The sequence below is a fragment of the Xanthomonas sp. NCPPB 2866 genome (genome assembly GCF_041475745.2).
GTDB lineage: Bacteria > Pseudomonadota > Gammaproteobacteria > Xanthomonadales > Xanthomonadaceae > Xanthomonas > Xanthomonas arboricola.
The window spans coordinates 2,745,978-2,802,921 of record NZ_CM192975.1; the positions used below are offsets into that span (position 1 = coordinate 2,745,978).

At 67.1% G+C, this 56,944-nt stretch carries 49 protein-coding genes, 1 tRNA gene and 1 pseudogene (2 of these 51 only partly in view); 26 read left to right on the top strand and 25 right to left on the bottom strand.

The features are described from left to right. A protein-coding gene (locus tag ACCQ04_RS11805) for an ATP-binding cassette domain-containing protein (protein ID WP_154832147.1) crosses the window boundary here: on the bottom strand, positions 1-821 show its start. 1,072 nt of this gene lie to the left of the window's left edge; 821 of the gene's 1,893 nt are visible here — the first part of the coding sequence; it begins with the start codon at positions 819-821; its stop codon lies beyond the left edge, outside the window. Between the two features lie 109 nt (positions 822-930). On the opposite strand from ACCQ04_RS11805, the gene dbpA reads away from it, so the two are divergent. Continuing rightward, positions 931-2,307: an ATP-dependent RNA helicase DbpA gene (dbpA, locus tag ACCQ04_RS11810; RefSeq protein WP_053045141.1), complete on the top strand. Its 1,377-nt coding sequence runs from the start codon at positions 931-933 to the stop codon at positions 2,305-2,307. A 146-nt stretch (positions 2,308-2,453) separates the two neighbouring features. On the opposite strand, the gene ACCQ04_RS11815 is transcribed toward dbpA, so the two are convergent. Together ACCQ04_RS11815 and ACCQ04_RS11820 are read right to left on the bottom strand one after the other, a co-directional pair. Further along, the gene (locus ACCQ04_RS11815; protein ID WP_024939306.1) at positions 2,454-3,014 is read right to left on the bottom strand and encodes an adenine phosphoribosyltransferase; all 561 of its coding nucleotides are present in this window, start codon (positions 3,012-3,014) and stop codon (positions 2,454-2,456) included. A 94-nt stretch (positions 3,015-3,108) separates the two neighbouring features. Next, positions 3,109-4,665: a protein adenylyltransferase SelO gene (locus ACCQ04_RS11820; RefSeq protein ID WP_226427687.1), complete on the bottom strand. Its 1,557-nt coding sequence runs from the start codon at positions 4,663-4,665 to the stop codon at positions 3,109-3,111. 169 nt (positions 4,666-4,834) lie between these two features. On the opposite strand from ACCQ04_RS11820, the gene ACCQ04_RS11825 reads away from it, so the two are divergent. After that, a complete protein-coding gene (locus tag ACCQ04_RS11825; RefSeq protein WP_226427740.1) occupies positions 4,835-5,710 on the top strand; it encodes an alpha/beta hydrolase in 876 nt (291 codons plus the stop codon). Positions 5,711-5,821: 111 nt separating this feature from the next. Here ACCQ04_RS11825 and ACCQ04_RS11830 read toward each other — a convergent pair whose 3' ends face one another. After that, the gene (locus tag ACCQ04_RS11830) at positions 5,822-6,520 is read right to left on the bottom strand and encodes a glutathione S-transferase (protein ID WP_047125232.1); all 699 of its coding nucleotides are present in this window, start codon (positions 6,518-6,520) and stop codon (positions 5,822-5,824) included. A 175-nt stretch (positions 6,521-6,695) separates the two neighbouring features. Continuing rightward, positions 6,696-6,905 (bottom strand): cold-shock protein, encoded by a 210-nt coding sequence (locus ACCQ04_RS11835; protein WP_006451993.1) that lies wholly within the window; start codon positions 6,903-6,905, stop codon positions 6,696-6,698. Positions 6,906-7,172: 267 nt separating this feature from the next. Here ACCQ04_RS11835 and ACCQ04_RS11840 point away from each other — a divergent pair, with 267 nt between their 5' ends. From ACCQ04_RS11840 to ACCQ04_RS11855, 4 genes are all read left to right on the top strand, one after another. Continuing rightward, a complete protein-coding gene (locus tag ACCQ04_RS11840; RefSeq protein WP_226427686.1) occupies positions 7,173-7,652 on the top strand; it encodes a YaiI/YqxD family protein in 480 nt (159 codons plus the stop codon). A gap of 62 nt (positions 7,653-7,714) precedes the next feature. After that, positions 7,715-8,263: a YaeQ family protein gene (locus tag ACCQ04_RS11845; protein WP_024939301.1), complete on the top strand. Its 549-nt coding sequence runs from the start codon at positions 7,715-7,717 to the stop codon at positions 8,261-8,263. Further along, the gene (locus ACCQ04_RS11850; RefSeq protein WP_226427685.1) at positions 8,260-9,441 is read left to right on the top strand and encodes a BaiN/RdsA family NAD(P)/FAD-dependent oxidoreductase; all 1,182 of its coding nucleotides are present in this window, start codon (positions 8,260-8,262) and stop codon (positions 9,439-9,441) included. Before ACCQ04_RS11845 ends, ACCQ04_RS11850 begins: the two co-directional genes overlap by 4 nt. Positions 9,442-9,559: 118 nt before the next feature. After that, positions 9,560-11,629: a GGDEF/EAL domain-containing response regulator gene (locus ACCQ04_RS11855; protein ID WP_226427684.1), complete on the top strand. Its 2,070-nt coding sequence runs from the start codon at positions 9,560-9,562 to the stop codon at positions 11,627-11,629. 104 nt (positions 11,630-11,733) lie between these two features. On the opposite strand, the gene htpX is transcribed toward ACCQ04_RS11855, so the two are convergent. Then, positions 11,734-12,612, bottom strand: coding sequence for a protease HtpX (gene htpX, locus ACCQ04_RS11860; RefSeq protein WP_226427683.1), 879 nt, complete (start codon positions 12,610-12,612; stop codon positions 11,734-11,736). Between the two features lie 97 nt (positions 12,613-12,709). Between htpX and gluQRS the strand changes: the two genes are divergently transcribed. From gluQRS to phaR, 3 genes are all read left to right on the top strand, one after another. Next, positions 12,710-13,609: a tRNA glutamyl-Q(34) synthetase GluQRS gene (gene gluQRS / locus ACCQ04_RS11865; protein ID WP_226427682.1), complete on the top strand. Its 900-nt coding sequence runs from the start codon at positions 12,710-12,712 to the stop codon at positions 13,607-13,609. Positions 13,610-13,693: 84 nt separating this feature from the next. After that, entirely contained in the window at positions 13,694-14,434 is a 741-nt protein-coding gene (locus ACCQ04_RS11870) for a beta-ketoacyl-ACP reductase (RefSeq protein ID WP_024939297.1), read from the top strand. 158 nt (positions 14,435-14,592) lie between these two features. Next, positions 14,593-15,156, top strand: a complete 564-nt coding sequence (gene phaR / locus ACCQ04_RS11875) for a polyhydroxyalkanoate synthesis repressor PhaR (RefSeq protein ID WP_024939296.1) — start codon at positions 14,593-14,595, stop codon at positions 15,154-15,156. Positions 15,157-15,203: 47 nt separating this feature from the next. Here phaR and ACCQ04_RS11880 read toward each other — a convergent pair whose 3' ends face one another. The 6 genes from ACCQ04_RS11880 to ACCQ04_RS11905 all read right to left on the bottom strand — a co-directional run bounded on the left by ACCQ04_RS11880 (position 15,204) and on the right by ACCQ04_RS11905 (position 22,876). Then, positions 15,204-16,154 (bottom strand): TraB/GumN family protein, encoded by a 951-nt coding sequence (locus ACCQ04_RS11880; protein WP_104575232.1) that lies wholly within the window; start codon positions 16,152-16,154, stop codon positions 15,204-15,206. A gap of 28 nt (positions 16,155-16,182) precedes the next feature. After that, entirely contained in the window at positions 16,183-17,121 is a 939-nt protein-coding gene (locus ACCQ04_RS11885) for a DUF1684 domain-containing protein (RefSeq protein WP_065031597.1), read from the bottom strand. Further along, the gene (gene mutL, locus ACCQ04_RS11890; RefSeq protein WP_226427681.1) at positions 17,121-18,983 is read right to left on the bottom strand and encodes a DNA mismatch repair endonuclease MutL; all 1,863 of its coding nucleotides are present in this window, start codon (positions 18,981-18,983) and stop codon (positions 17,121-17,123) included. Before mutL ends, ACCQ04_RS11885 begins: the two co-directional genes overlap by 1 nt. Before the next feature lie 137 nt (positions 18,984-19,120). Further along, positions 19,121-20,821, bottom strand: a complete 1,701-nt coding sequence (locus ACCQ04_RS11895; protein WP_126966066.1) for an N-acetylmuramoyl-L-alanine amidase — start codon at positions 20,819-20,821, stop codon at positions 19,121-19,123. Positions 20,822-20,891: 70 nt separating this feature from the next. After that, positions 20,892-21,392, bottom strand: a complete 501-nt coding sequence (gene tsaE, locus ACCQ04_RS11900) for a tRNA (adenosine(37)-N6)-threonylcarbamoyltransferase complex ATPase subunit type 1 TsaE (protein ID WP_226427680.1) — start codon at positions 21,390-21,392, stop codon at positions 20,892-20,894. Further along, positions 21,389-22,876 (bottom strand): NAD(P)H-hydrate dehydratase, encoded by a 1,488-nt coding sequence (locus ACCQ04_RS11905; RefSeq protein ID WP_226427679.1) that lies wholly within the window; start codon positions 22,874-22,876, stop codon positions 21,389-21,391. The genes tsaE and ACCQ04_RS11905 overlap by 4 nt, the downstream gene beginning before the upstream one ends. Before the next feature lie 24 nt (positions 22,877-22,900). Here ACCQ04_RS11905 and queG point away from each other — a divergent pair, with 24 nt between their 5' ends. Together queG and xseA are read left to right on the top strand one after the other, a co-directional pair. After that, on the top strand, positions 22,901-23,968 hold the full coding sequence (gene queG / locus ACCQ04_RS11910; protein WP_226427678.1) for a tRNA epoxyqueuosine(34) reductase QueG: 1,068 nt from the start codon (positions 22,901-22,903) through the stop codon (positions 23,966-23,968). Positions 23,969-24,022: 54 nt separating this feature from the next. Further along, the gene (xseA, locus tag ACCQ04_RS11915; RefSeq protein ID WP_226427677.1) at positions 24,023-25,363 is read left to right on the top strand and encodes an exodeoxyribonuclease VII large subunit; all 1,341 of its coding nucleotides are present in this window, start codon (positions 24,023-24,025) and stop codon (positions 25,361-25,363) included. 234 nt (positions 25,364-25,597) lie between these two features. Here the strand turns inward: xseA and ACCQ04_RS11920 are convergent, their stop codons facing one another. Both ACCQ04_RS11920 and ACCQ04_RS11925 read right to left on the bottom strand, forming a co-directional pair. After that, positions 25,598-26,845 carry a virulence factor gene (locus ACCQ04_RS11920; RefSeq protein ID WP_226427676.1) on the bottom strand — a complete coding sequence of 416 codons (1,248 nt, stop codon included), beginning with the start codon at positions 26,843-26,845 and terminating at the stop codon, positions 25,598-25,600. Between the two features lie 247 nt (positions 26,846-27,092). Further along, positions 27,093-28,958, bottom strand: a complete 1,866-nt coding sequence (locus tag ACCQ04_RS11925) for an SUMF1/EgtB/PvdO family nonheme iron enzyme (RefSeq protein ID WP_226427675.1) — start codon at positions 28,956-28,958, stop codon at positions 27,093-27,095. Positions 28,959-29,055: 97 nt separating this feature from the next. On the opposite strand from ACCQ04_RS11925, the gene rnd reads away from it, so the two are divergent. From rnd to ACCQ04_RS11950, 5 genes are all read left to right on the top strand, one after another. Then, positions 29,056-30,150 carry a ribonuclease D gene (gene rnd / locus ACCQ04_RS11930; RefSeq protein ID WP_167764130.1) on the top strand — a complete coding sequence of 365 codons (1,095 nt, stop codon included), beginning with the start codon at positions 29,056-29,058 and terminating at the stop codon, positions 30,148-30,150. A gap of 470 nt (positions 30,151-30,620) precedes the next feature. Continuing rightward, positions 30,621-31,022, top strand: coding sequence for an H-NS histone family protein (locus ACCQ04_RS11935; protein ID WP_039516171.1), 402 nt, complete (start codon positions 30,621-30,623; stop codon positions 31,020-31,022). 88 nt (positions 31,023-31,110) lie between these two features. After that, a tRNA-Ala gene (locus ACCQ04_RS11940) sits at positions 31,111-31,186 on the top strand. Between the two features lie 172 nt (positions 31,187-31,358). Further along, complete coding sequence (locus ACCQ04_RS11945; protein ID WP_162839012.1) at positions 31,359-31,535, top strand: hypothetical protein; 177 nt, start codon at positions 31,359-31,361, stop codon at positions 31,533-31,535. 203 nt (positions 31,536-31,738) lie between these two features. Then, positions 31,739-32,818 (top strand): sensor domain-containing diguanylate cyclase, encoded by a 1,080-nt coding sequence (locus ACCQ04_RS11950; protein ID WP_372358529.1) that lies wholly within the window; start codon positions 31,739-31,741, stop codon positions 32,816-32,818. Positions 32,819-33,040: 222 nt separating this feature from the next. Here ACCQ04_RS11950 and ACCQ04_RS11955 read toward each other — a convergent pair whose 3' ends face one another. Both ACCQ04_RS11955 and ACCQ04_RS11960 read right to left on the bottom strand, forming a co-directional pair. After that, on the bottom strand, positions 33,041-33,550 hold the full coding sequence (locus ACCQ04_RS11955; RefSeq protein ID WP_226427673.1) for a chemotaxis protein CheW: 510 nt from the start codon (positions 33,548-33,550) through the stop codon (positions 33,041-33,043). Between the two features lie 11 nt (positions 33,551-33,561). Further along, on the bottom strand, positions 33,562-35,220 hold the full coding sequence (locus ACCQ04_RS11960; protein ID WP_054592737.1) for a methyl-accepting chemotaxis protein: 1,659 nt from the start codon (positions 35,218-35,220) through the stop codon (positions 33,562-33,564). A gap of 300 nt (positions 35,221-35,520) precedes the next feature. Between ACCQ04_RS11960 and ACCQ04_RS11965 the strand changes: the two genes are divergently transcribed. Beyond that, the gene (locus ACCQ04_RS11965; protein ID WP_102251871.1) at positions 35,521-36,141 is read left to right on the top strand and encodes a DNA-3-methyladenine glycosylase; all 621 of its coding nucleotides are present in this window, start codon (positions 35,521-35,523) and stop codon (positions 36,139-36,141) included. Here the strand turns inward: ACCQ04_RS11965 and ACCQ04_RS11970 are convergent. Next, complete coding sequence (locus ACCQ04_RS11970) at positions 36,081-40,475, bottom strand: DEAD/DEAH box helicase (protein WP_226427672.1); 4,395 nt, start codon at positions 40,473-40,475, stop codon at positions 36,081-36,083. The genes ACCQ04_RS11965 and ACCQ04_RS11970 overlap by 61 nt on opposite strands. Positions 40,476-40,833: 358 nt before the next feature. On the opposite strand from ACCQ04_RS11970, the gene ACCQ04_RS11975 reads away from it, so the two are divergent. Next, the gene (locus tag ACCQ04_RS11975) at positions 40,834-41,214 is read left to right on the top strand and encodes a DUF3301 domain-containing protein (protein WP_039516191.1); all 381 of its coding nucleotides are present in this window, start codon (positions 40,834-40,836) and stop codon (positions 41,212-41,214) included. A 207-nt stretch (positions 41,215-41,421) separates the two neighbouring features. Here ACCQ04_RS11975 and ACCQ04_RS11980 read toward each other — a convergent pair whose 3' ends face one another. From ACCQ04_RS11980 to ACCQ04_RS12010, 7 genes are all read right to left on the bottom strand, one after another. Next, positions 41,422-41,862, bottom strand: coding sequence for a ClpXP protease specificity-enhancing factor (locus ACCQ04_RS11980; RefSeq protein WP_016901612.1), 441 nt, complete (start codon positions 41,860-41,862; stop codon positions 41,422-41,424). Between the two features lie 78 nt (positions 41,863-41,940). Then, a complete protein-coding gene (locus tag ACCQ04_RS11985; RefSeq protein ID WP_024939278.1) occupies positions 41,941-42,576 on the bottom strand; it encodes a glutathione S-transferase N-terminal domain-containing protein in 636 nt (211 codons plus the stop codon). Positions 42,577-42,962: 386 nt separating this feature from the next. Further along, entirely contained in the window at positions 42,963-43,721 is a 759-nt protein-coding gene (locus ACCQ04_RS11990; protein ID WP_226427671.1) for a cytochrome c1, read from the bottom strand. Further along, a complete protein-coding gene (locus ACCQ04_RS11995; RefSeq protein ID WP_024939276.1) occupies positions 43,714-44,973 on the bottom strand; it encodes a cytochrome b in 1,260 nt (419 codons plus the stop codon). The genes ACCQ04_RS11990 and ACCQ04_RS11995 overlap by 8 nt, the downstream gene beginning before the upstream one ends. After that, positions 44,973-45,617 carry a ubiquinol-cytochrome c reductase iron-sulfur subunit gene (gene petA / locus ACCQ04_RS12000; protein WP_026064126.1) on the bottom strand — a complete coding sequence of 215 codons (645 nt, stop codon included), beginning with the start codon at positions 45,615-45,617 and terminating at the stop codon, positions 44,973-44,975. Before petA ends, ACCQ04_RS11995 begins: the two co-directional genes overlap by 1 nt. Before the next feature lie 375 nt (positions 45,618-45,992). Then, positions 45,993-46,979 carry a lytic transglycosylase domain-containing protein gene (locus ACCQ04_RS12005; protein WP_226427670.1) on the bottom strand — a complete coding sequence of 329 codons (987 nt, stop codon included), beginning with the start codon at positions 46,977-46,979 and terminating at the stop codon, positions 45,993-45,995. A 49-nt stretch (positions 46,980-47,028) separates the two neighbouring features. Then, positions 47,029-47,997 (bottom strand): helix-turn-helix transcriptional regulator, encoded by a 969-nt coding sequence (locus ACCQ04_RS12010; protein ID WP_226427669.1) that lies wholly within the window; start codon positions 47,995-47,997, stop codon positions 47,029-47,031. A gap of 156 nt (positions 47,998-48,153) precedes the next feature. Here ACCQ04_RS12010 and ACCQ04_RS12015 point away from each other — a divergent pair. From ACCQ04_RS12015 to ACCQ04_RS12050, 8 genes and pseudogenes are all read left to right on the top strand, one after another. Beyond that, a pseudogene (locus ACCQ04_RS12015) lies at positions 48,154-48,742 on the top strand (glutathione S-transferase family protein). Between the two features lie 38 nt (positions 48,743-48,780). Beyond that, complete coding sequence (miaB, locus tag ACCQ04_RS12020) at positions 48,781-50,235, top strand: tRNA (N6-isopentenyl adenosine(37)-C2)-methylthiotransferase MiaB (protein ID WP_046343089.1); 1,455 nt, start codon at positions 48,781-48,783, stop codon at positions 50,233-50,235. A gap of 765 nt (positions 50,236-51,000) precedes the next feature. Then, entirely contained in the window at positions 51,001-51,990 is a 990-nt protein-coding gene (locus tag ACCQ04_RS12025; protein ID WP_226427668.1) for a PhoH family protein, read from the top strand. A 241-nt stretch (positions 51,991-52,231) separates the two neighbouring features. After that, positions 52,232-52,717 (top strand): rRNA maturation RNase YbeY, encoded by a 486-nt coding sequence (ybeY, locus tag ACCQ04_RS12030; protein WP_016901623.1) that lies wholly within the window; start codon positions 52,232-52,234, stop codon positions 52,715-52,717. Next, positions 52,717-53,235 carry a hypothetical protein gene (locus ACCQ04_RS12035; protein WP_184613725.1) on the top strand — a complete coding sequence of 173 codons (519 nt, stop codon included), beginning with the start codon at positions 52,717-52,719 and terminating at the stop codon, positions 53,233-53,235. The genes ybeY and ACCQ04_RS12035 overlap by 1 nt, the downstream gene beginning before the upstream one ends. 98 nt (positions 53,236-53,333) lie before the next feature. Beyond that, a complete protein-coding gene (locus ACCQ04_RS12040) occupies positions 53,334-54,212 on the top strand; it encodes a CorC family transporter (RefSeq protein WP_024939270.1) in 879 nt (292 codons plus the stop codon). Beyond that, the gene (locus tag ACCQ04_RS12045) at positions 54,209-55,480 is read left to right on the top strand and encodes a lipoprotein N-acyltransferase Lnb domain-containing protein (RefSeq protein ID WP_184378358.1); all 1,272 of its coding nucleotides are present in this window, start codon (positions 54,209-54,211) and stop codon (positions 55,478-55,480) included. Before ACCQ04_RS12040 ends, ACCQ04_RS12045 begins: the two co-directional genes overlap by 4 nt. Before the next feature lie 14 nt (positions 55,481-55,494). Further along, the gene (locus ACCQ04_RS12050) at positions 55,495-56,496 is read left to right on the top strand and encodes a magnesium and cobalt transport protein CorA (RefSeq protein ID WP_016901627.1); all 1,002 of its coding nucleotides are present in this window, start codon (positions 55,495-55,497) and stop codon (positions 56,494-56,496) included. Positions 56,497-56,674: 178 nt separating this feature from the next. Here the strand turns inward: ACCQ04_RS12050 and ACCQ04_RS12055 are convergent, their stop codons facing one another. Then, positions 56,675-56,944, bottom strand: the 3' portion of a protein-coding gene (locus tag ACCQ04_RS12055; RefSeq protein WP_102254325.1) for an NAD-dependent succinate-semialdehyde dehydrogenase. It continues 1,095 nt past the right edge of the window; 270 of the gene's 1,365 nt are visible here — the last part of the coding sequence; its start codon lies beyond the right edge, outside the window — the gene reads right to left on this strand; the stop codon is at positions 56,675-56,677.

Consider the following 56,944-nt stretch of genomic DNA (forward strand, 5'->3'; position numbering starts at 1 on the left):
GTACGCCGCGCCTTGATGCCCTGACGGATCCAGATTTCTTCCTGCGCCAGCATCTTGTCGAAACGCGCGTTTTCCTGGGCCTGCGCATTGAGCCGCTCTTCGCGGCGCCGCTCGTAATTGGCCCAGTCGCCCGGCCAGCTGGTGACCTGCCCGCGATCGATCTCGACGATGCGGGTGGCCAACGCACGCAGGAAGCGCCGGTCATGGGTGACGAACAACACGCTGCCGTTCCAGTTCTTCAGGAACGACTCCAGCCAGTCGATGGCTTCGATGTCCAGGTGGTTGGTCGGCTCGTCCAGCAGCAGCACATCCGGCGAGGACACCAGCGAGCGCGCCAGCAGCACGCGTCGCTTCATGCCGCCGGACAACCGCGCAAACTCCGCATCGCCGTCCAGTTCCAGCTTGGTCAGCGTCTCGCTGACGCGCTGATCCAGCGCCCAGCCGTCGGCCGCGTCGATCTTGGCCTGCACCTTGCCGAACGCGTCGCCATCGAATACCTCGGCATGGCTGAGTTGATGGAACTCGGCCAGCCAATGACCCAGCTCGCCCAGGCCGTCGGCCACCACATCGAACACGCTGCCGCCGGTACCCTGCGGCACTTCCTGCTCCAGCCGCGCGATGCGCACGCCCTGTTGCACGCGCACTTCGCCGTCGTCGGGCTTGAGCTCGCCGGCAATCAGTTTCATCAAGGTCGATTTGCCGGCGCCGTTGCGGCCGATCAGGGCGATACGCTCGCCCGGCTCGATCGTGAGGTCGGTTTTTTCCAGCAACAAGGGGCCGCCGACGCTGTAGTCGACGCTTTGCAGAGTGATTAAAGGCATGGCGTGATTGTACGGGATTGGTGATTGGGGATTCGGGATTGGCACAAGCGCACGCTGTCGCGGTGACGAATCCCGAATCCCTACTCCCCAATCCCGGCTAAAATGCGCCATGAACGAATTCTCCGCGCTGCCGCTGTCGCCGGCCCTGGCCCCCGGCATCGACGCCCTTGGCTACACCGTCCTCACTCCCATCCAGGCACAGAGCCTGCCGCCGATCCTGCAGGGGCTGGACGTCATCGCCCAGGCGCCGACCGGCAGCGGCAAGACCGCCGCCTTCGGGCTGGGCCTGCTGCAGAAGCTCGACCCGGCGCTGACCCGCGCGCAGGCGCTGGTGCTGTGCCCCACCCGCGAACTGGCCGATCAGGTCGGCAAGCAGTTGCGCAAGCTGGCCACCGGCATCCCCAACATGAAGCTGGTGGTGCTGACCGGCGGCATGCCGCTCGGCCCGCAGCTGGCCTCGCTGGAAGCGCACGACCCGCAAGTGGTGGTCGGCACGCCCGGCCGCATCCAGGAACTGGCCCGCAAGCGCGCCCTGCATCTGGGCGGGGTGCGCACGCTGGTGCTGGACGAGGCCGACCGCATGCTCGACATGGGCTTCGAAGAACCCATCCGCGAGATCGCCAGCCGCTGCGACAAGCACCGCCAGAGCCTGCTGTTCTCGGCCACCTTCCCGGACATCATCCGCACGCTGGCGCGCGAGATCCTCAAGGACCCGGTCGAAATCACCGTCGAGGGCGCCGACAACGCGCCGGAAATCGACCAGCAATTCTTCGAGGTCGACCCGACCTACCGGCAGAAGGCCGTCGCCGGCCTGCTGCTGCGCTTCAATCCCGAATCCAGCGTGGTGTTCTGCAATACCCGCAAGGAAGTGGACGAGGTGGCCGGCTCGCTGCAGGAGTTCGGCTTCTCCGCGCTCGCCCTGCACGGCGACATGGAACAGCGCGACCGCGACGAAGTGCTGGTGCGCTTCGTCAACCGCAGCTGCAACGTGCTGGTGGCCAGCGATGTGGCCGCACGCGGGCTGGACGTGGAAGACCTGTCGGCAGTGGTCAATTACGAGCTGCCCACCGATACCGAAACCTACCGCCACCGCATCGGCCGCACCGCGCGCGCCGGCAAACGCGGATTGGCGCTCAGCCTGGTGGCCCCGCGCGAGACCGGCCGCGCGCAGGCGCTGGAAGCCGAACAGGGCCAGCCGCTGAAGTGGTCGCGCGCGCCCCTGGCCACCGCCCGCCCGGCGCAGCTGCCGCAGGCGGCCATGACCACGCTGCGCATCGACGGCGGCAAGACCGACAAGCTGCGTGCCGGCGACATCCTCGGCGCGCTGACCGGCGAAGCCGGACTGTCGGGCGCGGCGATCGGCAAGATCGCGATCTACCCAACCCGCTCCTATGTCGCCATCGCCCGCGCGCAGGTCGCCAAGGCGCTGGCGCATCTGCATGCAGGCAAGATCAAGGGACGCCGGTTCCGGGTCAGCAAGCTGTAATCAAGGCGCGGCAGCGACCCTGCCGACCAACCGCTCGGGCGGCGGCGATAGCGCCTGCCGCACGATCCAACGGGATGCGCATGCTTGCGCACTCCTGTTTTCAGAAGACCTGATCGGCAAGCTGCTCGATCGGCAAGATGCCTGGATCAATAGCTCAAGGTAGCCAGCAACGGCACGTCATTGGCCCACTTCTCACGGCCCTGCAGCGCCAGCAGTTCGACCAGCACCGCCGCGCCGACCACTTCCAGCTCCAGCTGTGCAGCCAGACTCAGGGCCGCGCGCAGCGTACCGCCGGTGGCAAGCACATCGTCGACGATCAACACGCGCGCGCCGCGTGGCAACGCGTCTTCGTGCATTTCGATGCGGTCGGTACCGTATTCCAGCGCATATTCCTGGACCAGCGTACGCCCGGGCAGTTTGCCGGGCTTGCGCACCGGCACAAAGCCGGTGCGCAGCTCGCGCGCCAGCGCCGACCCCAGGATGAAACCGCGCGCCTCGATGCCCAGCACCGCATCCAGCGGTGTGGTGCGCCAGGGCTGCGCCATCTCGTCCAGCGCCGAGGCGAAGTCCGGGCCATCGGACAGCAGCGGCGTGATGTCCTTGAAGACGATGCCCGGCTTGGGAAAATCGGCGATGTCGCGGATTCGCTCGGACCATTGGTTGGGTCCGGAAGAATTGGTGCCGGCGCAGCGGGTGCAGTCAGTCATGGTGGTGGTGGCGTCTAGGCCGGTGGGGACCACCCTATTCTAGGCTGCGCGCGCTCACGACGCCGCGTTTACGACATACCTGCATCTGAGCGCGTCAGGAACTGCAGGACAGCATCGAGCAACCGGCGCGGTCGCGCGCCCAGTCCGGCCGCCGCGCAGCGAACGCCTCGCGGCCCGGCTGTTCGTCGTACGGGTGCCGCATGACCTCCAGCAACTCCTGCACGCCGGATGGATCGCCCTGCTCGGCCAGGTCGATCGCCTGCTGCGCCAGATAGTTGCGCAGCACATAGCGCGGGTTGGCCTGGCGCATGCGTTCGCGCCGCACCTCCGGCGACAGCGTGTCCTGCTGCAGCCGCTCAGCGTAGCGCTGCAGCCATTCCTGCAGCTGCGCGGCATGCGCGAGGCGCTTGTCCTGGTCGTAGAACGCCTCACGCAACAGCTCAGGATCCGGATGCTCCGGCGCAAATGCGATCAGGTTGCGGAAGGTCAGCGTCATGTCCATTTCCGCGTTGTGCATCAGCGCGCGCAGCGCATCGATCAGTTGCAGATCCTCGTCGCGGCAGTCAGCCAGACCCAACTTGGCGGCGGTGTCGTGGCGGTCGCAGGCCAGGTAGGTATCGCGGAAGCGGTCCAGCCCCAGCTGCAGCTGCGCCTGGTCGGCGAACAGCGGCGCCAGCGCCTGTGCCAGGCGCCCGAGGTTCCAATAGGCGACCTGGGGCTGGGTGCCGAAGCGGTAGCGACGGCCCTGCGCATCGGTGGTGTTCGGCGTCCAGTCCGGGTCGTAGTCGTCGACCCAACCGTAGGGGCCGTAGTCGATGGTCAGGCCCAGGATCGACATGTTGTCGGTGTTCATCACCCCATGCACGAAGCCCACCCGCATCCAGTGCGCCACCATCACCGCGGTGCGCTCGCAGACCTGCGCGAACCAGGCTGCGTACAGCGCCTCGCCAGCACCTTGCAGCTGCGGGAAATCGCGCGCGATGGTGAAGTCCACCCATTGCCGCAGCAGCGCCAGATCGCCGCGCGCACTGGGCAACTCGAAGTTGCCGAAGCGGATGAACGAGGGCGCCACCCGGCATACGATCGCGCCCGGCTCGCGCTGCGGCCGGCCGTCGTAGAACATGTCGCGCACCACCGCATCGCCGGTGGTGACCAGGCTCAGCGCGCGCGTGGTCGGCACGCCCAGGTGATGCATCGCTTCACTGCACAGGAATTCGCGGATTGACGAGCGCAGTACCGCCCGGCCATCGGCACCGCGCGAATAAGGGGTCGGGCCGGCGCCCTTGAGCTGCAACTCGTAGCGACCGCCATCGACCCCGATTGCCTCGCCGAGCGAGATCGCCCGGCCATCACCCAACTGCCCGGCCCAATGTCCGAACTGGTGCCCGCCATAGTTGACCGCCCACGGCTGCATGCCCGGGTACAGCGCATTGCCGGCGAATACCTCGGCAAACTGCGCGCTGTTGATCTCGGCCTCATCCAGCCCCAGCCGTTGGGCGACATCGGCCGAATACGCCAGCAGGCGCGGCGCGGCCACCGGCGTCGGCATCACCGTCGACCATGCAGCGCGTACCTCGCGGCGGCGTGGACCTTGTTCGGAATCACCGGGCAGCTGCTGGCGCAGGCGGTTGTCAAACTGCAGAGTCGTCATGCATGCCAGCGTAGGCCAACGACAGTGAACTTCGCATGGGCAACCGCGCATCCGGCGTTGCGCACGTACCGTATCTTCGAGCAGTTGGCCGCCGGCGAACGGGCTCGTCCTGCACACGCTGGCGACAGCCTTAGCGTTATTCCTCCCCGCCCCTCACATGACATCGCCCATGCCCTCGCGCGCTTCCCGCTGGTTTCGCCCCGCCCTGCTGCTGCTCGGCTCGCTGACACTGACCGCCTGCAGCAGCGTGTTCTTCGGCGGCATCAATGCCGCCTCCAGCCGCGACGGCATTGTCGAGCACCGCGACCAGGTGTTCGATCCGGCGCATGGTCTGGCCCTGGACGTCTACCAGCCGCGCGGCGCGGTGGATGCACCGGTGGTGGTGTTCTTCTATGGCGGCACCTGGAAGCACGGAACGCGCGCCAACTATCGCTGGGTCGGACGCGCGCTCGCGCGCCAGGGCGTGGTGGCGATGGTGGCCGACTACCGCAAGTATCCGCAGGTCGGCCTGCAGGGCTTCATGTCCGACGCTGCCGGCGCCACCGCCTGGAGCTATCGGCATGCGCACGACTACGGTGGCGACCCGACGCGCCTGGCGGTGATGGGCCACTCTGCAGGTGCGCATATGGCCGCGCTGCTGGGTACCGACGCACGCTGGCTGCAGGTGCAAGGCCTGCAACCTCGGCAACTGTGCGGGGTGGTGGGTCTGGCAGGGCCCTACGACTTCCTGCCGCTGACCGACCCGGAGCTGATCGAGATCTTCGGCGAGGCACCGGCCGCGCAACAGCAATCACAGCCGGTGCACTACGTCGGCGGCGACGAACCGCCGATGCTGCTGCTGCATGGCGATGCCGATCGCGTGGTCGAGCTGCAGAACAGCACCTCGTTGCAGCACGCCCTGCAACGCAAGGGCGGCACGGCCGAGTTGAAGGTCTACCCGGGCATGGGCCATCTCGGCATCGTGCTGGCGCTGCGCAAACCGCCCGAGCGCTCGCCCGTGCTGCGCGACACGCTGCAGTTCCTGCGGCAATGTCGGGCGCCTTGATGGGTCTGTGCGGTGCGGGATTGGGGAGTCGGGATTGGGGATTCGCCAAACCCTGGCAGGACACCGTCGAAGCACGGTGACCTGTAGCTTCCCTGGGCGCATACCGCAACGTCACTCGGCGGGCTTGCGCCCCATCAGCTCGAATGGGCCGCCCTTCTTCAGCGCGGCCTGGTACGCCGGACGCGCTTCGATGCGCGCGAGAAACGCGCGCAGGCGCGGATAGCTCTCCAGCCCGCCGCCACGTGCAGCGGCGGCCTGTACCGGGAAGCTCATCTGGATGTCGGCTGCAGTGAAACGCTCACCGGCAAACCATTCGCTTGCCTGCAGCGACTGCTCCATCCAGTCCAGATGCAGTTTGAGCTGCGGACCAACGAAGCCCGACATGGCCTTGTCCACGATGGCACGTGCGATCGGCTTGGCGAAGAACGGCATCGGCGCACTGCGAATCCGCCCGAAGATCAGCGTCATCAGCAACGGCGGCATTGCCGAGCCTTCGGCGTAATGCATCCAGTAACGGAACTTCAGGCGCTCCGGCGACTCCAGCGGACGCGGTGGTGGCGACAGCGCGCATTCGGTGTCGTAGCGTTCTGTCAGGAACTCCAGGATCGCGCCGGACTCGGCCACGGTCAGATCGCCGTCGACAACCACCGGCGACTTGCCGAGCGGATGGATGGCACGCAATGCCGCCGGCGCCAGCATGGTCTTGGGATCGCGCTCATGCCGCACGATCTGGTACGGCAGCGCCAGTTCCTCCAGCAGCCACAGCACGCGCTGGGAACGGGAATTGTTGAGATGGTGGACAGTGATCATGGAAGAGGCTGCACGCGGAAAGCGCACATGCTACCGATTGGCGTGTCGTCGCTGCGCTCACCTGGGCGGGTCGAACCGCCCGCACTCTCTATTGCACTGACCAAACCGCGCCCAATAAAAAACGCCGATCGCTTGCGCGACCGGCGTTATTGGCAACCTTACGGTTGCAGACGGATTAGACCGCCTGCACCTGGTCAGCCTGCATGCCCTTCTGGCCCTGCACGGCGACGAAGGTCACCTTCTGGCCTTCCTGCAGCGACTTGAAGCCGGTGCCCTGGATGGCACGGAAGTGCACGAACAGGTCCGGGCCGCTTTCCGGGGTGATGAAGCCGAAGCCCTTGGCATCGTTGAACCACTTCACGGTACCGCTCTGACGATCTGACATTTACAAACTCCTGAACTATAGATGGATAAATCGCAGCGTCCGAAAAGCCGGAGCTGAGACTGAGTTGCAGGCGTTGGTAAAGCGGAACGATGAAGCGAGATCTGTAACGATCCGGCTGCATCAGGCCACGATTCACGGTGACCCTTGCAAACACAGTGCGTGCACAGTACTCGCGTTCCCAGCAAAAAGCGACACCTTGCGTCAAATTTTTTACTGTCAGGCCGAATCCGACCACCTGTCAGGCCCTTTCCCTGTCGATTTCAGCACATGAATACGCCTCCCCTGCCTTCCCGCCCGCATATCTGGGTCGATGCCGATGCCTGCCCCGCAGTCATCCGCGACATCCTTTTCCGCGCTGCCGCACGTACCGGCACCGCGGTGACGCTGGTCGCCAATCATTTCCTGCCCACCCCTCGCCTGGCCCACGTGCGTGCGCTGCAGGTACCTGGAGGCGCGGACGCGGCCGACGATGCCATTGCCGCACGGGTGGCCGCAGGCGACCTGGTCGTCACCCAGGACATTCCGCTGGCCGCTCGCATACTGGAGGCGGGAGCGGCCGCCGTCAGCCCGCGTGGCGAGCCGTTTACCCGCGACAGCATCAACGAGCGCCTGTCGGTCCGCGGCTTTCTGGAGCAACTGCGCGGCGCCGGCGTGGTCACCGGCGGGCCGGCGGCCCTGCACCCGCGCGACCGCCAGGCATTTGCCGCACAGTTGGACCGTTGGCTGGCCGAGATGGCGCGGCGCTGACCGCAACACGCCGGCATTGCAACGGGGGCGTATCATAAGTGCCCTTTGCAACCGGCATCCTGATGGCCCTTACCGCCACCGTCCGCAGGGCGGAACTCCAGATCAGCGACATGGACCGTGGCTACTACGCCAACCATTCGTTGACCCTGGCCCAGCACCCCTCCGAAACCGACGAGCGCCTGATGGTGCGGCTGCTGGCGTTCGCGCTGTTTGCCGACGACCGCCTGGAATTCGGCCGCGGCCTCAGCAACGAGGACGAGCCCGACCTGTGGCGGCGCGACTACACCGGCGACCCGGACCTGTGGATCGACCTTGGCCAGCCGGACGAAAGCCGGGTGCGCAAGGCCTGCAATCGGTCGCGCGAGGCGGTGGTGATCGGCTACGGTGGCCAGGCCACCGAAACCTGGTGGAAGAAGCAGGCCAACGCGCTTAGCCGGCAGCGCAACCTGCGCGTGATCGAGCTGGACTCGCAGGCCACCGAAGCACTGGGCGCGCTGATCCAGCGCGGTATGCGCTTCGACGTGATCATCCAGGACGGCGAGGTGCAGATGCTGGCCGACCACGGCAGCGTCACCCTGACCCCGATGGTGCGGCAAGCCCCGGCCGAATGAGCATGCGTTGCGATGTACTGGTCATCGGTGCCGGCGCGGCCGGACTGATGAGCGCCTTCACCGCAGGCCGGCGCGGCCGTCAGGTGCTGGTGATCGACCATGCCAACAAAGTCGGCAAGAAGATCCTGATGTCCGGTGGCGGCCGCTGCAACTTCACCAATACCGGCACCACGCCGGGCAACTTCCTCTCGGCCAACCGCCACTTCTGCAAGTCCGCCCTCGCCCGCTACAGCGCGCTGGATTTCGTGGAGATGGTCGAGCGCCACGGCATCGCCTATCACGAGAAAGAGCTGGGCCAGCTGTTCTGCGACATCTCGTCCAAGCAGATCGTGCGCATGCTGCTGGACGAGTGCGAGGCGGCGGGCGTGCAGGTGCGTACCGACTGCAAGGTGCAATCGGTGCAGCGCGGCAGCGACGGCTTCAGTGTGGAGACCAGCCAGGGACGCGTGCAGGCGCAGTCGCTGATCGTGGCAACCGGCGGGCTGTCGATTCCGAGCATGGGCGCCAGCGGCTTCGGCTACACGCTGGCCCAGCAGTTCGGCCACACGCTGTTGCCGACGCGTGCCGGGCTGGTGCCGCTGACCCTGAGCGGCAAGCACCAGGAACGGCTGCAGGACCTGTCCGGGCTGGCGCTACCGGTCCAGGCGCAGTGCAACGGGGTCAGCTTCCGCAACTTCATGCTGGTCACCCACCGCGGCGTCAGCGGCCCGGCCATCCTGCAGATCTCCTCGTACTGGCAGCCCGGCGACGACCTGCGCCTGGACCTGCTGCCCGGCCAGGATGCGGCGGCGTGGCTGCGCGACCAGAAAAATCAGCGTGGCGCCACCGAACTGCGCAACGTGCTGGCCGACGTGCTGCCGCGGCGGTTCGCCCAGCGCCTGTGCGAGGTGTGGTTGCCGGACAAGCCGGTCCGCCAGCTCGACCCACCGCAGCTGCAGGCAGCAGCCGACCTGCTGGCCGGCTTCCCGCTGATCGCCAGTGGAACCGAAGGCTATCGCACCGCTGAAGTAACGCTGGGAGGTGTCGATACCAACCAGGTCTCCAGTGCGAGCATGGAGTCGCGCCTGGTGGCCGGCCTGTACTTCGTCGGCGAGGTGCTGGACGTGACCGGCTGGCTGGGCGGCTACAACTTTCAGTGGGCATGGGCATCCGGCCATGCCGCCGGAAGCGTCGCCTGAGGTCGGCTTCGACACATGGAAACGTGGCCTGAGTCTCACCCCGGATGCGGCCTTGTCCACAGACATGGACGCAGCCGAGTTCCTTCGTGTATTAAAGCCCGTCGCTAGGGAAACGCGCATGCAAAAAGGCAAAGATCTCACCCTCCGCCTGATGATCGTCGACGACAGTGTCGAAAGCGCGGAGGCGATCGTGACCGCGCTGCGCAATGGCGGCATCGCAGTGCGTCCGTCGCGGCCACAGACACCGGAAGAGCTCGCCAGCATGCTGTCGGGGCAGATCGACCTGGCCCTGCACGGGCAGGCGCTGCAGATCCCGATGAGCGCGTTGCAGCAGCAGATCGCCGGCAGCGGCAAGGATATTCCGATCATCCTGCTGGCCGAGCGGATCGAGGAAAACGCGCTGGTCGAGGCCGCGGCACATGGCATTCGCGCCATCGTGCTGCGTCATCGCCCCGAACACCTGCTGGCGCTGGTGCGCTCGGAATGGGCCGACCTGCAGGCACGCCGTGGCCTGCGCCGCATCGAGGCACAGATGCGCGAAACCGAGCGGCGTTGCGATGCCCTGATCGCCTCCTCGCGCGACCCGATCGCCTACGTGCACGAAGGCATGCACATCCGCGCCAACGAGGCGTATCTGGACATGTTCGGCTTCGAGTCGTTCGACGATGTCGAAGGTGTGTCGCTGCTGGACATGATCGCCGCCCAGTACGTCGACGATTTCAAGCAGCTGCTCAAGGCCATGTCCAAGGGCGAGCCGCCGCCGGCGCAGTACAAGGTCGACGCGCGCCGGCTCGAAGGCGACACCTTCCCGGCGACGATGGAGTTCGCCACCGCGACCTACGAAGGCGAGCCGTGCATCCAGGTGGTGTTCCGCCGTCGCGAGGAATTCGACCCGGAGCTGGCGCGCGAGGTCGAGGATCTGCGCCAGCGCGACCAGGTCACCGGCCTGCTCAACCGCCCCACCTTCATGGTGGCGCTGGAACAGGCGGTGGCGCGCGCCGGCCGCAGCGAAGGCCAGTCCGGCTTCCTGTTGATCGAGCCCGACCACTACGCGCGCCTGCTGCCCGAGATCGGCCTGGATTCGGCCGACGCGCTGATCGCCGCGCTGGCCGCACATGTGGCCAGCGTGAGCGACGACAGCGTGGTCGCCGCACGTTTCGGCGAGCACAGCTTTGCGTTGTTGATGGACGGCAATTACGCGCGCACGCATGCACTGGCGGAGCTGGTACGCGACGCCTTCGCGCAGCACGTGTTCAGCATCGGCGCGCGTTCGGCCACGGTGACGGTGAGCATCGGCGGGGTGCAGATCGGCGAGAAGATCGCCAGCATCGGCCAGGTGCTCAACCGCGGCACCGAGGCGGTCCGCACCACCTCCGAGCTCGGCGGCAATGCGGTCAGCATCTACGACCCGGCAGCAGCCGACCGGGCTGAAGAGGAACGCATCGAGCGCTGGGTGCAGCAACTGCGCGAGGCGCTGGTCGGCGACGGCTTCCTGCTGCATTACCAGCCGGTGCTCAACCTGCAGGGCGAGCCGCTGGAGCTGTACCAGGCCTTCCTGCGGCTGGAGCGCAACGGCGAGATGATGTCGCCGAACGCCTTCATGGCGATCGCCGAAGAACACGATCTGATCACCGAGATCGACCGCTGGGTGGTGGCACGCGCGATCCGCCAGCTCGGCGAGCGGCAACGTGCGGGACACAGGACGCACCTGCTGGTACGCATCGGGCCCAACTCGTTCTCCGATCCGCAGATGATCGACATCATCCGCGAGCAGCTGGCCGTGTACGGCGTGCCGGGCGAACGGCTGTGGCTGCAGACGCCGGAATCGAAGGTGTTCACCCATCTGCGCAATGCCCAGCAGTTCCTGGCGGCGGTGTCGGCGATGGGCTGCAAGGTCGGGCTGGAACAGTTCGGCTCGGGCCTGGACTCGTTCCAGCTGCTGGCGCATTTCCAGCCGGCCTTCCTCAAGCTCGATCGCGGCATCACCGGCGAGGTGGCCTCGGCGCGCGAAAGCCAGGAGAAGATCCGCGAGATCACCTCGCGCGCGCAACCGGCCGGCATCCTCACCGTGGCCGAGTTCGTGGCCGATGCGCAGTCGATGAGCACCTTCTTCAGCGCCGGGGTGGACTATGTGCAAGGCGATTTCGTCGCCCCGACCGGGCCATTGATGAACTACGAGTTCGGCTGAGACCTGCAGCCGTAGCGCATCACTGCCGCCGCGCTCCAGCCAACAAAAAACCCGCAGGACGCGGGTTTTTTGTTGGACGGCACGCATCGGTTGGCGCTACCGTCTTACATCGCCGCACCGTTGGCGGCGCGCAGCGCGGCGATACGCTCGGACAGCGGCGGGTGGCTCAGAAACAGCCGGCGCAACCCATCGCCACCACCGCCGGAAATGCCGAACGCCTGCACCTGCGAAGGCAGGCTGTTCTGGCCATGGTTGAGCGACAGGCGCTCCAACGCGGCGATCATCTTGCCGCGGCCCGCCAGTTGCGCGCCACCGGCATCGGCGCGGAATTCGCGGCGCCGCGAGAACCACATCGCGATCATCGTCGCGAACAGGCCAAACACCATCTCCAGCACGAACACGATGATGTAGTAGGCAAAGCCGCGGCCACCGTCGCGGTTGCCCGACATGGCGCTGTCGATGACGCCGCCGACCACGCGCGCCAGCACGATCACGAAGGTATTGAGCACGCCCTGCAGCAAGGCCATGGTGACCATGTCGCCATTGGCGACATGCGCGATTTCATGGCCCAGCACCGCCTCGGCCTCGTCCTGGCTCATGTTCTGCAGCAGCCCGGTGGACACCGCCACCAGCGCGCTGTTGCGGTTGGCGCCGGTGGCGAAGGCATTGATCTCCGGGCCGTCGTAGACCGCCACTTCCGGCATGCCGATGCCGGCCGCCTCGGCCTGGCGCCGCACCGTCGCCAGCAGCCAGCGCTCGGTTGGCGTGCGCGGCTCGCTGATCACCTGCGCGCCGGTGCTGCGCTTGGCCATGAACTTGGACAGCAGCAACGAGATGAACGAGCCGCCGAACCCGAACACGGCCGCCATCACCAGCAGGCCGCTCATCTGCGCGGGATTGACGCCCAGCACCGACATCACGATGCCGGCCAGCATCAGCACCGCAAAATTGGTCAGCAGGAACAGGAAAATGCGGTTGAACATGGTGCGACGACTCCACGCGAGCAGGATGGACTGCAGCGGATCTGCGGTCGTCAGCGCTTGAAATCAAGCGATCACCTGACCGACGATTCAGCCGATCATGCCAGCTCTCCCCTACCGCGGCCGCTTCGCACCCTCCCCGACCGGCCCGCTGCACTTCGGCTCCCTGCTGGCGGCATTCGGCAGCTGGCTGCTGGCGCGGCATGCCGGCGGTCAGTGGTGTGTGCGCATCGAAGACATCGATCCACCGCGTGCCGAACCCGGCGCCTCCGCACGCCAACTGCGCACGCTGGCCGCCTTCGGCCTGCACTCGGACTTGCCGGTGCTGTATCAATCCGAGCGCCACACACAGTACGACGCCGCCGTCACCACCTTGCTGGAGGCGGGACTGGCGTTCGAATGCAGCTGCAGCCGGGCCGACCTTGCCGGCATGGGCGGCATCCACCACGCCTGCGTGGCACCACTGGCCGTCCGCCGGGCGGTGCGCCTGCGGGTGCCCCCACAGCCGCCGGTCGGCTTCGACGACGCGCTGCAGGGCCATGTGGTGCAGGACGTGCATGCCGAGGTCGGCGACGTGGTGCTGCGCCGCGCCGATGGCTACTGGGCGTACCAGCTGGCGGTGGTGGTCGACGATGCCGCGCAGGCCATCACCGATGTCGTGCGCGGCGCCGACCTGCTGGATTCCACCCCGCGCCAGTTGTTGCTGCAGCGCGCACTGGGCCTGCCGCAACCGCGCTACCTGCACCTGCCGCTGATCCTGGATCACACCGGCCGCAAGCTGTCCAAGTCGCACGCTGCGCCCGCGCTGGACGATGCCGATCCGCAACCGGCCCTGCACGCCGCCTGGGCCGTGCTGGGACAGCAGCCGGCAGCCTTGCCGCGCCGGGCGGCGCTGGACACCTTGCTGCAGCATGCGGTGCAGCATTTTTCGCCACAGCGCTTGCCCCGTCACCTGCATCTGGACGCGGACGGACGCGCATCGCAGCCCCGGCGTGACTAGAATTGCGCCCCGGCACCGGCGTCGGGCCAGGCAGCGCGCCTGTGCCCCGCCCGCCCCCAGTCTTACCTGTCCATTGGAGTCGTCATGACATCTCGCGTCGTATTGGTCACCGGCGGCACCGGCGGTATCGGCACCGCCATCTGCAAGCGCCTGGCCGACCAGGGCCACCGGGTGGCCAGCAACTTCCGCAATGCCGAAAAAGCCCAGGCGTGGCAGCAACGCATGCAGACCCAGGGCTACGACATCGCCCTGTTCCGCGGCGATGTGGCGTCCTCCGAACATGCGCGCAGCCTGGTCGAAGACGTCCAGGCAGCGCTGGGGCCGATCGAAATACTGGTCAACAACGCCGGCATCACCCGCGACACCACCTTCCATCGCATGACTGCCGAGCAATGGCATGACGTCATCAACACCAATCTCAACTCGGTGTTCAACGTCACCCGCCCGGTGATCGAAGGCATGCGCCAGCGCGGCTGGGGACGGGTGATCCAGATCAGTTCGATCAATGGCCTGAAGGGCCAGTACGGGCAGGCCAATTACGCGGCCGCCAAGGCCGGCATGCATGGCTTCACCATTTCGCTGGCACGCGAAAATGCCGCGTTCGGAGTGACCGTCAATACCGTGTCGCCGGGGTATGTGGCCACCGACATGGTGATGGCGGTCCCGGAAGAGGTGCGCGCCAAGATCGTTGCCGACATCCCCACCGGCCGCCTGGGCCGGCCGGAAGAAATCGCCTATGCGGTGGCATTCCTGGTCGCGGAAGAGGCCGCCTGGATCACCGGCTCCAACCTGGATATCAACGGCGGCCACCACATGGGCTGGTGAGCTTTGCTGCAACTTTGCGATGCAGCATAAAAACCCTTGAAAATCATGCTGCGCAACATTTTTTATGTGTCTACTTAAGAAAATAAGGCCTTGTGGCGGTTGCAAGGGCTGCTGCGGTGCGCCATCCTGCGCGCACTATCGTTGTGAGTGAACGTTCCATGGCCGGACTTCGCATCATCAAGAAGTATCCCAATCGCCGTCTCTACGACACGGAAATTTCCAGCTACATCACCATCGAGGATGTGCGTCAGCTCATCATCGACGGCGAAGAATTCGAGGTACGCGACGCCAAGAGCGGCGAAGACCTCAGCCGCGCGGTCTTGCTGCAGATCATTGCCGACCGTGAACAGGACGGCGAGCCGATGCTGTCGACCCAGTTGCTGAGTCAGATCATCCGTTTCTACGGCGACTCGCTGCAGGGCTTCATGGGCAACTACCTGGAGCGCAGCATGCAGGTGTTCCTGGATCAGCAGCAGCAGTTCCGCCAACAGATGGGCAACCTGCTCGGGCAGACCCCGTGGGCGATGATGAACCAGCTGACCGAGCGCAACCTCGAGTTGTGGCAGGAGTTCCAGCGCAATTTTGGCGCCGGCTTCGGCCGTCCTGGCGGCCCCGGCACGCCGCCGACCCCGCCGGGTGCCAGCGGCATGGGCAGCGGCCCGATGGGCACCGGCACGCACGGCACTGCCGGCAGCGCCGGCAAGGCCCGCAACCGCGGGTAACCCACGCGCGGCGCCGGGAGCCGTGACACGCTCCGCGGCGCCACCGATCAGCGGCTTGCCTGCCCCGCGCAGGCCGAGCAGATCCGCTCCACGTGATAGCCCCGTGCGCGCAGACGCTCCACCACGCCATCGCTTCCCAGCAGGTGCAGCGCACCGACCACCACCAGCGTGGTCCCGCTGCCCTTGCCCAGCCGCTGCTCCAGCCGCGGCACCCAGCGCGCATTGCGCTCGACATTGATGTCCTGGTACAGCGCCGGGTAGTGCTGCCGCATTTCTTCGGCCATCTGCGTGGACAGGGTACGCACATCGCCACTGCGCCAGGCCGCGTGCAGCTCACGTAGCTGATCGTTGGCGCCGGCATCGTCCAGCGATTCCTCCAGCAGCTGATGCTGTTCGGTGGGCGACATGCCATCGAGCAAGGCAATCTGCTCTTCGGCACGCTCCAGCCCATCGGCCGGTTTGCCACCGGCCTGTGCCTGCGCCATCAGGTAATGGTCCAGACCGGCGTTCGGGTCCATGCCTTGCCGGCTCATCTCCGCCAGGCTGATCGTCAGCGCCACGAACCAGGGTTCCAGGGTCTGCAAGCTGTCCACCGGCATCCCGTGTTTGCGGGCATAGGTGGTCAGCGCCTGCCAGGTCTTCGGATCCAGTACGTCCTGCAGGCGACGCCCGTCGCTGCGCCGCGCCGCCTGCAGCATGCGGCCGGCCAGTTCGGGCGATTGCGCATCGGAGGGCGGCAGTTCGAACACCAGCCGGTCGGCCTTGGCGAAGGCCTGCATCACATCCGGCGACAACGGGTAATCGCTGGGCTTGAGCACATGGAACGAACCCAGCAGATACAGCGTGCCGCCCTTGCCATCCACCTTCCACAACAATGGCACCGGCGGACCGGCCGGCGCCTCGTTGCCGGCACGCGCCCAGGTCGGCGCGGCCGCCCCGCTCCATAACGCCAGAGCGATGACCGCACTGCAGCTCCAGGCTGCGAGCCGGGTGCGCATGCTTGCCTTCACCACGTTGGTATCCACGTCAGTGCGGCACCTTGTAGGTCTTCTCGCCGGCCGACACCGCCAGATCGATGCGGTTTTCCGGCGGCGGCAGCGGACAGGTCGCAAACGGGGTGAACGCGCACGGCGGATTGTAGGCACGGTTGAAATCGACGACCACATGCCCGGAGGCGTCGGGCACGTCCAGGTCGAGAAAGCGCCCGGCCGGATAGCTGCCGTGCCCACTGGTGCGGTCGGCGAACACCACGAACATCGGCCGTCCGGGTTCGCCGATGGTCTCCAGCCGATACGCCTTGCCATCGCGCTCGAAGGTGATTGCCCCGGCGTTGGGTTGTTCGCTGCTGATGCCGACGATGTCCACGATCGGAATGGTCTTGCCGACATCATTGGGCACATAGCGCGCACTGATGCGCCAGGACGGATCGACCGGCCAGTAGTCCAGCCCGGCGAAGTGACTGCGCGATGGCGCGTCGGCATGCTTGACCCGCAGCGCGTTGCGGTCGCCGCGATGGATCAGGCTCAACACGCCCTTGCCGTCATCGAAATGGATGAAGGTCGGCTGCGGGTCGCGATCGGACTGGAAGCGGATCCTGCCGGTCAGCGGCTTGCCGTCGACGGTCAATGCTGCGCCGCGCTCGGGCACGAACCAGACCGTATCGGCCTCGGTCGCGACCATGCCCATCTTGGGTGGCCCGACCGCCAGCCTGATGCCGCTGTCGGCACTGCTGCCGATGTAATGCGCCTTCAGCGACAGCCAGTGCAGGCCGACCAGGCTGGTCCAGCCATCGGGCGCGCGCAACTCGGTCAGGCGCGCTTCGCGCCAGGCCGCGTTGTCGGCCAGGAAGGCCTTGTCGAGTGCGGCCGGTGCTGCCGGTGGCGGTGCATCCTTGCCGCAGCCGGCCAGCGCCGCACACACCAGCATGCCGAGCAGCCAGCGGTTCCCCTTGTGCAGTACAGACATCAGCGCCCCCTCAGGAACCAGCGATCGATTTCGCCCAACGTAAACCGTGCCCAGGTCGGTCGGCCATGGTTGCATTGGCCCGAGCGCTCGGTGACTTCCATATCGCGCAGCAGTGCGTTCATTTCCGGCACGGTCAGGCGCCGGTTCGCGCGCACCGCGCCATGGCACGCCATCGTGGAGAGCAGTTCGTCGCGCGCACCGGCAATGCGCCGGCTCTGGCCATGCTCGCGCAGATCGCCGAGCACATCGCGCAACAACGCCTCCGGGTCGGCATTGGCAAGCAGCGCGGGAATGCTGCGCACATGCAGCGACTGCGGGCCGGCGCGGGTGATCTCGAAGCCCAGGCTGGCCAGCGTGTCGGCCTCGCGCTCGGCGGTGTCGGCCTCGCGCTCGCCCACCGCCAGCGTCATCGGCACCAGCAGCGGTTGTGCGTGCAGGCCGATACTGTCGTGCGCGTTCTTGAGCCGCTCGTAGCCGATACGTTCGTGCGCGGCATGCATGTCCACCACGATCAGGCCTTCGGCGTTCTCGGCCAGGATGTAGATGCCGTGCAACTGCGCGACGGCATACCCCAGCGGCGGCACGCCACTGTCCGCGGCAGTCGCCGGCAGGCCCATCCCGCTGCCCTCCGGCAAGGCGGCAGACTGCTGCTGCGCGCCACTGGACGGCGGCGCATACAGCGCGCTGTAGGCCGCACGCGCCTCGTCCACGCGCAGGCCCAGTGGAGTCTGCGATGGCGTCCACTGACCGTAGCCGGCACCGCCGCGACTGCCGTTTCCGGCACCGTAGCTTGGACGGTCGAGCATGCCGCCCGGCGCCGCAACCGTGTCGCTGGCGCCGTCCGTGCCGATGCTGTTGGGCATCGCGCCGGCGCGCGTATGCGCCAGCGCGTCCTGCAAGGTGCGGTAGACGAAGTCGTGGATCAGCCGCGCCTCACGGAAACGCACCTCGTGCTTGGCCGGATGCACGTTGACGTCCACACGTGCCGGATCCAGTTCCAGGAACAGCACGTAGGCCGGCTGGCGACCATGGAACAGCACATCGCCGTAGGCCATCTTGACCGCGTGCGCGACGCTGCGATCGCGCACCGAGCGGCCATTGACGTAGAGATACTGCTGGTCGGTACTGGCGCGCGAGTAATGCGGCTGCGCGACCCAGCCATGCAGCCGCAGGCCGGCGCCACTGTGATCGACGCGCAAGGCCTGCCGCGCGAAATCCTCGCCCAGGGTTTCGCCCAGCCGCGCATCCGAATACAGATCGCCCGGCTTGTAGCGACGCGACGGTTTGCCGTTGTGCGAGACCCGCAATTCCACATCCGGGCGCGCCAACGCCAACGAGCGCAGCCATTCTTCGATATGCCCAAGCTCGGTGCGCTCGGCACGCAGGAACTTGCGCCGCGCCGGCACGTTGAAGAACAGCTCGCGCACTTCGACCGTGGTGCCGGGCGCATGCGCGCGTGGCATCACCTCGCTCAGGCGCCCGCCATCGATCTCCAGTGCGGAGCCATGTTCGGCATCGTGGCGACGCGAGATCAGCGTGAAACGGCTGACCGAGGCGATCGACGGCAGGGCTTCTCCGCGGAATCCAAGCGTGGCCACGGTCTCCAGATCGTCCAGCGATGCGATCTTGCTGGTGGCATGCCGCGACACCGCCAGCGGCAGTTCGTCGGGGGTGATGCCGCCGCCATTGTCGCGGATGCGGATCAGCCGCACGCCGCCCTCTTCCAGCTCGATATCCACGCGGGTGGCGCCGGCATCGAGTGCGTTTTCGACCAGTTCCTTGACCACGGACGCAGGCCGCTCGACGACTTCGCCGGCGGCAATCTGGTTGATCAGGATCTCGGGGAGCTGACGGATCGCCATCAGCACAGGCGCTCGCGCTGGACGCAGACTGCGGAGCGCATCGGGGGTGTAACAGGCAAGACAGACGTCGGCACGGCAATCCGGCGGCGCGCAGGCGCCGTCATCAAGGAATCAGTGCGGAATGATAGCCGAGCGGCTCAGCGGCTGCCGCCGGCCACGGTGCCAGCGCTGGCATCGGCTTCGGCCTGTGCGCGCGCGGCAAACAGGGTGCCCGGCGGCGGCTGGCGGGTGAAGAAGGTATCGATGCCATCCAGCACGGCCGAGGCGATCTTGCGCTGGTAGGCCGGGTCGATCAGCCGGCGCTCTTCGTCCGGATTGGAAATGAAGGCGGTTTCCACCAGCATTGCTGGCATGTCGGAGGTGCGCAGCACCGCAAAGTTGGCGCGTTCCAGCTGCGGCTTGTGATTGTTGCCGATCCGCTTGAGGCCGCCGAGCACGTGCCCTGCCGCATCTTCGGAGGCCTTCATGTGGCCGCTCTGCGCCAGGTCCAGCAACACGTTGGCCAGCGTGCTTTCGGTCTGCTGCAGACGCACGCCGCCGACCAGGTCGGCGGCATTTTCCTTGTCGGCCAGCCAGCGCGCGCGCTGCGAGGAGGCGCCCTTGGTCGACAGTACATAGACCGACGAGCCAGTCGCACTGCGGTTTTCGGCAGCGTCGGCGTGGATGGAGATGAAGATGTCGGCCTTGGCGGCGCGTGCCTTCTGCGCGCGCATCGGCAGCGGAATGAACACGTCGGTATCGCGCGTCAGGTAGGCCTTCATGCCGGGCGTGGCATTGATCTGGCGCGCCAGTTCGCGGCCGACTGCCAGGGTGACGTCTTTTTCGCGCTTGCCGGTGGGGCCCATGGCGCCAGGATCCTGGCCGCCGTGTCCCGGATCGATGGCCACGATCAGCGGCCGCATGCCCGGTGCCATCTTGATCCGCGAGGCCTCGCTGGGCAGCACCGGACGCGGCGGCAGGTCATCGCTGTCCGCCGAGGCCATACTGCCGGCAGCCGCATTCGGCATGGCAGCCATGGCATTGGCGGATGCAGCACCCAGCGGCGCGCTGCCGCCATTCAAGATCGCAGCCGGCGATGCGGCGTTGCCTGGCAGTGCCGAGCCGGGCGCGGCACCGGCGGTGGAGACGGTGACGCGGTTCGGGGTGCCGGCGGTGCTTGCTGGCGTGGCCGTGCTGGTCGTCACCGCGGTCGTGGCGGTGCCTGGACGCGGTGTCGGCACGCCGGTGGCGACCGTGGTCGGTACCGGTGCCGGAGTCACGCTGGGCATGGCCGACGCAGGCACATAAGGTGCGGGCGCCGGAGCAGGCGGCACCACCGACGCGCGCTGCGCAGACGCCGCCAACGCAGCGGTTGCGCGGGCGGCTTCCGATTGTGCATTGGCCGGGCGCGGCGGCGGCGCGGCAGGCGCGGCGGTGGTGGCCACCGTGCCGGCAGCCGGCGGATCGCCCGGCCACTCGATCACCAGGGTGGATGCACTACCCAGCGTCTGCATCTGCGGCTTCAACGGCGTCACCGGCGTTGCCAGCTCGAATACCACCCGAAAGGTGCCCGGCACCGGTTGACCGGTACGCACCGACGTCACCAGGCCGGCAGCCGGCGGCAGCTTCAGGCCACGCACACCCGAGGAATCAGGAAAGTCCACCACCAGCCGATTGGGGTTGGCCAGCGACAGCGTCTTGAATCCGCCGCTACCGGCGAGCTGGATCTCCGCACGCGTGCCGGTGGGACCGGTGCTGACGCCTACGCCCTTGATTTCACCGGCCCACGCAGCAAAAACCGCCAGGCTGAGGCTGGCGGTCACGGTGGAAACACAGAACTGGCGGAACCCCGGTGTCATGGCGCTGGATTCAATCACCCAAACGTGGGAATTGCAAGGTGATTTCCCTTAATAATCCACAACCTGGCGTTCATTCTTCCTGTGAGCTGGCACAAAGGGACTGCAACTGAGGCAAGTCCGACAGCCGCCTCAGCCAGTCGCGGCCGGTTTCGCTGCGGCCCAGCAACGTCACGCTGCGCCCCTCGCCGTCGACTGCCAGTTCCACGTCCAGATCCACCGGCGGCAATGCACCAGCGCCGCGTTCCGGCCATTCGACCAGCCACAGGCTGGCGCTGCCCTCGTCGAGCCCGAGAAAATCCAGTTCCCCGGCCTGCCCGATGCGGTACAGATCCAGATGCCAGGCCTCGTCGCCAGTGCCGAGCGGATAGCGCTCGACCAGCGTGTAGGTGGGGCTGCGAATCGGCCCGGTGACGCCGAGTGCGCGCAGCAGGGCGCGCGCCAGTGTGGATTTGCCGGCGCCGAGATCGCCGTGCAGTTGCACCATCGCGCGGGTGGGCCGCACCGCGGCCAGGGCCTGTCCCAGGGTTCCGGTGGCCTGCGCATCGACCAGGTGTGCGCTGAGTTGGCTCATGCAATGGCTCCGGCATTGGCGAGGCGGCGCAGTTCGGGCAGCAGATCGGTCGGCAGCAGGCCGCGCTCGCCCGCGCGCGCCGCTGCATCGCCGGCACAGGCATGCAACAAGGCGCCCAAGCTGGCGGCATCGAAGGGCGACCAGCCCTGGGCCAGCAAGGCCGCGATCACGCCAGTCAGCAGGTCGCCCATGCCGCCGACCGCCATGCCCGGATTGCCGGCATCGATGATGCGCGGCACTGCGTGCGGCGCGGCGATCACGCTGCCGGCGCCCTTGAGCACCACCACTGCATCGAAACGTTTGGCCAATGCGTCTGCGGCAGCCAGTCGATCCTGCTGAACCTGCCTGGTCGACATCCCCAGCAGACGTCCAGCCTCGCCGGGATGCGGGGTCAACACGCGCGGGCCGCGCGCCGGCACCGGGGTGGCAGCCAGCAGATTCAGGCCATCTGCATCGATGACGAGAGCGCTGTCCAAGGCCAGCACCGCGCGCCACAACTGCTGCGCCCAGGCGTCCTGCCCCAGGCCCGGACCCAGCGCGACCACGTCGGCAGCGTCAGCCAACGCGGCGATGTCGTCGTCGGCCTGCACCGCGCGTACCATCGCTTCCGGGCAACGCGCCAGCAGCGGCGCGACGTGCTCGGCGCGGGTGGCGACCTGCACCAGCCCTGCCCCGCTGCGCAGGGCCGCTTCGGCGGTGAGCATGATCGCGCCGCCGCTGCCGAGGTTGCCGCCGACGCATAGCACGCGACCGGACTCGCCCTTGTGCGTATTGCGTCGCCGCGGGCGCAACTGCGCGGCCAGGGCGTCGATGTCCCAGCTGTGCGCGGCCGGCGCCAGGCCGTCGAACGCGGCATCCGGCACGTCCAGCGACGCGGTTGCGCGCGTACCGGCATGCTCCAGCGCATCGCCGGTATAGAGCCCCAGGTGCGGCACGATGAACTGCAAGGTGGCCTGCGCGCGCACCGCGGCACCGAAGGCCACGCCATGATCGGCATCGATGCCGCTGGGCACATCCAGTGCGAGCACCGGCACACCGGCGGCGTTGATGGCGTCGATCAAGGCGGTGATCTCGGCGTCGGGCGCGCGGTTGAGGCCGATGCCGAACAGCGCATCGACGATCACATCGGCCTGCGCCAGCGGCGAGGGAAACAGCTCGATCGCACCGCCCACGCCCAGATAGTCGGTACAGGCGCGCTGCGCCAGCGGCGATGCCGGGCCGTGCTCGGCAAGATGCACCACCTGCACCTGGCGCCCGGCCCGCTGCGCCAGGCGTGCCAGCACATAGCCGTCGCCGCCGTTGTTACCGGTGCCGCAGACCACCACGATGCGGCGCGCCTGCGGCCAGCGTTCCAGCAGATGCTGCCAGGCGGCCTGCCCGGCGCGCTGCATCAAGATGTAGCCGTCGCCGCCGAGCAGCGTGGTGGCCTGCGTGTCCAGCCTGCGCGCGGCGGCGGTGTCGTAAAGATCGAGCGGTGCGTACATGCCGGGAATTCTATACTTGTCGCCATGTCTGCCGTCCTTGCCCGCCCCGACCCCACCGACGCTGCCGCGCGCATCCGTGCGCTCGCGCGCGAGGCCGGCTTCCAACGCTGCGGCATCACCGGCATCGAGCTCGGCGAAGACGAGGCGCATCTGCGCAGCTGGCTGGAAGAAGGCCTGTACGGGACCATGCACTGGATGGCCCAGCACGGCGACAAGCGTTCGCGCCCGCAGGAGCTGGTGCCGGGCACCTTGCGCGTGCTGTCGGTCGGCATGGACTACGGCCGCAAGGACGACACCGAGGCCTGGAACACCTTGCACGACGGCCGCCGCGCCTACGTGGCGCGCTACGCACTGGGGCGCGATTACCACAAGCTGATGCGCAACCGGCTGCAGAAACTGGCCGAGCGTATCCAGGGCGAAGTCGGCGCGTTCGGCTATCGGGTCTTCGTGGATTCGGCACCGGTGCTGGAGCGCGCACTGGCGCGCAATGCCGGGCTGGGCTGGATCGGCAAACACACCTGCCTGATCGATCGCAATGGCGGCTCATGGTTCTTCCTGGGCGAGATCTACCTCGACCTGCCCTTGCCCATCGACACCCCGGCCACCGCGCATTGCGGCACCTGCACGCGTTGCATCGACGTCTGCCCGACCCAGGCCATCATCGCCCCGTACCGGCTGGATGCGCGCCGCTGCATCGCCTATCTCACCATCGAACACGACGGCGCGATTCCCGAGCAGATGCGCAAGCCGATCGGCAACCGCATCTTCGGTTGCGACGACTGCCAGCTGGTCTGCCCCTGGAACAAGTTCGCCCAGCGCACCGACGAAGCCGATTTCCGCGCCCGCAACGAGCTGGATGTGGCAACGCTGCCGCAGCTGTTCGCCTGGGACGAAGACGAGTTCCTGCGCCGCACCGAAGGCAGCCCGATCCGTCGCAGCGGCCATCAACGCTGGCTGCGCAACATCGCGGTCGGCCTGGGCAATGCGCCCGGCACGCCGGAGGTGTTGGCGGCACTGGAAGCGCACCGCCACGACGCCTCGGAGCTGGTACGCGAACACGTGGGCTGGGCGCTGGCGCAACACGGTTTGTGAGTTCCCGCCCGATGCGCTCACGCATGCGCATCGCCGCTGCGGGATAATGCGGCGATGGCCGACCGCAACGAACAGATCCTCACCCCCAGCCAGCTCAATACGCTGGCACGCGACCTGCTGGAAGGCAGCTTTCCGCTGGTCTGGGTGGAGGCAGAGCTGAGCAGCGTCACGCGCCCGTCCTCGGGCCATCTGTACTTCACGCTCAAGGACGCGCGCGCGCAGATCCGTTGCGCGATGTTCAAGCCCAAGAGCACCTGGCTGAAGTTCCAGCCGCGCGAAGGGCTGCGCGTGCTCGCGCGCGGACGTCTCACGCTGTACGAAGCGCGCGGCGACTACCAGCTGGTACTCGACCACATGGAAGAGGCTGGCGAAGGCGCCCTGCGCCGGGCCTTCGACGAACTGCGTGCGCGCCTGGCCGCCGAGGGCCTGTTCGATGCCGAGCGCAAGCAGCCGTTGCCGGCGCATGTGCGGCGGCTGGCAGTGATCACCTCGCCCAGCGGTGCGGCGGTGCGCGACGTACTCAGCGTCCTGGCGCGCCGCTTTCCGTTGCTGGAAGTGGACCTGCTGCCCTCGCTGGTGCAGGGAGACAGCGCCGCGGCGCAGATCACCTCGTTGCTGCAGCGCGCCGATGCCTCCGGGCGCTACGACGTCATTCTGATCACCCGCGGCGGTGGCTCGCTGGAAGACCTGTGGGCCTTCAACGACGAACGCCTGGCCCGCGCGATTGCCGCCGCGCAGACGCCGGTGGTGTCGGCGGTCGGGCACGAGACCGACTTCAGCCTCAGCGATTTCGTGGCCGACGTACGCGCGCCCACGCCCTCGGTAGCGGCCGAACTGCTGGTGCCCGATCAGCGCGAGCTGGTCGCGCGCGTGCGGCGTGCGCATGCCCGCATGGCCCAGCTGCAGCAGCACGCGCTGGGCAATGCGATGCAGCGCGCCGACCGGCTCGCCCTGCGCCTGCGTGCGCACAGCCCGCAGGCGCGGCTGCAATTGCTGCAACGCCGGCAGCAGGACGCCGGCCGCCAGCTGCGCGCGCGCATGACCCAGGTGCTGGAGCGTCTGCAGGCACGCCTGCAACGGACGCAGGCGCGCCTGCACACGCATAACCCGCAACGCGATCTGGCCAGGCTGCAGCAACGACTGCGCGCACTGCACCCACAGTTACCGATGCAGCGTCGCCTGCAGCATGACCAACTGCGGCTGCGCAGCCTGGCACGCTCGCTGGAAGCGGTCAGCCCGCTCGCCACGGTGGCGCGTGGCTATGCCATCGTGACCCGCCCCGCCGATGGCAGCGTGGTGCGCAGTGCCGCCGAGATCAGTATTGGCGAACGCCTGCGTGCGCAGCTGGCCGATGGCAGCATCGAAGTGCGGGTCGAGCCAGGCAACGAGGACTGAGGGCGGCAACCACGCGTGCTGCCTGGTTGACGCGGGCGATCAGCAAGCGCACACGCATCGCTTTGTCGCGATAACGATGAGCTGCAGGGCGGTCGCCCGAGCAGCGCCGTGGATTGGCACAGAGGGCGCGCCTGGGTGGCGCTATCCAATTCGCCCAGGCGGGCCAAGCCTGGATCAACCCTTCAACGCGCCGCAGACCGTTCCGCGTGCAGATCAGAAGGCATCACCGGCTCTCTAGCCATGAGTGGGCGTCTGCGCCGCCTGCTGCCAGCCCTGCATCAGCAGCCCGGCCAGCACCACCGGATCGTGGTCGAAGTGATGCCCGCCCGGACGCGCCACCACCTGCACGCCACGCGCGCGCAACTCCGGGCACAGCGTGTCCTTTTCCTGATCGCCGTAGATGCATTGCAGGCGATGCGCGTCCAGCGACTGGATCGCCGGCTCCACATCGCGCTCGGCATCGTTGTGCCAGCCCAGCCAGCCACCGACACGCACCTTGAAATCGGCTTGATGGGCAAGGCCGAGCAGGCTGACAAACTGCACCGATGCGCGCTGCTGCGGCGACAGCTCGGGATAGGCAAACGGCAGCACATCGGCACCGAACGAGTAGCCCACCAGCGCGACGTGGTGGATATGCCAACGCTGCTGATAGGTCGCAATCACCCGATCCAGGTCCGCCCCGACCTGCTGCGGCGTGCGGCTGGCCCAGAAGTAGCGCAGGCTGTTCCAGCCCACCACCGACACGCCCTGCTGCTGCAGTTGCGCGGCAATGCCCTTATCCAGTTCGCGCCAGCCGCCGTCGCCGGACAGCATGACCACCATGCGGTCGCTGCCCGGCGTATGCAGCTCGACCAGCGGCAGATCGCCCACGCCCTGCGCCTGGGCCGTCAGGAAATGGCCCCGGGTGGCGGCAGCGATCTGCAGGGGGCTGGCAGCGTCGACCAGGTCGTCGAGGAAGCCTTGATTGGCATCGGGCACGTCGCGCGAGCAGGCCAGGCCGCCATCGCTGGCGTCGCCATCGGCCACAACCGCGCCGCCCAGTACGTCGGGCGCGGCCGAGGCCAGCGCCTGCCGCGCCAGCACCGCGCCATCGCCCTGCCCCACCAGCACCGGCGGCAGGAACGCGTCGACATGCTCGGCGCGCAGCAACTTCTTGCCCAATCGCTCGGCATCGTCGGCCAGGGAACTGCAGGCTGCGTGATGTGAGCGCACCCGTTCGCGATAGCTGGCGGTATCGACCACCGCGACCAGCGCGCCGTCGTTGCTCAGCATCTCGGCAAGCCGCTGGCCGTCCTGCGCATGGCCGCTGTCGGGCAACAGCACCACCATGGCCTTCGGCGTGCCTTCCGGACGTAACACCTCCACCGAGCGGTAATGCCCGGCGGTATTTCCGTCCTGCAGATGGCGCGCCACGGCGTAGCCGCTGCCGCCAATCAGCAGTACCGCGATGACCCAACGAAACACCTTGATTCCCCAGCCCATCACCGCAATCCTCGCAAGCGCTGGCGCTTGGACCGCGGCCGAGGCGGCCGGTTCCATGGCGATCGCGGGCAGCGTTCGCTGCGGTTAAGCCTGCGCGTCCTGGTCCTGCAGCGGTAAAGGCTAGGCACTGCCTGGGGCGTTGCGGCCGACGGGCACTGCGGGGGGCGCAAGCCACCCGGACGGCACGGCGATCGATCTGCGTGCCGGCGCAAAACGCGCATGCGCACTTAATTACTGACTACACCTGCTAGATCCCGCGCGCCACCCGGAAGCCGATCCGTGCGCTGGTGCTGTCCGAGTCCTGCGACTGCCGCCAGGCCGCACGCGTCTGCTGCGGCGAGTTGGCCCAGCTGCCGCCGCGGATCATGCGCTGCCGGCAGCCGGGATTGAACCAGGCGGCACCATCGGCCGGCGCGCGTCGGTAGCTGGCATGCCAGCAGTCGGCCACCCATTCGCTCAGGTTGCCGCCCATGTCGTGCAGCCCCCAGGCATTGGCGCGAAAGCTGCCGACCGGCGCCGGGCCCCAGAAGCCGTCGCCGTAGCCGACAAAGCCGTTGTTCCAGTGCCGGCCGCTGCGCGAGACATCGTTGCCGCCGGTAAAGTTGCCCGCATCCAGCGGCGGCGAGCCGGCATTGCCCCAGGGATAGCGCCCGCTGGTGCCGGCGCGCACCGCGTATTCGAACTCGGCCTCGCTGGGCACGTGGTAGTGGCGGCCGGTCTGTTCCGACAGCCAGCTCGCATAGGCTTCGGCGTCGCGGATGCTGACGTGCATCACCGGGCTGTTGGGCGCGGCCTGCGCGCCGTTGTAGTCGGACTGCCAATCCACCCCGCTGCGGCGGATGAAGTTGCCGCTGCGCTCGTCGTACACCACCGAGTGCCCGCGCCGGGTGGCACGCGGGCGCGCGCCGGTCGCCTCGACGAACTGGCGGAACTCGGCAACCGTCACTTCGGTGATCGACAACGCAAAGCCGCGCGCGAAACGCACGTAATGCGCCGGGCGCTCGTTGTCGGAGGCGCCGGGCTCGGCATCGCCGGCGCCCATCTGGAACGCGCCATGCGGCACCACGATCATCTGCGGACCGCGCCCGCCGACCTTGAGCCCGTCGGTGAACACCTGCCCGGGGCGGAAGCTGCCGTAATGGGTGGCCAGTTCCAGCCGCCGGCGCAGATCGCCGGCCACCGCATCGCCCGGGTCGGCGATGCGCAGCACCTCGGCCAGTGTTTCGCCAGCCGCCTTGAGGCCGCGGGGCGAGGTGAGATCGTGCAGGCCGGCGTCGTGCAGGGCGGCGATCTGGGCACGGCGCATGCGCTCGATGCGCGCACGGGCGTCGGCAATGGTCGGTGCGCGCTCACGCACCTGCCCGGCCATCTGCAACCAGTAGCGTGCACCGATGAAGTCGCTCGCCTCGGCCGCCTGCTCGGCGCGTGCCAGCAGGCCGCTTTCCACTGCAGCCAGCCCCTGGCGCGTGCGCGGGTTGTCCGGATCCAGCTGCGCCGCATCGCGAAAGTTCACCAGCGCCCCATTGCCGTCCTCGCCCAGGCGACCGCCACGCAGATCCTCCTCGCCGGCACGGTTGAAGCTCAGCACCCGCTGTGCGGTTTCCACTGCGCGCTGCAGTGCGCGCACCTTCGGGTCCTGCGGAGCGAGCGCCAGCGCCACGATGGCCAGCTCACGCGCCTGTTCCAGCGCGCTGTCCTGACGGTCGGTCTGCGCGATCAGCGCCTGGCCGCGCTCGATCAACCGACGCTGCGCCTGCTCCAGCCCGCGCCGGCTGGCCGCGTCCTTGCCGTCGGCGCGTTGCTGGATTGCCAGATACAGCGGAATCGCATCGTCGGCGTCGCGATAGAGCCGATCGTCCTTCAATGCCTGGTCGGCGCGCTTGCGCACCTGCGCCAGCGGCTCATCGCCCAGGTCCACTGGCGGCGGCTGCCATTGCGTCACGGTTTCGGCGGATTCTTCGCCACCGATGGACACGTTCGGCTTGCTCGGCACCGCGGCGGCGGCAGCAGGTTGCGGCGCAGCGGCAGGCGCCGGCGTCGGTGTCCGCGAACAGGCGCACACGCTTAGCGCAACCAATGCCCACGCTGCGATCCGGTTACCGCACTCACCCACCACCTGCTCCTTCCAGTGCTCTGCCGCACGACAGGCGATCGCGACGTTAGGCTATTCTGCGCGTTCTGCGCAAACCCTTGCTGTCGACGGAAATCACGTGCCCCATTGGATCACCCACCCCTCCGAGCTGAGCGAACGCCTGCAGGCATCGCGTCCGTCCCGCATTGGCCTGGATACCGAATTCATTCGCGAACGCACCTACTGGCCGCAACTGGCGCTGGTGCAGATGGCCATCGGCGAGGAGATCCTGCTGATCGACCCGCTGATCCCGGGCATGAACGAGGCGCTCAGGGAATGGTTGACCGCCACCGACATCGTCAAGGTAATGCATAGCGCCAGCGAGGATCTGGTCACCTTCAAATGTGCGTGCGGGGTATTGCCGCGGCCATTGTTCGATACCCAGATCGCCGCCGCGCTGGCAGGTGTGGGGGGTGGCATGGGCTACCAGAAACTGGTGCAGGAAGTGACCGGCACCTTGCTGACCAAGGGCGAGACGCGCTCGGACTGGATGCGTCGCCCGCTGTCGCCTGCGCAGCTGGAATACGCCGCCGACGATGTGCGTTATCTGTTCGCCATCCACGACGAACTCACCCGCCGCCTGACCGAGCAGGATCGCCTGGGCTGGCTGGCCGAAGACGCCGAGCGCCTGCTCGCCACGGTGGAGCATGACGATGGCGAGCGCTGGCCGCATGTGAGCCTGCGCACCGCGCAGTTCCTCGAGCCTGCAGCGCAGCGCCGCCTGTTGCGCCTGTTGCGCTGGCGCGACCTGCAGGCGCGCCAGAGCGATCGCCCGCGCAGCTGGATCCTGGACAACGAACTGGCCAGCCAGCTGGCGCGCTTTCCGCCCGCCGATCTGGATGCCTTGCTGCGCCAGTTCGACAAGTTTCCCAAGGCGCCGCGCAAGCTCGCCGCCGCAGTGTGGGAAGCGCTCAACACGCCGCTGCCCGACGAGGACCATGCACCGCTGGCGCAGGCGGCCACCGACGGCAACAAGGCCGTGCTCAAGCGCCTGCAGGATGCGGTGGCCCAGCGCAGCCGCGAGCTGGGATTGCCCGACGGCATCCTGGCCTCGCGCCGGCATCTGGAAACCCTGATCGAACAGCGCAGCTGGCCCGCACCGCTGGGGCAATGGCGCCGCGACGCGCTGGAAGCGCAGCTGACGCCGTTGCTGGAAGACGGCACGGCGCAGTGACCTGATGCAGTAGTCGCCAGGCCAGACATCCACGCGGTCGTGGCGACGCGGGCAGACCACTCAGGGCCATTCGCCCGCTGCCTCGCACATCGCCGGCCGTGACAGGACGCCACGGTCGGGAAGCATCCTCGTCGATCGCTGCATCCGCCTTTGCATGGCGCACCTTCGAAACTGGCGCAGTCTAGCGGGACACGGTTGGCCATGCTGCGGTCACTATCTGGCCAGCGCTGCACGCAGGTGTCATCCCGTCTGGCCTGCTGCTGTATCGTTATGGTCGGGGTCGCAGCCGGCGCAAGCAGGCTCGCCGGCCTCGCCAGGACCCTGCAAACGCGTGACCAGACGCTGTGAAAGGCCTGGCCACGCCGCGTGCAGGCACGCGCACGCGCAACGGCCGCCCCCGGGCCACATGCCATAATGACGCGCGCCCATTGGGCAACGTCTCCACCCCCTTATTCCGAGGCCATACCTCTGTGAGCAATACCACCTCCAAACTGGATTCCATCGCGCAAGCCAAAGCCAAGCTGCTGGACGAGCTGCAGAAGCTGGAAGAACAGGAAAAGACCGAGCGCGCGAGCGAGGCATCCTCTGCGCATGCCACCATCGTCTCGCTGCTCGAGCAGTTTGCCGGCCATTTCAACACCAAGCAGCGCAACGATATTGCCGCTTACCTGGGTACCACCGCTGCACGCAAGGAAGTGGTCAAGAGCGGCCGTAGCGAAGTCAAGCCGAAGTACGAACTGCCGCACACCGGCGAGACCTGGTCCGGCCGCGGCCGTACGCCCAAGGCCTTTGCCGCCTGGGAAGGCTCGGTGTCGTACAAGGAATGGAAGGCCAAGAACCCGGACCTCAAGTTCCCGCTGGTTCGCGAGTGATTGCCGCAGGATCGCGCCCCCGGGCGGCGATCCAGGCCGCCAGACTGCTTGGCGAATCGCGCGACATGTGGTTAGAATCCAGGCACGTGGGGCGGTAGCTCAGCTGGGAGAGCGTCGCGTTCGCATCGCGAAGGTCGAGGGTTCGATCCCCTTCCGCTCCACCATTGCTTCAATCGTAAAGGCCTCGGAAACGTCATGTTTCCGGGGCTTTTCCGTTGTGGGCCCCTGCATCGGCAGCGCGTCGGCCTGGTGCATGCCAGGCCCCGGTACGGCCATGTCGCCAGGATCACATCGAGCGCGCTAACGTCCGTTTCATCATCACGCCGGACGCAAGCCATGAGCAACAAGCAGAGCCAGCCCGACAAGGCCGCCGACAATCAGCACGGTGTTTCGGAGAGCCAGCAGGATCGCAAACAGGATGAGGCCGCCAAGCAGCGCCCCGGGCAGAAGGACATGCAGATCCATGACGAACAAACCCGCCGCCCCAAGGGTAACGACGGCCAGGGCGAATGAGGCGCCCGGCGAGGCGGCCCTGCAGCGCGCCAGCGTAACGTCGCTGCCCCGCCCTGTCCTGCCCGATGTGGCAAGATCGGTGACGGGCGTCATCCGCTGGGGTGGATGAGGTCTGCGCCAACCAACGCGTGCGATGGTCCAAGACACGGTATCGCCATGCGCACATCCATCGCCTGACGGCGCCTTGTTCCGGTGGTCTATCCATGCAGATTCCTGACGCGTCCGCGTTGCACCTCTTCCACGCGACGCTGCTGCCGCGCAACGCCGCCGTTGCAGCGCAGCTGCCGGCGAACGAAGACGAACGTCTGGCCGCATTGCAGGACTACCAGCTGCTGGACACTGCACCGGAGCCGGTCTACGACGCCTTCACCTCGAGCGCGGCCGAGGTCTGCGGGACGCCTATGGCCCTGATTTCGCTGATCGACACGCAGCGCCAGTGGTTCAAGTCGAAACTGGGCATGGCGCCACGCGAAACCCCGCGCGAACTGTCGTTCTGTGCGCACGCGATCCTCGAACCCGATCAGGTGATGGAGGTTGGCGACACCCACCAGGATGCGCGCTTCGTGGGCAATGCGCTGGTCACCGGCGAGCCGCAGATCCGCTTCTATGCCGGCGCCCCGCTGCTGACCTCCGATGGGATCGCGCTGGGCACGCTGTGCGTGCTGGATCGCACACCCCGGCGCCTGTCGGCGGCCGAGCGCGACGCACTGCAGGCGCTGGCACGGCAGGTCGTCGACACCATCGAGCTGCGCCGTGCGGCCAAGCTGGTCGAGCTGGACGCGCTGCGCGACGAACTCACCGGCATGTGGAACCGCGCCGGTCTGGAACATGCGCTGCAGACACACGCACAGAGCTCGCCCACTGCCGCCACGCCATCGCTCGCCCTGGCGCTGATCGAGCTGGATGGCTTCAAAGGGCTGAGATTGCAGGCGGGCGCCGCGGCAGCGGATGCAACGCTGATCCAGGCTGCCAGGGTGATCGAAGCGCAGTTGCCGGATGCCGCCACGGTGGCACGATTGAGCCGGGATCAACTCTGTATTGCCTTGCCGGAAACAGCGGCAACCGAGGCAATGGAGCTGATCGAAGCTGTCCGCAAGGCGATCGACACGGCAAGCTGGCCAGCCGGCGCACTGACGATCAGCGCAGGGCTGGTCGAGGTGGCAGCCGGTGCCTCGCTCGACAGCAACGCCTTGCTGGCGCGCGCGCGGCACGCCCTGCAGGGCGCGATCGGCAATGGACGCAACCGCGTGCAGCGCTTCAATGGCTGGCATCTGCAGGACTGAGCGGCAGACCGCGCGTGGGCTCGGCGAGGTAGGCCAGCAGGGCGCTGATCGACACGACTGCGCAACCTTGAATCGCTAGATCGATGCCTGTGTACGGCTGCAGTCTTTCCACTTACGACCGCAGTGCACACACACCCGCCAGCGCGCCTGTCTTGCGTGGCTAACGCGTGTAGCGATCAGCTGCAAGGCGGCAGCCGTATCGCCAGCTGCGCTTGGCCAGGCTCAGGCTGCCAGGGCATCGGTGTTGCCGGCAATTTCGTCCACCTGCAGCACCTGCTCCATCTCCAGCAGCACCACGAAGCGCTCGCCCACCTTGCCCATGCCGCGCAGCAGGTCGCGGCGGATATGCGTGCCGAACGATGGCGCCGCTTCGATGTCCTGATCGGCCAGTTCGATCACCGCGTTGACCGCATCGACCAGCACCCCGATCACCTGCGTTCCCTGCGCCTGCTCGGTGGCCAGGATCACGATGCAGCTGCGCTTGCCGATCGCGCTGTCGGCACGCCCCAGCCGCGACTGCAGATCCACCACCGGCACCACCGCACCGCGCAGGTTGATCACCCCGCGCACGCAGGCCGGCATCGACGGCACCGGCGTGGGTGCGCGGTACTGGATGATTTCGCGAATGCCAAGAATGCTGATGGCGAAGGTTTCGCCATCCAGCTGGAAGGTCAGGTACTGGGCCGCCGCATCGGCGTCGCCAGGCATCACATCGGGGGGCTGTGCAGTCATCGATCGGTCTCTCAGAAGCGGGCGAACTGGCCTTCGTCCGGGCCCTCGGACATCGCATAGGCCGGTGCTGCGTCACTGCGCCAGCCGCGCGCACCGGGCGCACGTGCCGGGCGTGCGGCCGCCACCTTGCCGCGCTTGGGCGGCGTGCTCGCCGGCCCCTGCCCGCCCAGGCGGAAGAACGCCATGCTCTGCTGCAACTGCTCGGCCTGCGCGCTCATTTCCTCGGCAGTGGCGGCCAGTTCTTCGGATGCGCTGGCGTTCTGCTGGGTGGTCTGGCTCAGCTGCACCACCGCCGAATTGATCTGGCTGACACCGGAGGATTGCTCTTCGGAAGCCGCGGAAATCTCCTGCACCAGGTCCGAGGTGCGCTTGATGCTGGGCACGATGGTGTCGAGCAGACGGCCGGCGCGATCGGCCAGTTCGACGCTGGAACTGGCCACCTCGCCGATCTCCTGCGCGGCCACCTGGCTGCGTTCGGCCAGCTTGCGCACCTCGGCGGCCACCACGGCAAAGCCCTTGCCGTGTTCACCGGCGCGCGCCGCTTCGATCGCTGCATTGAGCGCGAGCAGATTGGTCTGATATGCGATGTCGTCGATGATGCCGATCTTCTGCGCGATCTGCTTCATCGCCTGGGTGGTGGCGACCACCGCTTCGCCGCCTTCGATGGTCTCCTTCGCGGCCTGCGTGGCCATGCCATCGGTGATGCGGGCGTTTTCGGTGTTCTGGCTGATCGATGCGGTCATCTGCTCCAGCGAAGCGCTGGTTTCCTCCACACCGGCGGCCTGTTCGCTGGCGGCCTGCGACAACGACTGCGCGGTGGCGCTGACTTCCTCCGACGCGCTGGCCAGGGTTTCGGCACTGGTGTTGACCTCGCCGACCACCTGCGACAGCTTCTGCACCATCGTGCGCATCGCTTCGAGCAGCTGCGCGGTTTCGTCGCGGCCATGCACGTCGATGCGCATGGTCAGATCGCCTTCGGACAGCCCGTTGGCCACCGTTACCGCGCGGCGGATCGGGCCGGTGACGCTGCGGCTGATCACCACGCCGAGAACCGCGCCGAGCAGCACGCCGCCGCAGATGATGGCCATCAGCAGCTTGGAGCTGCGCGCGTGGATGCTGCCGGCTTCGGCATTGGCCGAGGCAGCGCTGCGCTCGCGCAGGCCGCTCAGATCGGTCATCAAGGTATCGACTTCATCCGAGCTGGCACGCACCGCACGCGAGAGTTCGGCCAGTTCCGGGTTGGCGTCGCGCAAGGCTTCGCGGTTGGCGGCGTCGATGAAGCGGCCGCGCTCTTCCAGGTATTTCTGCCATGCGCGGTCGAACTGCGCCAGCTTGTTCCTGCCTTCCTCGGTCTGGAAGCTGGAACGCGCGCGCGTCATGTAATCGACCACCTTGGCGGTGTACTTGTCGATGTTCTGCACATGCGACTGGCGCTCTTCGGCGCTGCTGGCCAGCAACAGGTTGGCGCGTGCGCGGCCGGCGTAGATCAGGTTGATGTTGGCCTCCTTGACGTTCGACAAGCCGAGCAGCTCGCGCTCGTAAAGCGAGGTCGACAGGTCGCTGATCCGACCGGAGTTGGAATAACCCACCCACCCGATGCATGCGCCGATCGCCGAGACGATCAGGAACGCCACGATCAGCCTGGTTCCGATTCTGAAGTTGCCTAACATTGGGGAGTTCTCTTGAAGGTGGTGCATGCACGACCTGCGTCGCAGGGTCGCCCGGTGGCCTGGTGCGGGTGCCGCTCACTGTGTGCGGCTTGTCTAACCAATCGCTAATGGCTATCGGCGAGGCCAAAACGCGCTTGAGACGCAAACGGCACTTAACCGCGTATTCACACCATCGGATATGCGCTTTTGTGACCGGTCACGCGCTCGTGCGGTCCGCGTTCGGAAAATTCCTACCCCTGTTTCCTGCCGTGTCCGGAACAGTCTGCTAGGACATCACGACTGCGCGGTTAGGCTGGGCGCATGTCCTCACAAGCACTTCCTCGCAGCTTCTATGCGCACGATGCCCGCCAGGTCGCGCCGCGCTTGCTCAACAAGGTATTGGTCAGCGCGGACGGACGCCGCGGCCGCATCACCGAGGTCGAGGCGTATTGCGGCAGCGAAGACCCGGCCGCACATTCGTTTCGCGGCATGACCCCGCGCACGCAGGTGATGTTCGGCGCACCGGGGCATCTGTATGTGTATTTCATCTACGGCATGCACTGGGCGATCAACGCGGTGTGCGGCGGTGCGCCCGGGCATGCGGTGCTGATCCGCGCGCTCGAACCGCTGGCCGGGATCGCCACCATGCAGGCCGCGCGCAACGCCGCTCCACTCAAGACCTTGACCACCGGTCCCGGTCGCCTGGCCCAGGCATTCGCGGTGAGCGCGACGGACAACGGGCTAGACCTGACCGACGCCGGCGCACGCCTGTGGATCGAGGACGATGGCCTGCCGCCGCCCTCCGCAGCGCTGGCGACGCCGCGCATCGGCATCCGCAAGGCGGTGGATGCGCCGTGGCGCTGGGTGGTCCCGGACAACCCCTATCTGTCGCGTCCGCTGCCGCGCGCGACCGGCGCACGCGCTGTGCTGCCGGGCGACTGAGCCAGCCATTGCTCCATCGGCGTCTGCTCGGCGACGCCCGGCCCACGCTGCAGCAGGCGCAGGGCCTGCTCGGCCTGTTCGTCGCTCAGGTCCTGCAGCGGCTGGAAGCGATCTGCCACCCACACCGCCATCGGCAGGCCATCGAGATACGCCACACGGTTGCCCGGCACGCGCGCCACGCGCTCGCCCGGCAGGACGCTGCCCAACAGATTGCTCGGGTCGCTCGCACTGACGCACACCCACTGCTGCGGCAAGGCCTGCGCACGCACGCGGCGCAGTGCCGCAATCGCATCCGGCAACGCGAACTGCTCGCCGGACAGCCCGGCGATGAAACGCCCGCCACGGATTTCGCCACGCGCTTCCAGCCGCTGATACATGCGCAGCAACTCGCGCCACGGCGGCAACCACGCCGCCTCGCGCTCCAGCAGCCGCCAGCAGACCACGCCGTAGCGCCGCAACAAGGTATGCGCCACATGTTCGAGCATGTCCTGGTGGCGCTCGCCGGCTTCGGCCAGCGGCAGCTCCGGCAACGCGCGTACCGGCGCCCAGCGGCCGGCATCGCGAATGCCCAGCGCGCTGGCGCGGCGTCGGTGGCGCGACAGCGCCGAGGGCCGCTTGGAGGCCGGCACCAGCAGCGCGCGCAGCCCGGCATAGCTGTCGCAATGTGCACGCCCGCGCATCACCAGTTCGCTCAGGGCATCTTCCAGCTCGGTGCTCATCAGGCGGGCCGCATCGGCAATCTCGTCGAAGAACAAGGCGCCCTGCTGCTGCAGCACCTCGGCCACCCGTTGCGCGCGCGAGCCCAGCGGCGCGTCGTCGGCATCGCGTGCCAGGCCACTCCAGCGTTGCGCCTCGCGACGCGGCAGCAACACGATCGGCGTGCTGCGCAGCGCGGCACCGCTGCGGCCACCACCGGGCCGCAGCCGCGCCCACACGGTGCGCCCGGCGGTGCACAGCTCGTCCAGCCAGGCCGGTTGATAGTCGCGCACGCGTGCCGGCAGCAGCTCGCTCTCCCACAGCACTGCAGGTGCCTCGAAGCCTTCCAACTGCCCGACCACGCCGGCCAATGCGTCCGGCCCCGCCACCCGGCTGGCACTGTCGAGGTGCTGCCACTCGAACAGGAACCGCGCGTAATCGCGTTGCGCCACCGGCTCGATCTCCCGGCGCAACCGTCCCAGGGTATAGCGATGGATGCGCGCCAGCAGATGACGTTCGCACCATTCTCCCGCCTGCGCCTGCGCGTTGAAATGGCCGGCCATGACATAGCCCTCGCGCTGCAGGGCGGCCAGGGCAAGCACGATCTCGGACTCGGGCAAACGCAAGGCGCCGGCCAGGGCCGACACCTGCGCCGGGCCGACCGCAGACAGACGACCGCGCAGCAGCTCGCGCACGGCCCAGTCGCGCTGCCAGTCGGCAACACGGCAATCTGCCGGCGCCTGTAGCGGCGGCTGTGCGGATGCATGCGCATACAGTGGCGCAAACCAGTCGATGCGCTCGGCACTGATCCACAGCGCGGGCACACCGTCGAACGCAAGACAGCTGGCACGCCCATCGCCTGCGAGTGCAGCCAGCCAGCACTGCCAGTGCGCATCGCCCGCTTCATCGACCGGAAGCACGCCCAGCCCGACCAACGCTTCGTGCATTTCTTCGCCATCGCGCGGCTGCGGCCAGGCCTGTTCGCGCACCGAGGCGATCGCCTCGGGATCGAGCTGCCCCAGGTCGTCGCTGCTCTGCGGGGTGTAGCGACGGCTTTGCACGGCCTGGGTGCGGCGTTCTTCCAGCGGTGCGTCGTCCAGGAATGCGTACGGACGCGCATTCAAGGCTTCGGCCGCCAGCGGCGACGGCGCCGCCAGATCGCGCGCCACCAACGTGATCGCCCCCGACTCCAGCCCGCGCAGCACCTGCAACCAGCCCTCGCTGTCCATGGACTGATGCAGGCAGTCTTCCAGTGTCTGCGCCACCAACGGATGATCCGGCACCTCGCGCTCGCCGACCAGATTCTCCGCGCAGGCGACCTGATCGGGGAACACCGTCGCCAGCAGATCTTCCGACTTCATCCGTTGCAGTTGCGGTGCGACCTTGTTGCCACCGGCAAAGCGCGGCAGCGCCATCGCATTGGTCGCATTCCAGCGCCAGCGCACGCCGAACAGCGGCGCATCCAGCAAGGCCTGGATCAACACATGCTCTGCCGATGACGAATGCAGGTAGCGCGCCACCTCCTCCAGGGCAAAACTATGACTGGTGGACAGCGACAACACGATCGCATCCTCGGTCGCGGCGGCCTGCAGTTCGAAGTTGAAGGTGCGGCAGAAGCGCTTGCGCAACGCCAGCCCCCAGGCACGGTTGATGCGGCTGCCGTACGGCGAGTGGATCACCAGCTGGGTGCCGCCGCTGGCATCGAAGAAGCGCTCCATCACCAGGCACTGCTGGGTGGGCATCGCGCCCAGCGCGGTGCAGGCATGGGCGAGATAGTCGACCAGCTGGCGTGCCGCTTCCACCGAGAGATCCAGCACGGTGTGCAGCCAGTCGCAGGCCGCCTGATGTGGCGGGCTATCCAGCCGCAGCGCAATCTCGCCACGCAGACGTGACACCGCCGCCGACAGTTCGTCGCTGCGGCCGGGCGCCTCGCCCAGCCAGAACGGGATGTTCGGTGGCGCGCCCTTGGCGTCCTCCACCCGGACGCGCCCGGCATCCACGCGCAGGATGCGGTAGCTGGCATTGCCGAGCTGGAACACGTCGCCGGTAAGACTTTCGACCGCGAAATCCTCGTTCACCGTGCCGATCTTTTCGGCCTGCGGTTCCAGCACCACGCTGTAGTCGCCGGTTTCTGGGATGGTGCCGCCGGAGGTCAGCGCAGTCATGCGTGCACCGCGGCGCGCGTGCAGGCGCCGATGCACCGCATCGCGATGCAGGTAGCCTGCACGCGGCCCGAGCCGTGTGCTGAAGCCGTCGCACAGCATGCGCACCACGTCATCGAAGCGCGCGCGGCTCAGCTGCGCGAACGGCCAGGCGCGGCGCACCAAGGCGAACAACGCATCTTCGTCCCAGTCCTCGCACGCAGCCTCGGCCACGATCTGTTGTGCAAGCACATCGATCGGCGCCAGCGGAATGCGCAAGGCGTCCAGCTCACCGCGGCGCACGCTGTCCAGCAACGCGGCGCATTCGACCAGCTCGTCGCGGGTCTGCGGAAACAGGCGCGCCTTCGGCGTGCCGCCGACCGCATGCCCGGAGCGTCCGGCACGCTGCAGGAAGGTGGCGATCGAACGCGGCGAACCGAGCTGGCAGACCAGGTCCACATCGCCGATATCCAGGCCGAGTTCCAGCGATGCGGTGGCCACCAGCACGATTAGGTCGCCGGCCTTGAGCCGCTGCTCCGCCAACAGACGCGTTTCGCGCGACAGGCTGCCGTGGTGCGCGGCGACGCGCTGCTTGCCGAGCAGATCGCCAAGATGGCGCGCAGCGCGCTCGGCCATGCGCCGCGTGTTGACGAACACCAGCGTGGTGCGATGCTGCTGCGCGAGCGTGGCGACATCGGCATACACCTGCAGCCACTGATCGTTGGACATCACCACGCTCAGCGGCGTCGGCGGCAAGGCCAGGGCCAGATCGCGCCTGCGGGTGTAGCCGATATCGACGATCTCGCACTGCGGCGGCTGGCCGGCATCGCCCGACCCGACCAGGAACTGCGCCACGGTCTGGATCGGCTTCTGCGTGGCCGACAGCCCGACGCGGGTGATCGGGCGCTCGGCCAGCCGCTGCAATCGCTCCAGGGTCAGCGCCAGATGACTACCGCGCTTGTCCGCCGCCACCGCATGGATCTCATCGACGATGACGGTGCGCACATGCCGCAACGCAGTGCGCCCGGAGGCCGAGCCCAACAGCACATACAGCGACTCCGGCGTGGTCACCAGGATATGCGGCGGCGTGCGGCGCGCCTGTGCGCGCTCGCGTTGCGGGGTGTCGCCGGTACGCACCGCCGTGCGCACCGCCACATCCGGCAAGCCGCTCGCGACCAGCGCCGTGCGGATGCCCTGCAATGGCGCATCTAGATTGAGGTGGATGTCGTTGGACAACGCCTTCAGCGGTGAGACGTAGACCACGCGGGTTTCGTCCGGCAGCGCGCCGCCATTGGCCAGGCCATCGCGGATCAACGCGTCGATGGCCGCGAAGAATGCGGTCAGCGTCTTGCCCGAGCCGGTCGGCGCGGCCACCAGCGTGTGGCGTCCGGCCTGGATCGCCGGCCACGCGGCAATCTGCGCCGGCGTGGGCGCAGCGAAGGTCTGCGCGAACCACGCAGCCACGACAGGATGGAACTGCTGCAGGACAGGATGCATAGGCAATGCCGCAGGCCGCGATGCCAGGCCAGACGCGGCGTGTGGATTCAACGGGGCGAAGTCCAATGGATGGGGTTGCGCTGCGCCCGACACAAGCCGAGCCCGGGAATGGCGGTGAATGGTTAAAGCGGCTGTCGGCCTGACTGCGCAGCGGCCAAATTGGCGCGTCAGCTGCACCGATTCGACCTGCTGCAACCTTCCCGCCAACTCCAGTTCAACCGGGCGCGATGCCGAGCACTTGCGCGACGTGACGACAGCCGTTGCTGGTGCAGCGAAGGGATGCCTGTACAAGCGGCGGATGCCGGCCGGCGCATCAGGTCACCAGCCATCAACGCAACGCTGCGGCCCGGCGCGACGATTGTCGATCGGGCGCAGGCCATGGCACATTGACGCCATGCCCAGCCTTATCCTCTTCATGATTGCCGGCGCCGCGCTGTACGCGTTCTGGAACTCCTCGCGCGCAGCGGCCGAACGTGCCGATATCCTCGGCCGCAATGCCTGCCGCGCCGCCGATGTGCAATGGCTGGATCAGAGCGTGCATTCCACCAACATCCGCATCTGCCGCAAGCCCAATGGCTGGCTGGGCTTCGAGCGGACGTTCCGGTTCGAGTATTCCTACGACGGCATCGACCGTCATAGCGGCCGCCTGGTGCTGCGCGGCGACCAATTGATCGCCTTCACCGGACCGCAGGTGGCCACGGTAACGCCGTTGAGCCCGGACCATCAGCGCCTGAACTGACCGCGATTGGGTCGATATATGCGTCTGCAGGCACTTGGCCTGCATGCAGTGCCGCGCGACTGAAGATCAGCATTGCTGCCGCCGATCCGCAACGTCGATGCACACATGCAACGGCGTGCTCTGGTGGAGAAATGCACGTGCGATGCAAGCGGAACACGCACATCCGGCGACAACGCACGAACGCGCGATGCGCGTCCGTGCGTGCAGTTACTTGACCACGCGCAGATGCGGACGCTTGCCCGCGCTCGGCGGCTCGTCCGGCGTGGGCGCGCTTGGCGGCGGTGCACCTGGATCCGGCGGCTCGGTACTGGTGCCGGGGATATCGTCCGGCAAGGCCATGCCCTGCCCGGTCTCGCGTGCATACACCGCAAGGACCGCGGCCATCGGCACCATCACCGGATAACTGACGCCGCCAAAGCGCGCGGTGAACTGCACGCTTTCGTTGTCGACCTGCAGCCCGACCACGGCGCGCTCGGCGATGTTCAGCACCACACGGCCGTCCTTGACGGCACTGGCAGGCACCTGCACGCCGGGCAGCCCGGCGTCCACCAGGACGTGCGGGGTCATGCCGTTGTCGTTGATCCATTCGACCAAGGCCCGCAGCAGGTACGGGCGATGGCTGGTCATGCGGGGGAAATCTTCGCTCATGACGTCATTTTACCCGCACACGGCCCGCAGCGGCGGCTGCGCGTTGGGGCGTCGGTCTGTTGGCATACAGCCGTCGCATCAGCCCGGCAGGTCGCGCAGTTTCTTTTCCTGATCGGTCAGGCTGCGGATGAAGCCGGGATTGCGGAAGATCCGGTTGCCGTAGTCTTCGATCGCCTTGCCGTCCTTGGGCAGACCGATCTCCAACGCGTCCAGTCGCCAGATGATCGGCGCCATCGCGCAATCGGCCAGACTCATTTCCGGATTGAGGAAGAACTTGCTGGCCTTGAACAGCGGCACCGACGCGGTGAGCAGTTCCTTCAGGCGCTTGCGGCCGGCCTCGGCCTGGGTCTTGTTGCCGAGCTGGATGGCCTGCACCTGCGGCACCCAGTCGTGCTCGATCCGCAGCATCGCCAGACGCAGACGTGCGCGCGAGAGCGGATCGACCGGCATCAACGGCGGATGCGGGTAGCGCTCGTCCAGGTATTCGCTGACCACCGATGCCGCGTACAGCACCAGGTCGCGTTCGACCAGGGTCGGGACCGAATGGTAGGGATTGAGATCGATCAGATCTTCCGGGGGATTTTGCGGGTCGACCGGCACCAGGTCGTAGGTCACCCCTTTCGCCGCCAGGACCAGACGGACCCGGTGGCACAACACGTCGTCGTTGGACGAAAACAAAGTCAAGGTATTCCGCATACGCACACTCGTCGCCATTCAAGGCTCTCCGACGACCGGAATCCGCCGGCCGCATCGGCGCGGCCGGCCCAACGCCGACCGTCACCACGGTCCTTCGAGTGTGCAATCACGTCACGCAAAAGCCAAGAGTGATAGGGCCGATTAATGCCCGGACAGGCCGCTTGTTGCGCCGAGATGCAGCTTCCGGTCACGTGCGCTTGTCGCAACGGGGCGACTGCCGGTGCACGACATCGGATGCGGCAGAGGTGATTTGTCGTCAACCGAAGCAGTGATTGCTCGCCGACCCTCACCGCACCCCTCTCCCACAGGGAGAGGGGCTCAGCGGTCGGTTTGCTGCAGCCGTTGCATGGTTTGCACATGCATGGCCGATGCGCTCTGCAGCCGATGACCGGCCTGCAGACCGGTCAGTGCACGTCCTTCCAGTATTCCTTCTTCAGCAGGTAGGCCATGAAGGTGAGCAAGGCCAGGAACAGGATCACCCACACGCCCATGCTCTGCCGCTTCAAGGCCGCCGGTTCGCCGGCGTATTCGAGGAAGTTGGCGATATCGCGCACGGTCTGATCAAACTCGACCGGCGTCTGTCGCCCTGGCTGACCGAGTTTGAGCGCCTGCACCGGCTTGTCGCCGGTCGCCTTGTCGGGCGGGCCGAACTGCGCCTGCTGCAGGCCCTGCAGCTCCCACAGCGGGTTGGGCATGGAGGCATTCGGAAACAGCTGGTTGTTCCAGCCCAGGGGGCGGGTCTGATCCAGGTAGAACGACTTGAGGTAGGTATAGACCCAGTCGGTGCCACGCACACGCGCGATCAAGGTCAGATCCGGCGGCGCCTTGCCGAACCACTTGGTCGCCGCATCGTGCGGCATGGTGCCTTCGATGTGTTCGCCGATCTTGGCGCCGGTGAAGTTGAGGTTGGTCATGACCTCTTCTTCGCTCAGTCCCAGATCGCTGCCCATGCGCGAATAGCGCAGGTACTTCAGCGAGTGACAGCCGGAGCAGTAGTTCATGAACAACTGCGCGCCACGCTGCAGCGAGGCTCGGTCGCTCAGGTCGTTGCCGGCCTGCTGCACCTTTCCGCCTTCGGCTGCCAGCGCCCCTGCGGCCAGGGTCAGCCCGCACAACAGGGCGACCACGCGCGACATCCATGACCTCACGTTGGAATTAGTCATGGGTGGTCACCCGCTCCGGCACCGGCTTGGTCTTGTCCAGCCGCGTCCACACCGGCATGGTGATGAAGAAGGCGAAGTACAGGAAGGTCAGCACGCGCCCGACATAGGTTTCGTGTGCGTCGGTGCCAGGACCGGAGCCGATCACGCCCAGCCACACGAAGCACACCACCAGCACGCCGAGCGCGACCTTGGAGATCCAGCCGCGGTAGCGGATCGAGCGCACCTTGGCCCGATCCAGCCATGGCACCAGGAACAGGATCGCGATCGCCGAGAACATCACCAGCACGCCGCCGAGCTTGTTGGGGACCACGCGCAACATCGCGTAGTACGGCGTGTAGTACCAGACCGGTTTGATGTGCTCCGGGGTCACCAGGCGATTGGCCTCGGTGAAGTTGTCGTGCTCCAGGAACAGGCCGCCGAACGCCGGTGCGAAGAAGATGATGAAGGCCGCGATCAGCAGCAAGAAGCCGACCCCGACCAGATCCTTGACCGTGTAATACGGATGGAACGGGATGCCGTCGGCCGGCTTGTGCGCGTCCCAGCGGTTGCCCTTGGGCCCCTTCTTGATCTCCACGCCGTCGGGATTGTTGGAGCCCACCTCGTGCAGCGCGCCGATGTGCAGCACGATCAGCAGCAACAGCACCAGTGGCAGTGCGATCACGTGCAGCGCGAAGAACCGGTTGAGCGTGGCATCGCCAGGCAGATAATCGCCCATGATCCATTCGGTCAGCCCGTTGCCGATCACCGGGATGGCGCCGAACAGCGAGATGATCACCTTCGCGCCCCAGAACGACATCTGCCCCCACGGCAGCACGTAGCCCATGAAGGCTTCGGCCATCAGCACCAGGTAGATCAGCATGCCGAGAATCCACACCAGCTCGCGCGGCTTCTGGTAGCTGCCGTACATCAGCCCGCGGAACATGTGCAGATACACCACGATGAAGAACAGCGAGGCGCCGGTGCTGTGCATGTAGCGGATCAGCCAGCCCCACTCCACGTCGCGCATGATGTATTCGATCGAAGCGAACGCATCGGCCGCGCTGGTCTTGTAGTGCATCGTCAGGAAGATGCCGGTGACGATCTGGTTGACCAGTACCACGATGGCCAGCGAGCCGAAGTAGTACCAGAGGTTGAAGTTCTTCGGCGCGTAGTACTCGCTGACGTGCTTGCGGTACATGGGCATCAGCCCGGGCGCGCGTTCGTTGACCCAATCGAACACACCATTGGCGGTACGGACCAGGATATTGCTCATCAGGCAGCCCCCGTGCTGTTGGCCGACGTACCGGCACCGTCGGGATCGACGCCGATCACCAGGGTGTTGTCGTCCACATAGTGGTGTGGGGGCACCAGCAGATTGATCGGTGCCGGCACGCCGTCGAAGACGCGGCCGGACATGTCGAAGCGCGACTTGTGGCAGGGGCAGAAGTAGCCGCCCTTCCACTGCGGGTCGTAGGGCTCGGGGCGGATCTCGGCGACCATTTCCGGCGAGCAGCCCAGATGCGTGCACAGCCCGACCAGCACCGAGATGTCGGACTTGATCGAGCGGTACTCGGGGTTCTTCAGCACGTAGTCGGGCTGCTGGTCCTTGTTCTCGGACTTGGGATCCTTGAGCCGGTCATCCAGCGACGGCAGTGCGTCGAGCATCGCCTTGGAGCGCTTGACGATCCAGATGGGCTGACCGCGCCATTCCAGAACCAGCCGTTGCCCTTCCTGCAAGGCGCTGATATCGGCGGTCACCGGGGCACCGGCCAACTTGGCGCGTGCGCTGGGATTCCACGACTTCACGAACGGAACTGCGACAAATCCTGCTCCGACCGCACCGACCACGGCCGTTGTCGCGGTCAAGAACCGACGACGCCCGATATCAGCAGGTGCGTTAACCCCATCGTTGGCCATCCGGCTCTCCGATCTTGATTAGGTAGCGTGAGGCTGCCAACGGCTGGCGGGGGGTCCAGCCGCGATGAATCGACCGCAGTGTAGCGGAACGCTTAATGCACAGACAACGCAATGTACGCAGTCGAACCGGCGCAGTGCAAACACTGGATGCAGGCACGCTTCGATCACGTCACGCGCCAGGCCTGCACAAGGAGTACAGCTGTGACCCAGTGCTGACAAAAAGACCGCCCCAGTTGCGGACATGCTGCGCCTTGGCTGCACTATCGCGCCGGTGCGATGGCGGCCTGCGCGGCCTGGTGGCCGTATGACGTCCGTCTCGGCGCGCGACTGTCAAAGCAGGCCGCAGCGCGCGCAGATGCGTGCAAAGCACATGGCTCAGTTGGCCTCCGTGGTCTGCCCACGATAGCGCCCGGCCAGCACGCCGACGCGTTGGACGTAGCGCTGGGTCTCACTGTAAGGCGGCACGCCGCCATAGCGATCCACTGCGCCCTCGCCTGCGTTGTAGCCGGCAGCGGCGAGCGTGAGATCGCCGTTGAAGCGCTTCAGCAACCATGAAAGATATTGCACGCCACCGCGAATATTTTGCGTTGCATCATAGGCATCGCTGACGCCGAAGCGGCGCGCGGTGCCGGGCATCAACTGCATCAGCCCCTGCGCGCCGGCCCGGCTCAGTGCCAGCGGGTTGTAGGCCGACTCGGCATGGATGATCGCGCGCACGATCGCTTCCTCGACCCCGAACTCGCGCGCGGCTGCGGTGATTTCCTGCTGATAGGCATTGGTGTTGAGCCGGATCGCGCCGAAATTGACGCCGGGCTTGGCGGCGCAGGCGTAACAGGTTTCGATGAAGCTGTAATGGATGGTGCGCAGGCCTTCGATGCTGGCGACCTGACGCGGGCGCGCACTGGTGTAGTGACGCACGCCGTCCTTCATATACGAATAGACCTGCCCGCTGACCACCCGGCGCGGATTGACCGCGGCGGCGGGTACCTGCACGACCGAGGTCTCCGCCACCGGCAGCGCGCGCGGCGTCACCGCCGAGGCGACCTCGGCAGCGCGGCGTGGCGCCTGGCCAACCGGCTGACTGATGATGGTGGCTGGCGCGCCGCTATCGATCGAGGTACTGGCGCGCGCAGGGCCAGCGACCATGCCCTGCGCCGGGCGAGCCATGGCCGGCGGCGCGCGGCGCGCGGATCGCTCCGGGGTGTAGCTGCTGATGACGCTGCAGGTCGCGCCGCTCTGGCGCTTGCTCAGGTAGCTGGTGATTCCGTCGCCGCTGACACACTTGTACAAGGTGCCAGCGCAGACCGGCGCTGCCGGCAACGTGACGAATAACAGCCCCAGCAATCTTGACATCCCCTTCATGCGGCGGAGTGTCCCAGCTTGGCCCGGGCTTGCCAAGTGGCCCAAACGGTTATCCGGGGAGTGGCTCCAGCCGCGCCCGCAACGCGTTCAGCGCCTCGGCCAGCGGCACGCGCACGGCGTCCGGGCAGATCGCATCGAACGGCAGGTCGAGCAGCAGCAGGTTGGCCGCCAGCGCCGGCATGCTCGGCGCGCCCAGGCCCAGCCAGCAATGCGCCGGCCCGTCGGCTTCCAGCGCGCCCAGCCAGGGCGGGATGCGAGCGGCGAGTGCCTCCAACGTGCCGTACAGGCGTACCCGGGCCCGGCACGGGAACGGCGACTCGCCGATCGCCTTGCGCAGGAGTTGCAGTGGCTCTTCCGGCAGTGCGCGAGCGGCGAATTGCGCGCCGGTCGTCTCGGCCCGGTCGATGCGGTCGGCGCGCAAGGTGCGCCAGTCCTGGCGCTCGCAGTCCCAGGCCAGCAGATACCAGCGCCGCCCGTAATTCACCAGCAGGGCCGGCTCGACGCAACGCGTGATCGGGGCACCGGAGTGGCGGCGATAGTCCAGCCGCAGCGTGACCCGGTCGCGGCAGGCGCTGGCCAGTTGCGCCAGCAGCGCCGCATCCACCAGGGCACCCACCTCCCCGGTGACCGGCAGACTGGCGGTGGCCGCGTGCGCCGCACTGGCACGCTGGCCGCTGCGCCGCGGCAACAGCGGATCGAGCTTGCGCAGCACCCGCGCCGCCGCCGCATCCATGCCGCGTATCGCCGGAGCCGCTGCGCGCAGCGCGATCGCCACCGTCAGCGCCTCGTCTTCTTCGAACAACAGCGGCTGGGCGGCCGCACCCTGCCCCAGCCGGTAGCCGCCACCGGCGCCGGGCACGGCATGCACCGGGTAACCCAACTCGCGCAGGCGCTCGATCGCGCGCCGCACGCTGCGCGGATGCAGTTCCAGCCGCTCGGCCAGCGCCACGCCGGACCAGCTGCGGCCGCCCTGCAGCAGCGCAAGCAGACGCAACAAGCGGGCAGCGGTCGAGGCCATCGCATTACCGTATTGCGGACGGAAACTGTCCGCAATAGCTGCGTAGGATTGCCTGGCACCTCGTTCTTTATGCCTTCCGCATCCACCAAGGAAACCGCAATGTCCGACCAGCGCCACATCACCCTGTTCCACAATCCCCGCTCGCGTTCGCGCGGCGTGCTGGTGCTGCTGGAAGAGCTCGGCGCCAGCTACGAGTTGCAGATCGTCAACCTGGAAAAAGGCGAGCAACTCGCGCCCGCGTACCTGGCGATCAACCCCATGGGCAAGATTCCGGCGATCCGGCATGGCGACAGCGTGGTCACCGAACAGGGCGCGATCTACCAGTATCTGGCCGAGCTGTATCCGGAAGCCGGGCTGTCGCCGGCGCCGGGCGATGCCGACCGCGGCGCCTACCTGCGCTGGCTGGCCTTCTACGGCTCGGCGTTCGAGCCGGCGATCATCGACCGCGCGATGAAGCGCGATGCGCCGCCGCGCTCGATCTCGCCCTACGCCGACTGCGCCACGGTGCTGCAGGTGATCGATGCGCAGCTGGCCAAGGGCGACTATCTCCTGGGCCAGCGCTGCAGCGCGGCCGATGTGCTGTGGGGCGGCGCGCTGGGCTGGATGGTCGATTTCGGCCTGATCGACCCGCCTGCCAGCACCCGCGCCTACATCGCCCGCATGGCCGACCGGCCGGCGTTCGCGCGCGCCGAGGCCACCAACGCCAAGGCCTGACCAAGCGGACGGGCCCGGCGCAAGCGGGTAAACTGTGCGGCTATCTTCTACCCGCCTGGAATAAGCGCCATGCCCGGGACATCCGTTTCCGACCTGTCCGCGGCCACCGCCGTGGACGCACCCGCCCTGTTGCCGCTGCCGGTGGCCCGCCCGTCGGCGCCTGCCGTGGTGCGCGGCAAGCTCTACATCAAGACCCACGGGTGCCAGATGAACGAGTACGACTCGGCCAAGATGGCCGACGTGCTCGCCGCCTCCGAAGGCCTGGAGCTGACCGACAACCCCGAAGACGCCGACGTGGTGCTGGTCAACACCTGCTCCATCCGCGAGAAGGCGCAGGAAAAGGTGTTCAGCCAGCTGGGCCGCTGGAAGGCGCTGAAGGCCGGCGGCAAGCCGGTGATCATCGGCGTGGGCGGCTGCGTGGCCTCGCAGGAAGGCGAGGCCATCGTCAAGCGCGCGCCATACGTGGATCTGGTGTTCGGCCCGCAGACCCTGCATCGCCTGCCGGAGCTGATCCGCGCGCGGCGCGAATCGGGCAAGTCGCAGGTGGACATCAGCTTTCCGGAAATCGAGAAGTTCGATCGCCTGCCTGAGCCGCGCGCCGAGGGTCCGTCGGCGTTCGTGTCGATCATGGAAGGCTGCTCCAAGTACTGCTCGTTCTGCGTGGTGCCCTACACCCGTGGCGAAGAAGTCAGCCGGCCGTTCGAGGACGTGCTGGTGGAGGTGGCGCAGCTGGCCGCGCAAGGCGTGCGCGAGATCAATCTGCTCGGCCAGAACGTCAACGCGTATCGCGGTGCGTACGGCGCCGATGCCGGCGACGCGGCGCAATACGCGGATCTGGGCCTGTTGATCCGCACCATCGCGCAGATCGAGGGCATCGGCCGCATCCGTTTCACCACTTCGCACCCGCTGGAATTTTCCGACTCGCTGGTGGATGCGTACCGCGACGTGCCGCAGCTGGCCAATTATCTGCATCTGCCGGTGCAGGCCGGCAGCGACCGCATCCTGTCGGCGATGAAGCGTGGCTACACCGCGCTGGAATTCAAGTCCAAGATCCGCAAGCTGCGCGCGGTGCGTCCGGATATCTCGATCAGCTCGGACTTCATCGTCGGTTTCCCCGGCGAGACCGAAGCGGATTTCGAAAAGACCATGAAGCTGATCGAGGACGTGGGCTTCGACCAGAGTTTCTCGTTCGTGTATTCGCGGCGTCCCGGCACGCCGGCCTCGGACCTGCAGGACGACACCCCGGAAGCCGTCAAACAGGCGCGGCTTGCGCGTTTGCAGGCGCAGATCAACGCGCACGCCACACGCATTTCGCAGTCCATGGTCGGCAGCGTGCAACGGGTGCTGGTTGAAGGCCCGTCGCGGCGCGATCCGAATGAATTGACCGGCAAGAGCGAGAACATGCGTCCGGTGAATTTCCCCGGCAATCCGCGCCTGATCGGGCAGTTCGTCGATGTCCTGATCACCGAGGCGATGAGCAATTCGCTGCGCGGTCTTATCCAGGTGGACGACAGCGACAGCTGATACCGCATAGGTGCCGGGGCGCGTGGCGCCACGGCATGCATCGCGTCTTGCTGACTGGAAGGTGCGCGTTGGTTGGTCACTACTTCCGTAGTGCTGCGACCGGCTACGCGATGCTGCGTCTGCCTGCCATCGTTGTTGCGTTGCTTTGCGTAGCTGCGTGCGTACATGCGTGCAACACGCTGGCAATTGCGTTGAGGTCACGCGCGTCGTGCCTCGCACCTCGATCTTCGGCAAGCACGCAGCTGCGTGCTTGCCGCACTGCATTCGCCGATCGGCGCCCCAGCATCTGCGCGCTACGAAGCCGTGGTCGGTCTAGGTCAACAACGGCGCGCATTGCTCGCATACGCCAAGCATGGTCGTGATCGCGCACAGCAACGACACCGACGTCCCTGGTCACACGGCACGCAAGGCAAGTGATCAAAATTTCACCACTTGTCTGCAACACCTTGCGGCATAAGGCGTGCGAGCACTTACCCACAGGCTTTGCCGAATTCGATCCACACCGCTTGTGGACAACCGCCATCGCAGTGGTGATTTTTTCACCATGTCCCTGCCGGACCTTGTGCGAGTAGGCGCCACGATTTTTATCCACAGGTTAGTGATGCGTGACTCCACAGCGATTGTGGAAAACCCGCGCACACCACCGGGGACCGGCCATGACCATGCGCTTGCGGCAGCCGGGCGTGTTGGTGGGATCACACGCTGCGCGCTACCCTCGTCTGCCGCCCAACCGACCAGCGCATGCGTGCGCGGTCCGATCCGACCATGAACTCACCTGCACATCGCGACTTCACCCTGGAACCCGACGACACCGAGCGCCTGGCCAACCTGGCCGGCCCGTTCGACGCGCACCTGCGCCAGATCGAACTCAAGCTCGGCGTGGAGATCGCCAACCGCGGCAACGTCTTCCGCGTCACCGGCCCGGAGCCGGCGATCACCGCCGCGCAGACGCTGCTGACCGCCCTGTACGATGAAGCCGCCTCCACCACCTTCGACAACCATGCGATCCACCTGCGCCTGAACGATGCCAATGTCGAGCAGGTGGTCGATCGTTCCTACGTGGCCCAAGACGTGGCGATCAAGGTCAAACGCGGCACCGTGCGTGGCCGTGGCGCCAACCAGGCCAAGTACCTGCATGCGATCGCCACGCACGACATCAATTTCGGCATTGGCCCGGCCGGCACCGGCAAGACCTTCCTGGCGGTGGCCAGCGCAGTGGAAGCCTTGAACGAGTCGCGCGTACAGCGCCTGATCCTGGTGCGCCCGGCGGTGGAAGCCGGCGAGAAGCTGGGCTTCCTGCCCGGCGATCTCAGCCAGAAGGTGGACCCGTACCTGCGCCCGCTCTACGACGCGCTCTACGAAATGCTGGGCGTGGAAAAAGTGGTCAAGCTGCTGGAAAAGAACGTCATCGAGATCGCGCCGCTGGCCTATATGCGCGGCCGCACGCTCAACGATGCCTACGTGATCCTGGACGAGGCACAGAACACCACCATCGAGCAGATGAAGATGTTCCTGACCCGGCTGGGCTTCGGCTCCACCGCGGTGGTCACCGGCGACCTGACCCAAATCGACCTGCCCAAACACGTCAAGTCCGGCCTGCGCGACGCAATCGAAGTGCTGCGCGAGGTGGACGGCGCCAGCTTCACCTTCTTCGAAGCGCGCGACGTGGTGCGCCACCCGCTGGTGCAGCGCATCGTCACGGCCTATGAAAAGCGCGATCAGCAGGACGCTGCCGCCAAGCAACAGCCTGAGTGAGTTCGCGCCCTGTCAGCCTGGTGCTGACAGACGCAGTCGTCGCCGTCGCCGGGCATCCCGATCGCGTGCGGTCTGGCTGCATGACCAGCCAGGATTCGTTTCAAGCTTGCGGGTGCGGGATTACAATCGCCGCTGCGGGCGGGGCCCGATCGGCAGTTCGAGCTACCGCGTGGCCAACGGGCCTGCGGTGATTCTGCTGATCACCTGCACGCGCTGACCCTCTGCCCAGGAAACTCTCGCCATGACCCGTGGACCTGTCCGCCTCGACGTCGCTGTCAGTTATGCGCTGCCGCGCGCCGGCCTGCCGTCGGCGGTGAGTTTTCGCAAGTGGGTGGCCGCTGCGCTGAAGGGACGCATCCGCGAGGCCGACCTGGCGGTGCGGATTGTCGACGAGAAGGAAGGCTGCTCGCTCAACCATCATTACCGGGGCAAGGATTACGCCACCAATGTGCTGAGCTTCCCGGCCGATTTACCCGAAGGCCTGCCCAAGGGCGTCAAGATGCCGCTGCTCGGCGATCTGGTGATCTGCGCGCCGGTGGTGGCGCGCGAGGCCGCCGAACAAGGCAAGTCGCTGGCCGCGCATTACGCCCATCTGACCGTGCACGGTACGCTGCATCTGCTCGGCTGGGACCACGAAGACGACAAGGAAGCCGATGCGATGGAGCAACTCGAGCGCGAGATCCTGGCTGATCTCGGCATCGACGACCCGTACGCGGGAGAGCGCTGATGCGGGGCTGCCTCGCCACCGCGTTGCTGTTGCTGGCCTGCTCCAGCGCCTGGGCGCAGGCCGCGCCGGCACGCCCCGACCTGCCGGCCCTGATCGAATGCCGCCAGCGCATCGGCGACTTCAGCGCGCTGGCACCGGTGCTGGCCGACCCGCTCAAGGCGGTGGCGCTGGGCTGGACGCCGCTGGACCAGGCCAACCTGTTCATGACCGAGTACACGCTCAACACGCCGATCAGCGTGTTTGGCCACAGCACCACCCACATCGCGTTCTCCGGGGCCAGCGTCATGGCGCTGCTGGACCTGCCCGACCCGCGCCCGCTGGCCAAACAGCTGAACCTGGAACTGGGCGTGGATAACGCCGACAAGGTCATGTATGGCCGCGAGCTGGTCAGCGAAGACACCACCAACCCCAAGACCGGCGAGGCGATGATCGAATCGATCGTGCTCAGCGTCTCCAACGTGAAGTCGCATCCGGGCAAGACCGTGGTCGGCTGCGGCTACAGCCTGGACCTGCCCTGACGCGCAGCGCCCACCCCGGCCCCGTCCACAGCGCCTTAGCGGCTTCCTGTTAGACTGACGACTATCGCCTGGTCTGCCGGGTGCCGTCCCACGTCACGATGTCCGAAGACGACAGTAGCCAATCCCAAGAAACACCCGAAAAACGCCGTAGCTGGCTCGAGCGCCTGAGCGCTGCCTTCTCTGGCGAACCCCATACCCGCGACGAACTGGTCGCGCTGCTGCGGACCGCCGAACAGGACGGTCTCATCGCTGCAGACACCTTGCGCATGATGGAAGGCGCAATCTCCGTGTCCGAGCTCACCGTGGGCGATGTGATGATCTCGCGCTCGCAGATGGTCTCGCTGCCGGTGGAGGCGCGCTTCATCGACCTGATGAAGCAGGTGGTGGAATCCGGCCATTCGCGCTTCCCGGTGCACGGCGAGAACAAGGACGAAGTGCTCGGCATCCTGCTGGCCAAGGACTTGTTGCGCGGCGTGGTCGCCGACAACGGCCCCGGCAACGTGCGCGAACTGCTGCGCCCGGCGGTGCTGATCCCCGAGTCCAAGAAGCTCAACGTGCTGCTCAAGGAATTCCGGCTGTCGCGCAACCACATGGCGATCGTGGTGGACGAGTACGGTGGCGTCGCCGGGCTGGTCACCATCGAAGACGTGCTGGAGCAGATCGTCGGCCAGATCGACGACGAGCACGACGATGCCGAAGACGAGAATTCGCTGATCGCGATCCAAGCCGACGGCCGCTATGTGGTCGATGCGCTGACGCCGATCGAAGACTTCAACGAGCGCTTTGGTGCCGACTTCCCCGACGACGAGTACGACACCGTCGGCGGCCTGGTCACCGATGCGATCGGCCACCTGCCGGAAACCGGCGAAGAGCTGACGCTGGGGCGCTTTGCCTTCCGTGTGGCCAAGGCCGATGCGCGGCGCGTGCACGCCTTCCACGTGACCATTCTGCCGCCAGACCCGCAGGACGACGCTTGAACCGTTGGTACCGCGTCACTGCTGCAGCGCCAGCCCGCGGCAGCATCCGGCGCTGCGCGGCGGCGTGTCTGCTGCTGTTGCTGGCGTGGTTGGTGGCACCTGCCGCCATGGCCCAGGCCACCGGGCAGGCGCTCGCCCAGCCCAATGTACCGGCACCGCGGGTCGGCGTGGTCACCATGCAGCCGGGCGAGGTGTTCTTCGAGCGCTTCGGCCACGATGCCATCGTGGTGGTCGATCCCGTCACCGGGCAGGCCACCTCGTACAACTTTGGCTTCTTCGACCCCGGCGAGCCGGATTTCGTCCCCCGTTTTGCGCGCGGCGAGATGATGTATTACCTGGTCGCGTTGCCGCTGGAAGAAGACCTGCAGCAGTACCGTGCGGTCGGCCGCGGCGTCAGCATCCAGTGGCTGGACCTGCCACCGGACCAGGCGCGCGCGCTGGCTGACGGGCTGGCCATCCGCAGCCAGCCCGAGAACGCGCGCTACCACTACGATTACTTCGTGGCCAACTGCGCCACCATGGTCCGCGACACGCTGGACCGCGCCATGGGTGGCGCGTTGAAATCGCAACTGGCCGGGCGCTCGCGCGGCAACACCTTCCGCAGCGAAGCGGTGCGCCTGGCCTCCCCTGCCCCGTGGATGTGGCTGGGCTTCGACCTGGGCCTGGGGCCATATGCGGACCGCCCGCTGTCGCGCTGGGAAGAAGCCTTCGTGCCGATGCGCCTGGCCGACAGCCTGACCCAGGTGCACAACAGCGCCGGCCGCCCGTTGGTGCAGTCCACCCAGGTCCTGCTGCCGCATCGCATCGCACCGGAGCCGGCGGAACAGCAGCGCCACTGGTGGCCATGGCTGCTGACCGGGCTGATCGTCGCTGCCGGCGTGCTGGCACTCGGTCGCCGGCAACGCGTGCTGGCCGCCCTGGCCCTGCCGTACTGGCTGCTGTGCGCGATCGGCGGCGGCTTGCTGGTGTATCTCTGGGGCTTCACCGCGCATCAGTCGGCCTGGGCCAATCGCAACCTGTTGCTGGTCAACCCGCTGTGCGTGCTGCTGTTGATCGGCGGCATCGCCGTGCTGCGCGGGCGCCGGCCCGGGCGCTGGTTCGATGTGCTGCGCTGGGTGGTGGCCGCCGCGGCACTGCTGGCGCTGCTGATCCACTGGCTGTCGTTCCAGGCGCAGGACAACCTGCAGTGGGTGCTGCTGCTGTTGCCGATCCATGCCGCGCTCGCCATCGCGTTGCGGCGGCGTGACTTGTCCGTCCGCACGCGCTGATCCAGGATGCGCCCATGAACCACCACGGCCGCCATCCGGACAACCCCTCCTGCGTCATCACCTGCGCCTATTACGACGGCCAGGGCGAGCGCCACGACATCAGCCTGGAGCAGATCAGCGACGTGCTGCAGCGCCCGGATGGCTTTGTCTGGGTCGGCCTGTACGAGCCGCAGGAGTCGGTGCTGCACAAGCTGCAGGATGAGTTCGGCCTGCACGATCTCGCCATCGAGGATGCGCTCAAGGCGCACCAACGTCCCAAGGCCGAGAGCTACGGCAATTCCTTGTTCGTGGTGGTCAACACCGCACAACTGGTCAACGAGCGCATCCGCTACGGCGAGACGCATGCGTTTCTGGGCGCGCGCTTTCTGTTGACGGTGCGCCATGGCGCATCGCTGTCGTACACGCCGGTGCGGCACCGGGTCGAACGCGAACCGGCGATGCTGCGCATGGGCGCCTCGTTCTGCCTGTATGGCGTGCTCGACTTCGTGGTCGACAACTACCTTCCGATCATGGACGAGTTCCGCGACACGCTGGAAGGCCTGGAAAAGGACATCTTCGCCGACAACTACAAGCGCGAAACCGTGGTGCGCCTGTACGAGCTCAAGCGCGAACTCAACAAGATGCGGTTGGTCGTGGCGCCATTGCAGGACGTGCTCTCGCACCTCAAGCGCAACCCCGGCTCGCTGATCCACGACGAGGTCGGCATCTACCTGCGCGACGTACTCGACCATGCCGTGCGCATCAACGACGCCATCGACACCTTGCGCGAAATGCTGGGCACCGCGCTGAGCGTCAACTTGTCGATGGTGACCCTGGCCCAGGGCGAAACCGTCAAACGCCTGGGCGCCTGGGCCGCGCTGCTGGCCGCGCCCACCCTGATCACCAGCTGGTACGGCATGAATTTCACCCACATGCCAGAACTCGACAAACCTTATGCCTACCCGCTGCTGGTAGCCGGCGTGGTCGCCTCGTGTCTGGTGTTGTATCGCCTGTTCAAGCGAGCGCGGTGGCTTTAGGCCGCTTTGCGGCTGGGATTTGGGAGTGGGGATTGGGGATTGGTTGGAGCAGGACGAGCGACTTCTGCTCGCTTGCTGCACTTACCCTCATCCGCTCTTCGGGTACCTTCTCCCGAGGGGGAGAAGGAAGGCTGCCTGATTTTATGAATCCCCAATCCCGAATCCCCAATCCCCGCACTCAAGCCACATAGATCGTCTTGATGTTCATGAACTCGTGGATGCCGTGCTCGGCCAGCTCGCGGCCGAAGCCCGAGCGCTTGATGCCACCGAACGGTAGCCGCACGTCGCTCTTGACCACCGAATTGACGAACGCCGCACCGCACTGCAATTGCTGCGCGACGCGTTCGCCGCGCTTGGCATCGGAGGTCCACACGCTGCCGCCCAGGCCGAAGCTGGTGTCGTTGGCCACGCGTACTGCTTCTGCTTCATCCCGCACGCGAATGACCGA

Excerpts from the sequence above, each read along its gene's own strand:
- ACCQ04_RS11895 (WP_126966066.1), bottom strand. The coding sequence starts at position 20,821 with ATGACACCGGGGTTCCGCCAGTTCTGTGTTTCCACCGTGACCGCCAGC.
- ACCQ04_RS11950 (WP_372358529.1), top strand. The coding sequence starts at position 31,739 with ATGCAGATTCCTGACGCGTCCGCGTTGCACCTCTTCCACGCGACGCTG.
- miaB (WP_046343089.1), top strand. The coding sequence starts at position 48,781 with ATGCCCGGGACATCCGTTTCCGACCTGTCCGCGGCCACCGCCGTGGAC.
- xseA (WP_226427677.1), top strand. The coding sequence starts at position 24,023 with ATGGCCGACCGCAACGAACAGATCCTCACCCCCAGCCAGCTCAATACG.
- ACCQ04_RS11820 (WP_226427687.1), bottom strand. The coding sequence starts at position 4,665 with ATGACGACTCTGCAGTTTGACAACCGCCTGCGCCAGCAGCTGCCCGGT.
- ACCQ04_RS12035 (WP_184613725.1), top strand. The coding sequence starts at position 52,717 with ATGCGGGGCTGCCTCGCCACCGCGTTGCTGTTGCTGGCCTGCTCCAGC.
- ACCQ04_RS11960 (WP_054592737.1), bottom strand. The coding sequence starts at position 35,220 with ATGTTAGGCAACTTCAGAATCGGAACCAGGCTGATCGTGGCGTTCCTG.
- ACCQ04_RS11905 (WP_226427679.1), bottom strand. The coding sequence starts at position 22,876 with ATGTACGCACCGCTCGATCTTTACGACACCGCCGCCGCGCGCAGGCTG.
- ACCQ04_RS12025 (WP_226427668.1), top strand. The coding sequence starts at position 51,001 with ATGAACTCACCTGCACATCGCGACTTCACCCTGGAACCCGACGACACC.
- ACCQ04_RS11830 (WP_047125232.1), bottom strand. The coding sequence starts at position 6,520 with ATGATCACTGTCCACCATCTCAACAATTCCCGTTCCCAGCGCGTGCTG.
- ACCQ04_RS11855 (WP_226427684.1), top strand. The coding sequence starts at position 9,560 with ATGCAAAAAGGCAAAGATCTCACCCTCCGCCTGATGATCGTCGACGAC.
- htpX (WP_226427683.1), bottom strand. The coding sequence starts at position 12,612 with ATGTTCAACCGCATTTTCCTGTTCCTGCTGACCAATTTTGCGGTGCTG.
- ACCQ04_RS11835 (WP_006451993.1), bottom strand. The coding sequence starts at position 6,905 with ATGTCAGATCGTCAGAGCGGTACCGTGAAGTGGTTCAACGATGCCAAG.
- ACCQ04_RS12050 (WP_016901627.1), top strand. The coding sequence starts at position 55,495 with ATGAACCACCACGGCCGCCATCCGGACAACCCCTCCTGCGTCATCACC.
- ACCQ04_RS11815 (WP_024939306.1), bottom strand. The coding sequence starts at position 3,014 with ATGACTGACTGCACCCGCTGCGCCGGCACCAATTCTTCCGGACCCAAC.
- ACCQ04_RS11880 (WP_104575232.1), bottom strand. The coding sequence starts at position 16,154 with ATGCGCACCCGGCTCGCAGCCTGGAGCTGCAGTGCGGTCATCGCTCTG.
- ACCQ04_RS11990 (WP_226427671.1), bottom strand. The coding sequence starts at position 43,721 with ATGACTAATTCCAACGTGAGGTCATGGATGTCGCGCGTGGTCGCCCTG.
- ACCQ04_RS11955 (WP_226427673.1), bottom strand. The coding sequence starts at position 33,550 with ATGACTGCACAGCCCCCCGATGTGATGCCTGGCGACGCCGATGCGGCG.
- ACCQ04_RS11965 (WP_102251871.1), top strand. The coding sequence starts at position 35,521 with ATGTCCTCACAAGCACTTCCTCGCAGCTTCTATGCGCACGATGCCCGC.
- ACCQ04_RS11970 (WP_226427672.1), bottom strand. The coding sequence starts at position 40,475 with ATGCATCCTGTCCTGCAGCAGTTCCATCCTGTCGTGGCTGCGTGGTTC.
- ACCQ04_RS11850 (WP_226427685.1), top strand. The coding sequence starts at position 8,260 with ATGAGCATGCGTTGCGATGTACTGGTCATCGGTGCCGGCGCGGCCGGA.
- gluQRS (WP_226427682.1), top strand. The coding sequence starts at position 12,710 with ATGCCAGCTCTCCCCTACCGCGGCCGCTTCGCACCCTCCCCGACCGGC.
- ACCQ04_RS11920 (WP_226427676.1), bottom strand. The coding sequence starts at position 26,845 with ATGGGCTGGGGAATCAAGGTGTTTCGTTGGGTCATCGCGGTACTGCTG.
- phaR (WP_024939296.1), top strand. The coding sequence starts at position 14,593 with ATGGCCGGACTTCGCATCATCAAGAAGTATCCCAATCGCCGTCTCTAC.
- ACCQ04_RS12005 (WP_226427670.1), bottom strand. The coding sequence starts at position 46,979 with ATGAAGGGGATGTCAAGATTGCTGGGGCTGTTATTCGTCACGTTGCCG.
- ACCQ04_RS11995 (WP_024939276.1), bottom strand. The coding sequence starts at position 44,973 with ATGAGCAATATCCTGGTCCGTACCGCCAATGGTGTGTTCGATTGGGTC.
- tsaE (WP_226427680.1), bottom strand. The coding sequence starts at position 21,392 with ATGAGCCAACTCAGCGCACACCTGGTCGATGCGCAGGCCACCGGAACC.
- petA (WP_026064126.1), bottom strand. The coding sequence starts at position 45,617 with ATGGCCAACGATGGGGTTAACGCACCTGCTGATATCGGGCGTCGTCGG.
- ACCQ04_RS11985 (WP_024939278.1), bottom strand. The coding sequence starts at position 42,576 with ATGGCGACGAGTGTGCGTATGCGGAATACCTTGACTTTGTTTTCGTCC.
- ACCQ04_RS12010 (WP_226427669.1), bottom strand. The coding sequence starts at position 47,997 with ATGGCCTCGACCGCTGCCCGCTTGTTGCGTCTGCTTGCGCTGCTGCAG.
- mutL (WP_226427681.1), bottom strand. The coding sequence starts at position 18,983 with ATGGCGATCCGTCAGCTCCCCGAGATCCTGATCAACCAGATTGCCGCC.
- ybeY (WP_016901623.1), top strand. The coding sequence starts at position 52,232 with ATGACCCGTGGACCTGTCCGCCTCGACGTCGCTGTCAGTTATGCGCTG.
- ACCQ04_RS11885 (WP_065031597.1), bottom strand. The coding sequence starts at position 17,121 with ATGTCTGTACTGCACAAGGGGAACCGCTGGCTGCTCGGCATGCTGGTG.
- ACCQ04_RS12040 (WP_024939270.1), top strand. The coding sequence starts at position 53,334 with ATGTCCGAAGACGACAGTAGCCAATCCCAAGAAACACCCGAAAAACGC.
- ACCQ04_RS11825 (WP_226427740.1), top strand. The coding sequence starts at position 4,835 with ATGCCCTCGCGCGCTTCCCGCTGGTTTCGCCCCGCCCTGCTGCTGCTC.
- ACCQ04_RS11980 (WP_016901612.1), bottom strand. The coding sequence starts at position 41,862 with ATGAGCGAAGATTTCCCCCGCATGACCAGCCATCGCCCGTACCTGCTG.
- ACCQ04_RS11840 (WP_226427686.1), top strand. The coding sequence starts at position 7,173 with ATGAATACGCCTCCCCTGCCTTCCCGCCCGCATATCTGGGTCGATGCC.
- dbpA (WP_053045141.1), top strand. The coding sequence starts at position 931 with ATGAACGAATTCTCCGCGCTGCCGCTGTCGCCGGCCCTGGCCCCCGGC.
- ACCQ04_RS11870 (WP_024939297.1), top strand. The coding sequence starts at position 13,694 with ATGACATCTCGCGTCGTATTGGTCACCGGCGGCACCGGCGGTATCGGC.
- ACCQ04_RS11845 (WP_024939301.1), top strand. The coding sequence starts at position 7,715 with ATGGCCCTTACCGCCACCGTCCGCAGGGCGGAACTCCAGATCAGCGAC.
- ACCQ04_RS11945 (WP_162839012.1), top strand. The coding sequence starts at position 31,359 with ATGAGCAACAAGCAGAGCCAGCCCGACAAGGCCGCCGACAATCAGCAC.
- queG (WP_226427678.1), top strand. The coding sequence starts at position 22,901 with ATGTCTGCCGTCCTTGCCCGCCCCGACCCCACCGACGCTGCCGCGCGC.